Here is a 57,671-nt window from a genome sequence, read left to right as displayed (position 1 = left end):
TGAGACTGGCGATCTATCAGGATGGACAGAAGTAGGATCCGCATTTGATCATCCAGTATCCAATGCTACAAGCTTCTGGGGTGGTCCTTTTCAGCACCAAGGAACCTACCATGTTTGGGGATTTGCCGGGGCAGCCAATGATGCAAATGCTGATTTTCGCACGGGTGTAATGAAATCTACTGTATTCAAACTTGGCGGGAATGGAATGATTGATTTCCTTGCTGGCGGAGGTCAGGATATAAATAAGCTATATGTTGCCTTGGTTCGGGCTTCAGATGGAAAAGTGCTTTTTAAAGCAACTGGATCCAATACAGAAGCTTATCGAAGAGTCAGCTGGGATGCATCGGCATATATCGGAGAATCATTGTATATAAAAGTTGCAGACTATCATTCTGGCGGATTTGGGCATATCAATGTCGATGATTTTCACGTTTTTAATCAAGAGCCGGTGATGACTGGCGGCAGTCAAATAGCCAGCTGGTCATTGGATGAAGGTCGTGGAACCATGACAAAAGACAGCGTAACAGGAATGGCAGACCCTATTTCCTATGTGTTTACGAAAGCTTTATACAAGCCATCGACCGATCCTTTATGGAGAGATGGGATTCGTAACAAGGCGTTACTGTTCGATGGATATTCTACATCGATTACTAGGCCATCTAATCAAACTATTAAGCCAACAGATGCTCTCACAATTGAAGCATGGGTTGCTCCAAGATCTTACGAATGGGGCGATCTCGGCCAATTATCAGCGATCGTCAATCAACACAATAAAACGGCAAGCGAGGGTTATATCCTTGGCTTGGGACGGCACGGGAAATGGTCGTTTCAGGCAAGTATTAACGGTGAGTGGAAGGAAGTTTGGGCTGCCGAAAACAAGCCTCTTGAAAAAAATAAATGGTCGTATATTGTTGCCACCTTTGATAAGGTTGAACAAAAAATGAAGCTTTATTTAAATGGTGAATTGGTCGGGGAGACGGTCACACCAAAAGGGACCATAACACCATCTTCAAATGATTTATTAATCGGAAAACATAATAGCGCTGCTTTGGTTAATGGAGCTTTCACTGCCAATATGTTTAATGGAATGATTGACGAATTAAAAATGCATAACCTTTCGCTATCAGGGGAAAAAATTAAAGAAAATTATGATTCGTATTTAAGTAGTTTTGAGAATCATAAACTTCCAATACCTGATTTGGCACCAGATCGGAGCAGATATGATGGCGACCGGTACCGGCCGCAATATCATTTTATTGCACCGGAGCATTGGATGAACGAGCCTCATGCACCGTTCTACTATAATGGGAAATATCATCTATTCTATCAAAATAATCCCCAAGGCCCATATTGGCATCAAATTCATTGGGGGCATTCTGTAAGTGAGGATATGGTTCATTGGAAGGATGAACCGATAGCTCTTGCACCTGATGGGAACTCCATTGCGCCTGATGGTGTTTGGTCAGGCGGTTCAACTGTTGATGGTAACGGTAATCCGGTGTTATTTTTTACAGCCGGGGATGATAAAAAGGTTCCAAATCAAATGACGGGTCTTGCAACGAGTAAGGATCCCGGGGACCCGGATTTGAAAGAATGGTCCATGTACGAGAAACCAGTTACGGTTCAAGCGCCAAACCTCCCGGCAAAAGAAGGGGAGGTATGGTACGGGCAATTCCGTGATCCATATGTTTGGAAAGATGGAGATACATGGTACCAGCTTGTTGGTTCTGGTATTAAAGGAGTGGGGGGAACTGCACTTCTTTATACCTCTAAAAACCTGAAAGATTGGGAATACAAAAAGCCGCTGCTGGTTGGTAATTATAAGCAAAACCCGAAAACAGGCCAGGTTTGGGAGTTGCCAGTATTCCTGCCATTAGGGAAAGATGTAAATGGTATTGAGAAATATGTCTTCTTTATTAATCCTTGGTTTGATGGATATAGTCCGCACAATGTGAAATATGTATGGTATTGGATCGGAATATGGGATAAAGAAAAACTAGAGTTTGTTCCTGACAATACGGACCCAAAACAATTTGATTACGGGGAACACTTTACAGGACCGAGCGGGATGGTTGATGGAAAAGGACGTTCTATTCTCTTTAGTATTGCCCAGGACCGCCGGACGGAGCAGCAGCATTATGATGCTGGCTGGGCTCACAATGCAGGGCTGCCGCTTGAGCTTTCATTAAACTCAGAAGGCGGTTTGGGAATTAAACCAATTACTGAATTAAATTCCTTAAGGAAAAAGGAACTAGTTTCAATAAAGAATGAGAATACAGATAAAACCAATGAATTAGTAAAGAATGTTAAGGGTGATCAGTTGGAAATTCAACTTGAAATCAATCCAGCCTCTGCAAAACAAGTAGGTCTAAAAGCTAGAAAGTCAGCAAATGGCGAGGAAGAAACATTACTATTCTTTGATGTTGAAAAACAATCACTAAATATTGATCGAAACAAATCCAGTCTCGATCCGGATATCCAAAAAGGAATACAGGGCGGAGAGCTTAAGATTGGTAAAGAAAATCTCAAGCTTCATATTTATCTGGACCGGTCAATGATTGAGGCTTATGCAAATGGTGAAAAAAGCATCACATCACGTGTATATCCAACCCTTTCAGATGCACTGGGCCTTGAGTTATGGAGTAGTGGTGGAAAGGCGAAAGTGGTATCGATGAAGGTATGGGAAATGGGTTCAGCATACGGGGAAACGGTTCCTGCCTATTGGCCTGAATCGAATGGCGGCGGAGATCCAATTCCAGAAAGTACAGAATTGCCAAATCATGATTTCCAATCAGGTGATTTAACAGGATGGACTGTTGTAGAAGGGAAAGCTTTTAGTAATGAACACGTATCCAAGGCAAACGATTGGGGATGGGGCGGACCGTTTAACCAAGCCTCAGACCGAATCGACCCGGAACGATACCATCTATGGGGATTTAATGGCGAAAAAGGAGGAGATTCATTGACAGGAGTCTTAAAGTCTGAGGACTTTGAGTTGGGCGGAAACGGAAAAATCGATTTCTTAATTGGCGGAGGAGCTAATATCGATAGACTTTATCTAGCACTGGTACGGGCTTCAGACGGCAAAGAGTTAATGAAGGAAACAGGTGGTAACTGGGAAGCCTATCGAAGAGTTAACTGGGATGCTTCGGATTATATAGGAGAAGAGTTATACATCAAAGTTGTAGACTATGAAACGGGCGGCTGGGGACATATTAATATTGATGATGTAAATGTACCTGTGGCTATAAAAAGGTAAAATCTTACCTTGATAGATAGGATCAAATAACCTAGAATAATCATGTGAAATTCAATATTGCAGGATTGCGACTGGATAGCAGGCAAGACCTAAAATGAGTAAGGAGAGAATGTACCTTTGTGTACATATCCCTTATCATTTTAGGTCTTTTTTTATATTCTGTTAAGGTTAAAATCACTGTACTAGGTAAGGAGTTTTTAAGATGAATAAAAAGAGAATTATATGGATAGGGCTGTTTTTTTTGGTATTATGCCTCATTATCATCACAGGAGTTTTGATAGAAAAACAGGGGAAACCCAAGTCGGAAACAACCAATATCAATCAAAAGAAGGATCCGCCATTAGCCCTGGTGCTTAGCAACGATGCCCTTCATCAGTGGGGATTTGATGAAGGGGCTGGAAACGTCACTCGTGATCATGCTCAATCCTTGTCGTCTGTTATTCATTATGCATTAAAATCAGATCCGGAATGGAAAAACGGCATTAGTGGTAAAGCATTATTATTTGATGGATATTCCAATTTGCTGGACATTGCTTCGGAAAAGGTTCATAACCCAGCTGGATCTTTTTCGATTGAAGCATGGGTTGCCCCAAGAGCCTATGAATGGGGAGACAATGGACAGCCCTCTGTTATTATCAATCAACATGATAAAGGAAATAAACAAGGGTTTATGCTCGGAATGGGACGGCATGGTTATATCACGTTTCAGCTGGCCTTAAACGGTGAATGGCATGAAATTTGGTCGCCAGAAGGGAAAATTTTGCCAAAGGATCAATGGTCTTACGTCGTTGCACAATTTGATAAAGAAACAAATAAAATCTCACTCTATTTAAACGGAATACTCGTTCAAGAAAAAGCAGTGCCTCCTAATAGTGAGTTTACACCAGCAACTCATATACCGTTACTTGTTGGAAAACATAATCAGGCGGTCGCCGTGTCTGATGTGTTCCAGGTAAATATGTTTAATGGATTAATGGACAATGTTTCCCTATATAGTAAGGCGTTTAGTAATGAATATATTAAACATCACTATGAAGAAGCCATTAACAGCTGGAACAATAAACTGCCTATACCAGATACTTCATTTGACCGAACAGTTTATAAAGGAGACCGCTATCGCCCTAATTATCATTTTACTGCTCCGCAGCATTGGATGAATGAACCACATGCACCCATTTACTATAACGGAACATACCATTTATTTTATCAGTTTAATCCAGCTGGTCCTTTTTGGCATCAGATTCATTGGGGACATGCTACAAGTAAAGACATGATTCGTTGGGAAGATAGTCCTATTGCTTTAAGTCCAACAGAGGGAACTGCAGCAAGAGACGGCGTATGGTCCGGCAGTGCCACATATGATAAGAATGGAGTACCAGTATTATTTTACACAGCAGGACACGATGAAATGAAGCCGAATCAAATGACTGGTATGGCAAGAGCAGAAGATGCAAATGATGTCAACTTGAATCATTGGATTATGAAACCCAACCCTGTAACGATACAAGAGGAAAATATGGATACACCAAAAGGAAAGGTAATGTTTGGCCAATTTCGTGATCCATACGTATGGAAAGATGGAGACAAATGGTACCAGCTTGTTGGATCGGGTATAAAAGAGGCAGGTGGAACAGCTTTGCTTTATACTTCAGAAGACCTTGAACACTGGAAGTACGAAAAACCATTGATGATTGGTGATAAAGGGAAAAATCCACGCACAGGAGATGTATGGGAACTGCCATTTTTAGTTCCGATTAAAAACAAGGAGACTGGTGAACAAAAATATGTATTCATGATTAGTCCGTATTTTATGTCCCCTAGTCCAGATGCTTCGCGTTTTACATTTTACTGGATTGGGACCTGGGACCCAGAACGGTTGGAATTTATCCCTGACCACGAGGATCCAAAATCGTTTGATTATGGTGAACATTTTACAGGAGCACAAGGGTTTGTGGATGAAAAAGGGCGTACCATCGTAACTAGTATTTTACAAGACAGGCGTTCGGAAAGTGAAAAATATCAATCAGGATGGGCACATGGAGCCGGGCTGCCGCTCGAAATCTATTTAAATGATAAGCAAGATCTAGGAATCCGACCGATTGAAGAGGTGAAGTCACTTCGAAGAGAGGAACTGGCATCCTTTGAAAATGTTACAATGGATGAAGCAAATAAACAGCTTGGAAAAATCCAAAGCGATCAATTCGAAATCGAGTTGGAATTCGATGTTTCCAATACGAAAGCAGCTGGTTTAAAACTATTAAAAGACCCAAATGGCCAGGAAGAAACTACTATTTTTTATGATAATGAAAGAAAAACCATTCAGATTGATAGGCAGCGTTCAAGTAAAAATCATGATATTGAAAAGGGAATTCAAGGTGGGGCGCTAAACCTTGAAGACGATATCTTAAGTGTATGCCTATTTGTTGATAAATCGATTGTGGAAGCATACGTCAATAATGAAATAAGTATTTCGTCCCGTGTATTTCCAATAACGGATCAATCGAAAGGACTCGAAGTATTTGGAGTGGATGGAGAACCATTTATACGTTTGATGAGGGTATGGAGGATGGCTACAGCCATTGAAGGAGAGAAAGATTAGCCTTTCGGGTTTAACTCTATCTAATGAGTTTTGTATTGGTTATATGAAAATGTAACTAGTAAATCCTAATGGAATTAAGAGTCTATTATCCTATTGTAGGAAATTGTCGAACAGAATATAATGTTCCCTGTAAACAAAATTATGCGGGATTGTGACTGGTAAAGCAGGCAAGACCTAAAGTGTATGAAGGGCAAAGTGTACCTTTTTTGGTAGACATGTCCTTGTACATTTTAGGTCTTTTTTTGTTCTCATGAAGAGAATTTTCATTAGTTGGATTAGTCAGAAAATTCTTAACGGACACAATGTTCCCGCGAAAAATGGAGGATTTAGGGGAAATGGAAATGAAAACTCGTAACAAATCGAAATTGAAAAAGCTGATTTTGACAGCCGTTGTTGCTGCCAATTGCCTGTCCGTAACACCTGCATTTGCAGAGGAAATCAGTTCAGATTACACATCCATCTGGTCACGTCAGCAAGCAGAAAAAGTAATGCCTACTGACAAAACAACAGCACCGAAAATTGATCTTGATTTTGATCTTGTAGCACCTGATCAATGGGTATGGGATACATGGCCATTACAAAATAGAGATGGTTCAATGGCGATTGTCAATGGCTACCGAGTGGCTTTTGCATTGGTAGCACCGCGTTCTTTAGGATGGGGTGAGCGCCATACAGAAGCAAGAATTGGAATGTTCTACTCTAAAAACGGCAAAGATTGGACGTACGCAGGAATCCCTTATGACTATAATAAAGCCTTGGGGCATATGCAATGGGCCGGAACAGCAATGCTTGATGACAATGGAAAAGTTCATTTATTCTATACGGCAACCGGTGAAAAAACAAATTGGGATAACAATGGATGGGATAAAAGAGCCGTACAGCGGATTGCGAAAACAACCTTTGATATTCATACGGATAAAAACGGGGTTCATCTGACCAATGAAGGGAAACATCAAGTCATTCTTGAAGCAGATGGAAAATATTACGAGACACTTGCACAAGCGAATAGTCCGATCATTACGGCATTCCGTGATCCATTCTTCTTCCAGGATCCGAATACAGGCAAAGATTATATTATCTTCGAAGGACAAGCTGGAAGCGATAGAGACTTTATCAAACCGGAAAATATCGGTGATGAAGAATACCGCAAAACCCATTCCGTTCCTGCAGGAGCCGAATTGTATAACGGCAATATCGGGATCGCAGAAGTACTTGACAAAGACGTAACCAAATTAAAGCTTCTCCCGCCATTGCTTGAGTCGGTTGGAACCAATCACCAGATGGAACGTCCGCACATGGTCGTAAACGGAGATGATTATTATCTATTTACCATCAGCCATACCTTTACGTATGCTCCTGGCCTGACTGGTCCTGATGGTGTCTATGGATTTGTTGGTAAAGGACTGTTCGGCAGCCATAAACCAATGAATGAAAGTGGTCTTGTGATTGCGAATCCAAAGGAAAGCCCTTATCAAGCCTATTCTTGGATGGTTCTTCCAGACCAGCAGGTAATCAGCTTTATTAACGAGCCGAAAGATGAGAACGGCAATGTGAAATTTGGCGGTACATTCGCCCCAACTCTAAAAGTGAAGCTGAATGGCGAAACATCTGAAGTTGTAAAAGAAGGTAAAGCGGGCGAAATTAAACCATTTGGGGCAAATCGCTAATGATAGCTCGAAAAGGAGAGAGAAGGATGACCGTTATGAATAAGAAAGCAGTTTCTGCCATCGTCTTGGCGGCGAGTGTTATAGCCTCAACTTTTTCAGGGGTTTCTGTAAAAGCAGAAGACGTAGGGCAAACGACAAATTGGACACGGGAACAGGTCTCAAAAATTGAACTTAATCAAGATAATACCTTGCCTTATACGGATATAAGCAAGCTTAAGAAATTATCATCAGATTACCATATTTGGGACACATGGCCCCTGTTGGATCGTGATGGAAATATCGCTTCCGTAAAAGGCTGGAAAGTGATGTTTGCCTTATCTGCTCCAAATGATGTGCTGCCTGGAAAAGTACATGACATTGCAACAATCCGCTATTTTTACTCGAAAAATGGTAAGGATTGGACTCTTGGCGGGACACTTTTTCCAGAAGGAGCTTCATTAGGTTCCCGTGAATGGGCTGGATCTGCCATGGTCGATAATGGGAAAATTCATGCCTTCTATACTGCAACTGGCCATAGAGGGGAAGAGCGATTGACATTTGAGCAGCGTATTGCTGAGGCATCCGGTGATATTATTGCTGATAGTAATGGAGTCCATTTTGAAAATTGGGGCAAACACAAGATCATTTTAGAGCCGGACGGTAAATATTATCAGACGAAGGAACAAGCCCAGCAAGGCGAAGGCGGCGGCTACGCTTTCCGTGATCCGATGTGGTTTAAAGACCCAAAAACGGATAAGGAATATATTTTATTTGAAGGAAATTCAGGCGGTACTGTAGGGGAGCGCCCATTTAAACAAGAATATGCCGGAAGTTCCGAGTATACAAGCAATAACCCGGTACCTGCGGGTGCTGTTCATGCCAATGCGAACATTGGAATCGCAGAGGTAGTGGATGGTGATCCTTCCAATCTAAAAATGCTGCCTCCTCTTTTGGAAGCAAATTATGTCAACGAAGAATTGGAACGCCCGCATATTGTAGTAAAGGATAAAAAATATTATCTCTTTACTGACAGCCATATCAATAAATATGCTGAAGGGCTGCAAGGACCTGAAGGGATGTATGGATTTGTTTCCGACACCTTGATTGGTGGTTATCAGCCGCTGAATAAGAGTGGTTTGGTTTTAGCCAATCCTCCAGGAAACCCATACCAAGTGTATTCATGGCTTGTCCTTCCTAATTTGAATGTCGTCGGGTTTGCTCATTTTGGCGATTTAGGCAGCATGTCCATTGGGGATGTTGGAAACCAATCACCAGAATTCCAATTTAGCCATTTTGGAGGCACATTGGCGCCGACAATCCAGCTATCCATCAAAGGCGACACAACAAAAATAGCAAAAGAGTTATCACCTGGCTGGATAAAACAATAAGGAAATGATTTGACCGGTTCCCGCGCTCCAATCGCTCATTAAGAGACCGTATAAGCGCTTGTGGAACCGGTTCCTGTGATGTGGATTGGCCACTATGAATCCGTATAAGAGCCCATGGTACCGATTCCTGAGCTCTAATCGGCGCTTGAAATTTATGGTTAATCAACAAAGTTTTTAACAAAGCAAAAGTAAGAAGGCATTTGGGGGAACACTTTTCATGAAATGGAACAAAGTTAAAAAAAGCAAATCTATCATAGCAGCTATTATCGGACTTTTTATTATCTTCATACCCATTGTTGGTCCAACCGTTTCTGCCCAAGAAAATGCAGATACATTCAGCTGGACCAGAGAAAATGTTAGCAATCTAACAATCAATGATCAAAATACAGCCCCGACATTTAATAAAGATGAGCTTGTTAAACTTTCATCAGACTATTATATTTGGGATGCATGGCCATTGCAGGATTTGAACGGTCATCCCGCTGTAGTAAATGGTTTTAAAATTATTTTTGCCCTAGCGGTACAGAAGGATGTCCTTCCTGGAAAACGTCATGATCTAGCTCAAATTCAATATTTCTATTCAAAAGACGGAAAGAGCTGGGAGTCTGGCGGCCCCGTTTTTAAAGCAGGAGAAGCATTGGGGTCCAGACAATGGGCCGGCTGTTCCATTGTGAATAAGGATGGGAAATTGCAAATCTTTTACACAGCAACGGGACAAAAAAATGAAGCTCAAATAAGCTATGATCAGCGGCTGGCAACTGCAACGGCTGATGTTCGTACAACAAACACTAGTGTGACCTTTAAGAATTGGTCCAAACATGAAATAATTCTTGAGGCAGATGGTAAATACTATCAATCAAAGGAACAAATAGGGCAGGAAGAATCTTCTTATGCGTTCCGAGATCCGTATTTTTTCCAGGATCCAAAAACTGGGGAGCAATATCTGTTATTTGAAGCAAACACTGCAGGAAAGCTTGCAGACCGTCCATATAATAATAAATTTATTGGTTCGGAAGAATTCCGTCAGAACCATGTAACCCCTGAAAGTTCAAAAGCTTTTAATGGCAGCATTGGTATTGCCAAAGCAACCAATAAAGATTTATCCAAATTTGAATTGCTGCCGCCTCTATTAGAAGCAAATTATGTCAATGACGAACTGGAGCGGCCTAGTGTCATCGTAAAAGGAAACAGCTACTATCTTTTTGCAAAAACACACACGGAGAAATTCGCATCCGGTCTTGACGCACCGGAAGGATTATATGGATTTACTTCAGACTCTCTTTTTGGAGGCTATCAACCGTTAAATGATAGTGGGCTTGTCATTGCAAATCCAAGGGATAATCCGTATCAAGCGTATTCTTGGATGGTAATGCCAAATGGCACTGTCACAAGTTTTGTGAATTATGTTAATGTGGACGGTAAAGATATGGATGAGGTTGGCGAGCAATCACCAGAGTATCAAATGGTGCATTTCGGCGGAATGCTGGCACCGTCTTTAAAAATATCGATCACACGTGATGAAACCAAGGTTCTTCATGAAAAGCAGCAAGGGGTTTTTAAATAAGATACAGTTGTGGCGTTCAGTTTTCTGCTGAACGCCACTGTGCATTATGAAAACATTTGTCAGTATTTACCTGAAAGGCAATCTGCTGCATGATGTGAAACAGACTATTCATAAATACAAGGTGGAAGATGAACATTCAAGACCAACAGAAAGAAGCAAAAGATTTTGCGCAAGAATTATTACCGCTATTAGGCGGACGAGAAAATATTATTAATTTAACTCATTGCACGACTCGATTGCGTTTTGAACTTTTAGATGAGAGCAAGGTTAATAAAGTTGGAATCGATAAACTGAACGGTGTACATGGAACCTTTTCCCGAATGGGACTTTTCCAAATTATTTTAGGTCCCGGGATTGTCAATAAAGTATACAGGACCTTAATTGAAACAAAACTGACTCCTGTTAGCGGCATCTCTCCTGCAGAACCGCCAAAGGTGAGAATGAATCCTTTTATTGGATTTGCGAGGACCTTGTCCAATATTTTTGTTCCGATTATTCCAGCTATTGTTGCCAGTGGTTTACTAATGGGTCTGATCGGAATGATCAAGGTGTTTCAGTGGGCACTGCCTGAAAGCTCATTAATGCGAATGCTTGATATCTTTTCAAGTGCCGCCTTTATTATTTTGCCGATATTGATTGGTTTTAGTGCTGCCAAGGAATTTGGCGGCAATCCCATCCTGGGTGCAGTGATAGGCGGGATATTAACTCACCCTTCGCTATTAAATCCTGCCGAGCTTGGATATAAAGTACCGGAATATATCGAGGTTCTGGGAGTTGATATTCCTTTAATAGGGTATCAGGGAACAGTGATCCCAATCTTACTTTCTGTCTTTTTTATGAGTAAGCTCGAAGTGCGCCTGAGGAAAATAATACCGAGTTCATTGGATTTGTTCTTAATCCCATTTCTATTGATTATATCGGTTGGTTTTATCTCACTTTTAATTATTGGCCCGATCTCATTATTCATCGGTGACATGATGACCAATACGTTTGAGCTTATTTATAAATCTGGGGGAGTTATAGCCGGATTTTTATTTGGCGGCTTATATTCTCTCATTGTGGTAACGGGGCTGCATCATACTTTACATGCAGTTGAAATGGAATTGCTTGCAAATCCAAAGATAGGTGTTAACTTTTTGTTACCAATTTGGTCCATGGCCAACATGGCCCAAGGAGGAGCGGGGTTAGCCGTATTTTTTAAAACAAAGAATGAGAGACTGAAAAAAATTGCTATCCCTTCAGCTTTTTCAGCATTTTTAGGCATTATTGAGCCGGTTATGTTTGGGATGAATATCAGATTGTTCCGACCATTTATAGGTGCAGCCATAGGTGGTGCTTTTGGAGGGGCGTATGTGGTTCTTACTCATGTAGTAGCAAACTCTTATGGCTTAACAGGAATTCCCATGATCGCTATTGTAGCCCCAATAGGTATTTCGAATTTAATGCATTACCTTATTGGTCTTGGAATCTCTGTCGTAGCCGCGTTCATAGCCACTTTCATTCTGTGGGTGAAGGAAGAAACCGAGTAGTCTTGATTTTACAGCTAATGCAAGAGCAAAAGAGGGAAGGTGAAAGAAATGAGAATTAAAAAAATCCTAAATAATAGTGCGGTTGTAGTGAAAGACATCGACGGAGAAAAGATCGTGATGGGCGAAGGAATAGGATTCCAGAAACGAAAGAATGATCCTGTGAATCAAGCTAAAATTGATAAAGTGTTTGTTATGAGGGATGCAAATGAGCATAAAAAATTCGAAGAAATACTGCAATTATTGCCAGAAGAACATATACAACTAGCAGAAGAGATTATCTCTTATGCAGAAAGGGAATTAGGTGTTACGGTAAATGAGCATATCCATGTCGCTTTTTCGGATCACCTATCGTTTGCCATTGAGCGATTAACAAATGGCATTGCCATTAAAAATGCCCTGCTGGAGCAAATTAAAATTCTTTATGTAAAGGAATTTCAAATCGGACTTTGGGCAAAGGAGTTAATAAAAGAGAAACTCGGAGTAGAAATTCCTGAAGATGAAGTAGGCAATATTGCGATGCATATTCATACGGCCAGGATGAATAGAGGAGATATGCAGGAAACGATAGACATTACTACAACGATTCAGGAAATTACGAGAATCATTGAAGGTTGTTTAAATATCAATATTGTGGAAGATACGATGTCCTATGAACGATTAATTACCCATTTGCGCTTTTCGCTCAAAAGCCTATTAGCAAATGGGACGAACCATGACTATGATGAAAAAATGGCTTCGATGATCAAGGAAAATTTTAAAGTGACATATGCCTGCGCACAAGAGGTTGGCCAATTTTTGGAAGGGAAATACCGGATAAAATATCCTGATGCAGAGTTAATGTATATTTCCATGCATATTCAAAGATTCTATAATCGAGCAAATATCTAGACTGTTCAAAAGGAAAACGTTAGTTCTAGTATACTGAACGCCTGTACGCACCTGGAGCAACGCCATACTTCTTATGAAATACCCTGTGAAAATAAGGATAGCTGCCGAAGCCGCAGTCTTCGGCAATTTGTTCAAGTGTCATGGATGTGTATTTCATTCGCTCGACTGCAGCTGATAAACGGATTTCTAGGGCATATTCGATCATCGTTTTCCCGACACTACTTTTAAAAAGATGAACGGAACGTGAAACGCTAAGACCAGCATGGCGCGCCACGTCCTCCACTTTAAATGCTGTTAGGGCATGTTCTTCAATGTATCTCATCATCCGTGTGACGGTATACGGGTGATTGAAGGTATGAACCGTTTCGTTGACGCCCCGTTCCAGGTTTAAACAGAGTGCTCGCAGTAAATAGCCGGTGAGTTCTTCGTTTTGGCTCGAGGATGGCCGGCGTTTTTCGTTTATGATTTGACGCCATAAGGAGAGCAGTTTTTCATCAAGATCGATTCGGGAGACAGGCGGTTTGGCGGAACGGCTCCACCACTCGTCCACCCAAGCGCCTTCGCAGACTATGTGATAATCCCCGCTGTTTTGTCCCGCTTTAACCAGCAGTTCATAATGATCCCCTGGTTGAATGAGTAGAAGGTCTCCTTTCTCGAGTTCCATTTTCCTTCCCTTCACCACTACTTCACAGAAACCTTCTGTTTGCAGGCGAAAAAGATATGAAGGGTATCCGGATTTATGTTGGGCATGATATCCATTAGTGTGATAAGAATAGCCGCAAAAAAATATGTCCGTCATCATAAACTTCCTCTCCTAACAAAATAGCAAAATAGTAGATGTTGCAATTATATCATCTATGTTTATTTTCAGACATACAATATAAGATGTTATCAAATAAGCAATGTTATAGAAATGAGGGATAAGATGACCAAAATTCCAGTTGCTGTACAAATGTACACATTGCGGGAAGAAAGCGCCAAAGATTTTGCCGGTACATTAAAAAGAGTGGCAGAACTTGGCTTTGATGGTGTTGAATTTGCCGGATATGGCGGTTTAACGGCAAAAGAAGTAAAGGCGTTATTGGATGAGCTTGGCCTTCAAGCCGCAGGAAGTCATGTGCCGTTAGAAGAGTTGGAAAAGAATTTGCCTGGGGCTATCGAATATCAAAAAATATTGGGAAGCAAATATATTGTCTGCCCTTATTTAATGCCAGATAGACGAAGCGAAGAAGACTATAAAGCTCTTATCTCACAATTAAATCACGTCGGTGAAACATGCCGGAGTGAAGGTATTACCCTTTGTTATCACAACCACGATTTTGAACTAGAGCTTCTTTCAGATGGAAGAACCGCACTCCAAACTATTTTTGATGAGACACATCCAGAGAATGTACAAACAGAGCTAGACGTATATTGGCTGACAAAAGCAAGTCAAAAACCAATCGATTGGATAAATCGGTATCAATATCGAACACCGCTCATTCATTTAAAAGATATGACGACAGATAAGGAACAATTTTTTGCCGAGCTTGGTACAGGCGGTGTTGATTTGGAATCAATCCTAAATATTGGAGAAAAAGCCGGAGTTCAGTGGTGGGTGGTCGAACAGGATGTGAGCCGCCGTACTCCATTTGAAAGCATTGAAATCAGCATTAAGTACTTGAAATCCTTACAGAATCAGCTCTCGAATCGTTAATTTGTGCCAGTTCAATATTTTCCACCCTATCTGTCAATGTAAGCCGTTTCATAAATTCAATTAATCTCTAAAATTAATATTAAAGTAATCCATAAAAGGAGTAGTTGACATGTTGAAAGTAACTGTATGGAATGAAAACCGTCACGAACAAAAAAATCCGGTTGTTAGGGATATTTATCCAAACGGTATCCATGGTACAATCTCTGAATTTCTTCAGACCGAGGGGTTCGAAACAAAAACGGCTACTCTTGATGAGCCAGAGCATGGTTTAACGGATGACGTTCTTGCTAATACCGATGTATTAGTTTGGTGGGGGCATCTAGCCCATGATGAAGTTAAAGATGAAATCGTTCAAAAAGTCCAGCAGCGCATTCTTGATGGAATGGGATTAATCGTTCTTCACTCCGGCCATTTTTCAAAAATCTTTAAAACGTTAATGGGTACAAGCTGTGATCTAAAGTGGCGGGAAGCCGATGAAAAGGAACGTCTTTGGGTTGTGAGTCCAAGCCATCCAATTACAGAAGGTATCTCTGAATATATTGAATTAGAAAAAGAAGAAATGTATGGTGAGCATTTTGATATTCCACAGCCAGATGAACTTATCTTTACAAGCTGGTTTGAGGGCGGCGAAGTTTTCCGCAGCGGATGTACATACCTGCGCGGGAATGGAAAAGTATTTTACTTCAGACCAGGACATGAAACTTATCCTACCTATCATAATGAACAAATTCAGCGTGTTATTATCAATGCAGTGAAATGGGCACAGCCTGTCAAACGTGAACGTCCTGTATACGGGAATGCGAAACCGCTAGAAGAAATCAAAGGGGGACAAAAATAATGGAAAAGTTAAGAGTGGGAGTAATCGGTTGTGGCAGTATCGCTCAGCACCGTCATTTACCTGAATATAAAGCTAATTTAAATGTCGAGCTGGTCGCAGTTTGTGATAGTAATGAAGAGCGCGCGAAAGAGGTAGCAGAAAAATTCGGGGCAGAAGTATATACAAGCTTTGAAGAACTATTGAAAAATGCTGAAGTGGACGCAGTCAGCGTTTGTACTCCCAACTATCTTCACGCCCCCATTTCCATTGCTGCCTTAAATGCAGGTGTTCATGTTCTTTGTGAAAAACCAATGGCGACTTCAACAGAAGAAGCTGAGGCAATGATTGCAGCTGCGGAAGCTAGCGGCAAAAAGTTAATGATTGGACATAATCAGCGCTTTGTACCTTCTCACCAAAGAGCACGAAAGTTGATCGCAAGCGGGGAAATCGGCAAAATTTATAGTTTCCGTACTGCCTTTGGACACGGCGGACCAGAAGGCTGGAGCGTAGATGGAAAAGAAAGCTGGTTTTTCCAAAAAGATAAGGCCTTTGTCGGTGCAATGGGTGACTTGGGTGTCCATAAGACGGACTTACTACGCTATGTGTTAGGAGAAGAAATTGTAGAGGTCGGTTCCTTTGTGGAAACAAGTGCAAAGGATTTCGCTGATGTCGATGATAATGCCGTATGTGTATTAAAAACCGAGAGCGGTATCATCGGAACGCTTGCTGCAAGCTGGGCTTATGTAAGCAAAGAAGATAATTCTACGATTATATATGGTGAAAAAGCAATTCTTCGTTTGGAGGATGACCCAACCAATTCACTAGTCGTCCAATACGCGAACGGTGAAGTGGTCAATTATCAGCTTGGGAAAATTCAATCCAATGATGCGGGCGGACAACGAACTTCACATGTTATCGATCATTTTGTCGATGCTGTGCTGCAAAATCAGGAGCCGCCAGTTCCAGGTGAAGAAGGCATGAAATCATTAGAGGTTATTTTAGCGGCGCTTGAGTCGAATGAAACAAAACAAATTGTACGAGTGAGAGAACGATGAAAAAACTTCGTATCGGAATAATCGGGGTTGGCGGTATCGCACAGGGGCGCCATATCCCGGCCTTTCTTCAGCTCTCTGATATCTGTGAACTAGCTGCCCTGAGTGATGTTAATGTCGATCGAGCCCGTGAAACGGCTGAGAAATATAACATCCCTTATGTTTTCGAAAATTATCATGAGGTTTTTTCAGTGGTAGATGCTGTTTGTATTTGTACACCAAATAAATTCCATGCCGAGATTTCCATTGCCGCAATGGAGGCAGGGGTTCATGTTCTATGCGAGAAGCCGATGGCGCTTTCCGCAAAAGAATGTGAGGCTATGATTGTTGCTTCTCAAAAAGCTAATAAGGTCCTAGCCATTGCCTATCACTATCGCTTCATGAAGGAATCACAAGCAGCCCAAAAGGTAATGAGTGAAATAGGCACACCTTTAGTGGCAAGAGTCCAAGCATTAAGACGCCGTAAAGTACCAGGTTGGGGTGTTTTTACCAATAAAGATCTTCAAGGCGGAGGCAGCCTAATCGATTTTGGCTGTCATCTTCTTGATTTAGCGCTTTGGCTGATGGGAAATCCAAACCATATTGAGGTGTCAGGCACCACGTATAACCAGTTAAGCAAAATACCTAATCAAGTGAACCAATGGGGCGAATTTAATCATGAAACCTTTGAGGTTGATGATCATGTAACAGCCTATATGCGATTTGAAAATGGGGCCTCGATGCTGTTTGAAACATCCTGGTCGGCTAACATCAAAGATGACCAAGTACATGTCAGTATTTCAGGTGTGGACGGAGGTATAAGTGTCTTTCCTTTTGAACTTTATACAACCAAGAATGGAATGCTGTTAAACAGCGAGGCGGCCTGGCTTCCTGGAGAAGAGGATCCTGGACTTCCACAGGCGAGAAATTTTATTGAGGCATGCCTTGGCATAAATGAACTAGTGGTTAAACCAGAGGAAGCGCTACAGGTATCACAAATTATTGACCGAATTTATGAGAGTGAGGAGAATACATTATGAAACTAGGTGTTTTCACTGTATTATTTGCAGAAAAATCATTTGAAGAAATGCTAGATACTGTAAAAGAAGCAGGATTACATGCTGTTGAAATCGGAACCGGCTGCTATCCTGGAAATAGTCATTGTGATTTAGATGCGTTATTGGAAAGTGAAGAAATTCGCCAAGAGTATATTCAAAAAATCGAAGAACGCGGACTGACTATCAGCGCCTTCAGCTGCCATGGCAACCCGATTTCGCCGGAAAAGGAATTTGCTAAAACCTCGAACGAAACTTTATTAAAAACGATCAAACTTGCTTCACTTCTCGGAGTGCCGGTTGTTAACTGTTTTTCAGGAACAGCAGGGGATCATGAAGGAGCGAAATATCCTAACTGGCCCGTTACACCATGGCCAAATGAATATGGTGATGTGCTAAAGTGGCAGTGGGAAGAAAAATTGATTCCTTATTGGAAAGAAGTTGGCCAATTTGCCAAGGAGCATAATGTGAAGATCGGGCTCGAACTTCACGGCGGCTTTTTAGTCCACACACCCTATACACTTTTAAAACTGCGCGAAGAAACCTGTGATGCGATTGGAGCAAATTTAGACCCTAGCCATTTATGGTGGCAAGGCATTGACCCAGTAGCAGCGATTAAAATTTTAGCAAAAGAAAATGCCATTCATCATTTTCATGCGAAAGACACATTCATTGATCAGGAAAACGTGAATATGTTTGGATTAACGGATATGCAGCCTTACGGGGAGGTCCGTTCACGTGCTTGGACATTCCGTTCGGTGGGGTGTGGCCACAGTTTGAAAGAATGGTCTGATATGATGAGTGCCTTACGAACCTATGGCTATGATTATGTGGTCAGCATCGAACATGAGGATCCGATTATGTCAATTGATGAGGGATTCAAACGGGCGGTAACCAACTTGAAATCGGTCTTAATTGAGGAATCGGTCTCTCAAATGTGGTGGGTGTAGAATAAGACATACAAGAGATTTTAAGTGAAAAAAATGAAATAGGTCTAGAACAGAGGTGCAGCATGAACAAAAAATGGTGGAAAGAAAGTGTCGCTTATCAAGTTTATCCCCGCAGCTTCATGGATAGCAATGGGGATGGGATTGGTGATTTAAAAGGGGTGACAGCTAAACTAGATTACCTAAAAGAGCTAGGGATTGATGTGATTTGGCTATCACCGATGTATAAATCCCCCAATGACGACAATGGTTATGACATTTCCGATTACCAAGATATTATGGAAGAATTCGGAACGATGGCTGATTTTGATGAACTGCTTGATGGTGTTCATCAGCGTGGAATGAAATTAATCCTTGATTTAGTCATCAATCATACGAGCGACGAACACCCTTGGTTTATTGAATCTCGTTCTTCTAAAGACAACCCTAAACGTGATTGGTACATTTGGAGAGATGGCAAAGATGGAAAAGCACCGAACAATTGGGAGTCGATTTTCAGTGGGCCAGCTTGGAGATATGATAAAGAAACTGAACAGTATTTCATGCACATCTTCTCTGCACGCCAGCCCGATTTGAATTGGGAAAACCCTGAGGTTAGAAATGCTCTCGCGACAATGGTGAATTGGTGGCTAGAAAAAGGAATCGACGGTTTCCGAGTCGATGCCATTTCGCATATAAAAAAAGAACCAGGATTTCCTGATATGCCAAACCCAGATCAATTAAAGTGTGTCCCTTGCTTTCCCTATATGATGAATGTGGAGGGCATTGATGAGTTTCTCTCAGAATTCTCTCAAAGAACAATTAAAAACTATGACATTATGACTGTTGGAGAAGCGAATGGTGTCGGGCTAAATGAAGCTGATAAATGGGTGGGCGAAGAGAACGGCTATTTTAATATGATATTTCAATTTGAGTTTTTGGATCTTTGGGATAAAGATGCAGAAGGATCCATCGATGTCCGTAAGTTAAAAAAGGTGTTAACCAAATGGCAAACTGGTTTAGAAGGTAAGGGCTGGAATGCTCTATTTATCGAAAATCATGATCAGCCGCGGCGGGTATCTAGTTGGGGAAATGACCGGGAATATTGGAAAGAGAGTGCCAAAATGCTGGGCGCATTATATTTCCTAATGAAAGGTACGCCATTTATATACCAGGGCCAGGAAATCGGAATGACAAATGTCCAATTCCCTTCTATTGATGATTACAACGATGTTGGCATGATTAACTACTATCATATTGAAACAGCCAAAGGTCGTTCCCATCATGAAATTATGAAGGTCATTTGGGAAAAGGGACGGGATAATGCCCGGACACCGATGCAATGGGATTCATCTAATAAGGGAGGATTCACGACAGGTGATCAAACATGGCTTGCTGTAAATCCAAACTACAAAGAAATTAATGTGGAAGCACAAGGAAATGATCCTGACTCTATTTTATCTTTCTATAAAAAAATGATTCGCTTAAGAAAAGAGAATCCAGTATTTGTTTATGGTACTTATGATTTATTAGCAGCAAATCATCCGAAACTGTTTGTGTATACCCGCAGATTCGGGAAGAAAAAGGCGCTTGTTATTTCCAATCTAAGTGATAGATCCTCGAGGTTTCGGGTTCCGGGGAGTTTATCTTATACTGCTTCTGAATTGGTTCTTCATAATTATGAAGTGGAGGGTAATAAGTTACAAAAAAATTTCACACTAAAACCCTATGAAACAAGGGTTTATATGCTATTGTAATCATAAAGGGCAGCTTGCCCTTTTTTTTGCTTTTTTAGCTGATATTGGTGTTCACTATAAAAAATAATACAAAAGTTAATGAAAGACGATTCATCAGGGTGAATCGTCATTTTTATTGCCAATGACTATAAGGTCGTTTTCAATTGCCTAAACCTTTGATTGTTAAGTAAATAGTTTTTTGATATTTTAAAGATAATACTATTTTCTTTGTATTAACCTATGAAAAAAGGGAGAAATCAAAATGAGGACTCATAAAACAAACTATGTATATAAATGGATGTTCTTATTTAGTTTGATTGTCCTTACCGAGATAGTAGATTTGATAGTGACATTTCTTTTTCCATCCTTAAATCTACTTAAGTTTGTTCCTCTGTTTATACTCATAGGCATCCTGCCATTTATTATGATTACTCTTAAAGAAATGAGTCGGAAAGAAGAAGAACTTCGTCTAAATAAGCTAAAGTTAAAGAATATTTTTGATACGCTCGATATTGCGATTTGGTCCCATGATTTAAAGTCAGATTCACTATTAATTACACCAGGCATCGAAAAATTGTATGGCTATTCTTACATTGACTTTTATAAAGATCTAAATCTTTGGAAAAAAGTAATCTATCCAGATGATTTATCTATTTTAGATGGAAGAGCGCAAAAATTAGCTTTAGGAGAAACGGTCACCAGCGAATATCGGATCATTCGTCCTGATGGCGAAGTCCGTTGGATTCAGGACAGGGGATTTCCAACCCTTGATAGTAAAGGAAATTTTGTAGACTTCAATAGTGTTTTGTTTGATATTACTGATCGCAAAGAAAGCGAGGATCGCTATCGTAGTTTAGTAGAAATGTCACCAGATATTATTGCGGTTGTCAGCCGAGAAAAAATTGAATACATGAACGAGGCAGGCTGGAAACTAGTTGGAGCATCCAGCTCGGAAGAGGTTATTGGTGAATCGGCAGTGAAATTCGCCTCTTCAGACATTATTAACTTGATTAGAAAAACTTTTGAGCGCCCGAAACAAGGCAGGCAAAGATTTGAATTTCAGGTGAAGCGGCTCGATGGAGAGACCATTGATGTGGAGATGGCGGCCACTTCAATTATTTATGAAGGAAGATTTGCGGTCCAAGTTGTCGGCAGGGATATTACAGAACGGAAGAAAGCAGAAAAAACGATTCAATATATGGCCTTTTATGATTCGTTGACGGGCTTGCCCAACCGAAATCAGTTTAGAAACCATCTAAACGAAGTCTTAACTAAACAAATAGACAAGGTGCAGGCAGTTTTATTTTTAGATTTAGATCGTTTTAAGATCATAAATGATACCAAAGGTCATACTGTCGGTGATTTTATCCTTCAAAAGGTTGCCCATCGATTAGCTGCCACCGTTAAATCGGAAGGGATGGTCTCAAGGCAAGGCGGAGATGAGTTTATTATTTTACTAGAGGACACAGACAAAGGAAGGGTCACAGAGGTTGCCCAGCAAATCCTCTCTGAATTTTCCAAACCGCTAGAAGTGAATGATCAAGAGTTTTTTGTGACCCCTAGTATTGGAATTAGCCTCTACCCTGATGATGGAGCGGATGTGGAAACCTTAATAAAAAATGCAGACACCGCCATGTACCAAGCGAAAGAACGGGGGAAAAATAATTTCCAATTCTATTCTTCCAATTTGAATGGAATCTCCATTCGAAAAATGGAGTTGGAAAATGGCTTAAGAAAAGCACTGGAAAAGGATCAATTAATACTGCATTATCAACCGCAAGTCTCTTTGCAAACAGGGGAATTAGTTGGAATAGAAGCGTTAATTCGTTGGGAGCATCCGGAGCATGGTCACATCCCGCCTTCTGAATTTATTCCGCTAGCAGAGGAAACAGGGTTGATTGTCCTAATCGGAAAATGGGTTCTACGAGAAGCTTGCAGGCAGCGAAAAGAATGGGAACAGATGGGTTACCGGGATTTTCCTGTCGCTGTCAATGTCTCCGTACGTCAATTTGAGGATGCCCATCTGATTGACTATATCTCAACCTTATTGGATGATATCGGTCTAGAAGGCAATCATTTAGAGTTAGAAATTACCGAGAGTATCATGCAAAATCTAGAGAATTCAACGATTATTCTAAATAAATTAAAGAACATAGGTGTACTTCTCTCTATCGATGATTTCGGAACTGGTTATTCCTCATTAAGTTATTTAAAGCATCTTCCCATTGATAAAATCAAAATTGATAAATCATTTGTCGATGATATTATTTACCATTCGAAGCAAGGGATCATGGTAAAGACGATTATCGATATGGGGCTGAATTTAAACTTTGCTGTTATTGCGGAGGGAATTGAAACAAATGAGCAGCTTGATTTTTTAAAGGAAAATGAATGTAAAATTGGTCAGGGGTATTTATTTAGCAAACCAATACCGTCTGAGCAAATGAAGGAATATCTTTTATCTAGAAATGAAAAGAGTGGTGGTATCCCCAGTTGATGGGGGTACCACTTTTTTCATTAATTTCCCCATTTCATGGCTACTTTTAAGGTGCAGCAGTTGATTGGTTGTTGAGGGGTTGTTTGAGAGATGAGCTCAAAGTAGACTCCTGTAGGCGTAAATTTCGTGACCACAGGTACTTTTAATCCAATTGTCTTGATTAACTGATCGACATCGGCTTTTTTTCCTTGTTGAGCTGCACTCATCATTTGCCGAGCGAAGTCATGATCCCCTAGGCGATCTAATAATATTCTCCCTTGGTCCATCAAAAATCTAAATGTTTTTACGGATTCTTCAAATATCTTTACATCAACGGGGGGATAGCTCCTTGGATCCGGCTGAAAGACGGTTTGAGGTGGATAAGCAGGCAATGAAGGATAGATAGGATAGTGATATGGGTAGTAGTAATACATGGTTACTCTCCTTCCATAATTAAAACGCAAGCCAGAATAAGATATGATATTTTTTGGAGAAGGGTTCCTTTAAAAATCTAATCCAAAAAACGCATGGATTAGAAATCCATGCGCTTTTTGATCTTAATGAATATAAATATCCCCACTAGACACATCCAAGTCTATTTTGTACTTACCAGAGCCGTGGATCCCTTCGATGCTTTTTTTCTTGGTGTGTTTTGAAGTTAATGGAAGATCACATGTTATTTCCCCGCTGGATACATCTCCATCTAAGGTGAAATCAGCATTGTTAGGAAGATCTAGTCCTACGTCTCCAGAACTCACTTCTACATCAATCGAATCTGTCAGCTTATCTACCTGAAAATTTACTTCCCCAGAGGATACCTCTGCTTGAATAGGACCAGTATATTCTGTCACAACCAAGCTGCCAGAATTTACATCAAATGAACCTGTTTCTGTTTGTAATGAATGAATCTCAACATTCCCTGATGCTACGTTTTGTTTAAAATGGTTAACGATCATGTTTTTGAGGTTCATGTTGCCAGAACCAATATCAAGGTTTAATTCGTTTAGTTTAATAGGATTAGTCTTGGATTGCCCTGAAAAATTTACATTCCCCGACCCTAAATTGATGCGCATGTTACGGTGATAATCTTCCGGAATATAGATTTTCAGTTTTTTCTTTTCTGAGAATGGGGACCAGTCGAACCACCAAAACCCCTTACGTTTGACAGAAACCTCGATGGTATCTCCATGCTCCCTAACGTTTAACCTGTCTTTGCCGTTGTAAACGGCTTTAACATCTTTTCTATTTTCTGGAATTATCGTCGTACTTACACTAGAAATATCCACATCAATCACATCGATATCATTTGTCATCGTTGCTTGTGTACTGTGATTACTTGATTTACTAAACCAATCAAACGGTGAGGTCTGATTATAAATAATATATAATCCAGTAATGAGCAATAACAGAATGACGATTCTTTTCATTTTTTCCATCCCCTCTTCTTACATCTTCTAGTTAATAATAAGAAATCCTCCCACTTACCTCAATGAGCCAGAGATTTATTTATGTCTACGACTTGAGGCGTATTTGGATGGAGCTTTTTAGGGACAAAAAAGTGACCCAAACGCGAGTCACATTAATTGAAGTCTTTTGCCTTATTTAAAAAAATTAATTTCTTTTTTTGCTTTGATTTAGAAAGGAATTCCTCGAGTGCACCTGATCCAAATAAAACTCCAAATAGTATGAAGATAAACCCAATGATTTGCGATGCGGTAATACGTTCATCTAGAAAAACAACAGCACCGATAAGAGAGAAGAGGGGATTTAAGTTGATGAAAATAGCTGATTCTGCTACGCCTATTTTGCCAATTGCAGAATTGTAAATCATATGTCCTAAAGCTGTGGCAATAATTGCTGAAGCAAGGAAAATCATCCAAACACCAACAGAGCCATGAGCAATTCCCTTTAATCCACTGGGTTCTTTAAATAGACTAATAATAAATAAGATGATGGAACCAATGACTAGCATATAACCTGTCATCAGGCGCGGGTCCAACGTATCGGAGATTTTTTTTATCAAAATGAAACTAAATGCTTGCGCAAAAATGGCAAGGAAAACATATAAGTCACCTATAGAAATCGCGTTCACTCCGCCATTTCCGACGACAACAATAAAGGTAACCCCTGTTAAACCCATAATGATACCCAACAATCGAATTAAAGTTACCTTAGTCCCTATTAATATAAAGGCGACAATCGTCGTTAGTAATGGACCAAGTCCTAAAATAAGGCCGCCATTTGATGCAGAGGTTTTTAATAATCCAAGCGATAAAAAGAAGTGGTGACCAACAACATTAAATAAGCATGCGAAAAAAATATAGCGAAACTCATTTCTAGTTGGAAGCCTGACTTTCTTTAAAAAGCCAAGAATAATAAAAACACAGATGCCCGCTGTGAAAACCCTTAGGGCTGTAATCGTTATCGGCATAAAGTGTGTAACAACGATTTTCGTCGCAATGACATTTAGTCCCCAGGCCGCCATTACGAACACTAATAGCATGTAGATCTGATATTTATGAACTTTTGCCAACTACGTCACTTCTTTCTTAAAGGCTATTTTCGCATAGGTTGTTGTTTTTCGTATAAGCTCATCAACCCGTATAACTATATCTTCGTGGCATCTTTTCGTAAAAACACTTGCGAAAATTGCCTAGGAACTTAGTAAATGAACCTTATAAAGCTCCAAAAGCAATAAAGTTTACGAAAAGAGCCTTCACAAAAATAGAATGCAATTATTATACATCTTTAGTGAGCTTTTGACATGTATATTTTTCGTTTTTCGAAAGATTTTTAGATTGCTTGGATTCTAAGAAAAGAAATTGTGGTATTCTTAGCAATAGAGGTGGATGTCATGTCAGTAAAAAAAATAACGCCGATAGAGCTTCACGAAGGAGATCCTCTACATGCTGCAAAAGTTAAATAAACAACTTGAAAGAATCATGCCATTTATTACTCCGGTTAGTGTAGTGATTGGCGTCATGTTCAGTTTCCAGCTAAAGGACTTTTCTTATTTAGTCCCATGGATTTTTGCGTTTATGACCTTCGCAGGGAGTTTAAGTTCCAATTTTCATTCGTTAAAAGAGGTTATCGTTCATCCGTTACCCATTTTTATCGCGATGTTAATCCTCCATATTCTTATGCCCATCTGGGCTTGGAGTGTTGGTCATGTCGTTTTTTCTGGTGATATTTATACGATTACCGGACTTATTTTAGGAATGGTAATCCCAACAGGAGTCACAAGCTTCATGTGGGTAGCTATTTACAAAGGGAATATTCCGTTGGTCTTATCGATCATTTTAATAGATACCTTGCTCTCACCCATTATTGTTCCTTATTCTGTTTCGTTCTTTATGGGTGGAAAAATTGAAATGGACTTTATCAATATTATGAAGGGCCTAATGGAAATGGTCGTCATCCCTTCGCTGGTAGGTATGTATTTAAACCAAGTGACAAAAGGGAAAATTAAAGACCAATTAGGAACACGTCTTGCTCCTTTTTCAAAAATATGCCTGGGATTTGTGGTCATGCTTAATGGGGCAGTGGTCGCCCCATACTTAAAAAATATTAATCTTAAATTAGTCAGTATTACTTTGACCGTTTTTTTGATTGCAATGACTGGATACTTGTTTTCATTTTTAATTGGAAAACTTTTTAAAGGTGAACGTGACAATATCATCTCCCTGACTTTCACAGGTGGAATGAGAAATATCAGTGCGGGAGCGGTGATTGCTGTTTCCTACTTTCCAGCTGCGGTTGCTGTGCCAGTGGTTGTTGGCATGCTGTTTCAACAAATTCTTGCCTCGTTAAATGGGCTTTTTCTGAATAGATACTATAATAAACGAGTTGAAAAACAAGATTCTATCGCCTTATAAGGCAAGGCAAACACAAAAACATCCTCACGCCATAATTGGTGAGAGGATGTTTTTTTCTTACTCCAAATCTGCATCAAGTTCGATATGCTTAAATTGACTAACCTGGAATAACCCCTTATCTGTCAGCTTCAGTTCGGGTATGACTGGAAGTGCTAAAAAAGATAGGGTTAAAAACGGGTTAAAGTGATCATTTGCTCCTAATTTGTTAAGAGCCAGGTTGATCTCCTTTAGACTAGAATAAACCTCTTGATACGGTCGATCAGACATGATACCTGCAATGGACAGGTCCAATGAAGCAATGACTTCTCCATGGTTGACAACAACCAGACCACCCTGCATCTCTTTCATCGCTTTGGCTGCAGTTACCATATCATGCTCCGTCGTTCCAGCAATTATAAGATTATGAGAATCATGGGCGATAGTGGTTGCAATGGCCCCGGACTTCAACCCCAATCCTTTAACAATCCCTAAACCGATTTGATTTTTCAGGTGATGACGCTCAATGACGGCTAAGTTTAATTGGTCATTCTTAATAGAGGCCTGAAAGAGCCCGACATTATTCGTTTCAACCTTTTCAATACTATGACGGGTTACGAGACTATTGGGAATAATTTCAATAATATTTGCTTTGTTTGTTTTTAAAGGAATGTGAAAATGACTTTCTGTTAGTTCATGGAAACGAACCGAATTTCTTAATCGCTCTGTTTCAACGAAGGTTTGGTTGTTTAACTCCGTAGTAAGCTGCCCATTCTCGACAACAGCGATTCCATCTTTAAAAACGTTTGTAATATTTATTTTGTTCAGGTCATCAAACTGGAAGAAATCCGCTTTATATCCGGGGGCAATCGCTCCCTTACTTTTGAGCCCAAAGCATTCTGCCGCATTTATGGTGGCCATTTGAATGGCGGTAACGGAAGGGATACCTGAGGCGATGGCGAGTCTCACGTTGTGATCGATGCTGCCGTCATGAACAAGGTCATCTAAATGTTTATCATCGGTGACAAATAAACACCTTCTGGCATTGTGCTCATTGACGATTGAAATCAATTGTTGTAAGTCCTTTGCAACCGTCCCTTCGCGAATCATTAGGTACATCCCTCTACGGAGACGCTCCTTTGCTTCCATTGCTGTTGTGCTTTCATGATCGGTTCGGATGCCCGCTGCCATATAAACATTGATATCATTTGGTGATAAACCCGCAGCGTGGCCGTCAATTTTTTTGCCAGATTGTTTGGCTGTTAAGATTTTTTCAAGCATGTCATGTTCAGCTTGTAAGACTGCTGGAAAATTCATGACTTCAGCTAATCCTAACACACGCGGCTGTTGATAAAACGGTTTGAGATCTTCGGCAAGGAGAGTAGCACCGGAATTTTCAAACTCGGTTGCTGGAACACATGAAGGAAGCATAAAGAAAAAGTCGAACGGTAGATTTTCCGAGGAATCAAGCATGTATTGTATTCCATCCGTTCCTAAAACGTTGGCAATTTCATGAGGGTCGGCAATTACCGTGGTCACCCCGTGGGGAAGAAGAACCTTTGCAAATTCCTTTGGTGTGACCATCGAGGATTCAATGTGAACATGACCATCGATGAAAGCAGGAGAAATATATTGATCCTTCGCATCAATCATCTTTTTCCCTTCATATTCTCCAATACCTGCAATGTATCCATCAACAATCGCAATGTCCCCTTCAATAATTTCCCCAGTAAAGACATCAATAATTTTTCCATTTTTAATGACAGTATCCGCTGGCTCTCTTTTAGAGGCCACAGAGATTCTTTTCTTTAATTGATTTCCCTCCATCGGACAACATCCTCTTCTGTCAGATTAATATTCTACTTTATCCTTTGAATTATCCCATGTTCTAAAAGGTAAGTCTCCATCTGTCGGAAAGATCTTTTTCATTGGTATTTTTCGATATTCAACGGGAAGAGAAAGTTGATCATAAATAAATTGATCATCGAAGCCAATCTTCGCTGCATCTTTTTTGGTGCAGGCATAATAAACAGCCTTAGGACGAGCCCAGTAAATGGCACCGATACACATGGGACAAGGTTCACAGCTGGTATAGATTTCACAGTCGTTCAACTGAAAGTCATTTAAATTCCGGCAGGCATCTCGAATGGCTTGCACTTCTGCGTGTGCAGTTGGATCGTTTGTCCCTGTAACTTCATTTCGGCCAACACCTATGATCTTTCCATCCTTGACTACGACCGCTCCAAAGGGTCCCCCTTGTTTAGTCAAAACATTATTTAATGCTAGCTCAATGGCCTTTTCCATAAAGTGTGTATCTGACATACAGACCGCCCCATTCTATTTTTCAATTAGTCTATTGAAGCTGGATTTTTTCTGTGATTAATATCTGGCAGGATAGGAGTAAGCCTTGTGGGCCAGATATTGAAAACAGTGAATGAACTTAACATACATTATTCAACATGATGATCACAAATGCTCCATTATTGTAAGATTATCTGCCAGTATTTTTAGTTTATTGCTAATTTCCGTGCCTTCTGCTCCAATCAACTATCCGCATAATCACACCGCAAAATTTCTATGGAAGATTATATGACATTAGTGTAGATACTATTTCTCTATTTGGATATTATGGTGAAAAAAGATGACATGGAATTTGTAACCATGTTCGTCTATCTACATAAAACAACCCAGTTAGAAGAAAATTGAAAAAGAACATGGGTGTATTTTTGGAGGTCTATCAATATATATAGTGGTATAACTCGGAAGAATTGGGGGTCATAGATGGAAGGGATTCATGAGATCTTAAACGCCTTATACTCTAATTCGTACCAAAAAGGCGATGTCCTCGCTACCATTATTCAAGTAGAAGGCTCCGCTTATCGAAAAGAAGGTACGACCATGTTGTTTCGAAGTGATGGGACTCAGATTGGTATGTTAAGTGCCGGCTGTCTTGAAACAGACTTATCCTTTCGAGTTGAGGAAATCAGGAATGAAGGGACGGCTCAAACCGTTATTTATGATATGCGGGAGGAGGACGATTTATCGTGGGGACAAGGGGCAGGCTGTAACGGAGTCATCCACGTGCTCCTCGAACCTGTCGACGCCTTTCTACGTGACTACTTTAGTAAACTAAAGTGCCACTTGGACCATGGGAAACGAGTCACGATGATAAAAAGAATGACAAAGGAGCTTTCTGTTTCTGACTATTTATTCTTGTCTGATGATGACCATCATTTTGGAAAATGGCATGGAAGTGTTTCAAAGGAGATAAAAAGACTAGTAAACGATATTCATCAAACCTTTCCGAAAAGCGGGATCAAATATCTGGCGGAACTCTCATCTACTGTTTATGTTCATTCATTTAAACCGAAACCGCGATTAGTTGTCTTTGGTGCAGGAGCTGATGCAGTTCCTTTAGTAAAAACTGCCTCACTAGCAGGCTTTTCAGTGACTGTTTCAGATTGGCGCTCTACATTGTGTAATGACGTTCGCTTCCCAGAGGCTGAACAATTGTTGATTGGTTATCCTAATGAAACAATTCCATTGCTTCATTTGAACCGTTCTGATTCTGTCCTAATCCTTACACACCAATTTCAAAAGGATCAGGAGATATTGAAACGTTTAAAAGGGGTGGGCCTCAATTATTTAGGAGTTCTTGGTCCAAGAATAAGGACACAACGTCTCCTTGAAGGGGTGGATATCCCTCCGGAAATTAGCAGTCCAGCCGGTCTAGCGATTGGTGCTGAAGGCCCTGAAGAGATTGCTATCAGCATTATCGCTGAATTAATTCAACGACAGCGGAATAAAAGCGTACAAAAGGTGATTACATTTGAACGATAACGCAGGTGTTATCGCAGTCTATCTTGCGGCGGGCAGAAGCCTAAGGATGGGGATTATTAACAAGCTTGAACTCCCTTTGGGAGAGAAAACCATTGGTAATTCTGTCTTAGAAAAAGCAGTAAAGTCAGAATTGACGTATACCATTGTGGTGACAAGGGAGGCGGATCAGCTCAACTGGATTGATGGCTCGCTTTGGCAAACGCCGCTCCGGGGAAAGTGGAAGGCTGTGATATGCCAAGATGCAGATAACGGGCAGGCGCATTCCTTGCATAAGGGATTGAAGGCAGCGATGGAAAAGAAACCGAGAGGAATCATGGTCCTTCTTGCTGATCAACCCCTCCTGCCACTAAGTATAATCAATGATTTGATTGTTCGATACCTAAAGGAGATCGAACAAAATATCGATATCCCGTTTTTGGCGGCAAGTTTTCAGGGAATTCCAAGACCGCCGATTATTTTTTCACCAAAGGTGGTTCCGGATTTACTGAAACTGGAGGGGGACGAGGGTGCACGACAGCTTTTTAAAAAGGCATTATTAACGGGAAGACTAGTGGACTATGAAAACAGATGGGACTTTTTTGATGTGGATACGAAAGAAGATTATGAAGTTCTGAAAGGGCGTGGGCACGAGTGGTGAATAATCTGAGGAAGTCGACAAAAGTTTCACCTAACGTGTGGGTGCCTTCTACACCTCTGTCGCTGCATGGGATATGGCGGGATTATTCACGGTTCAACGGTCAGTTTCAAGTTTAAGAGAAAAAGAGGTTAAAAGGAATATGCGAATCTCCATAGAGGAAGTAAATCAAATGAACAAAGAAGAGTTTGTGAATTTACTAGGATGGATATTTGAGCACTCCCCATGGGTGGCATCAATTGCATGGGAGAGTCTGCCCTTTAAATCGCGTGAGGAACTCTTACAAACAATGGTGCTGGTTGTAAAAAATGCAGCAGAGGCTATGCAAGTGGCCCTGCTCCGTGCTCATCCGGATCTTGGGACTAGAATACAAATATCAGAGGTTTCACAAAAGGAGCAAGCGGGAGTGGGGCTTGATCGACTATCAAAGGAGGAACATAGGGAGTTTGTGGCACTTAATCAAAGGTATGTCGAACAATTTAGCTTTCCATTTATCATGGCAGTAAAGGGCCAAACCAAAGATACTATTCTTGCCGCGATGCAAGAACGATTGGGTAATACCTATGAACTAGAATTCCTAACAGCCTTAAACGAAGTCTATAAAATTGCCGGGTTCCGCTTAAATGATGTTATTCAATAAAGGGGATGATGGTATGGAAAGAACAATGCGTTATGGTAAAGCAGATGTTTGGGTTTATCGCACTTATGCAGCACCGCTTACAGGAGTCCGGCCGATTCCTGAATCAGCCTTTACTGGCCGCAGTAATATTCTTTTTGGGATGAATGTAAAGGTAGCAGTTGAAGGCGATGCCTTCTTATCGTCTTTTAAAGATGGAGATAATTCATTAGTTGTGGCAACCGATTCGATGAAAAATTTTATTCTAAAACATGCCGGCGATTATAAGGGTTCCACACAAGAAGGGTTCCTAGAATTTGTTGCCCGCCGTTTCCTTGAAACGTATCCACATATGAGTGCTGTCGATATTTCTAGCGAACAAATCCCATTCGACGAGCTTCCAGTCCCAACGAACAATCGATTTGAACCGAGTCCATTGGTGTTCCGCTATTCATTAAATGAACAATCCTTGGCTTCAGTTGAAGTGAAACGTTCCGGAGAAGAGATCGTCACAACCGATCATCTCAGCAGTTTGAAGGGGCTAAAGCTTCTTAAGGTCCGCGGAAGTTCCTTTTACGGCTTTGTACGGGATGAATATACGACACTGCCAGAATCCTATGACCGGCCGCTATTTATCTTTTTGAATATTGGGTGGCGTTATAACGATTTTGAGGCTGCAAAAGGAAGTACGTCTGATGGGTATGTCGCTGCAGAGCAAGTAAGGGATATTGCTTATACAGTTTTCCATGAAGAGAATTCTCCTTCCATACAAAATCTTATTTACCGCATTGGCCAGCGCATATTAGAGCGATTTCCACAGTTAGTGGAGGTTCGCTTTGAATCCAATAACCGGACCTGGGAAACCGTTTTAGACGAGATTCCTGCCTCGCAAGAAGGGAAAGTATTTACCGAACCACGCCCTCCATATGGGTTTCAATGTTTCTCAATGACCCGTGCCGATTTAGAAAATACAGGAGAACCACCGAAATGCAAGGAAAGTTAACTACTCATGTTCTTGATTTAAGTATTGGTAAACCAGCAAATGGAGTGTTAGTGGAATTATGGCAAGTAGATTCAGATAACCAGTTTCAATCTTTAATGACATGCCGAACAAATGAGGATGGGCGGGTGAGCCAGCCGCTCCTAGCTGCAGCATCCATGGAAATTGGAATCTATGAACTTCGTTTTTATGTGGGGGATTATTTCCGTAATCGCGGTACCTTGCTCGGAGATCCTTCATTCTTAGATTGTGTTCCTATTCGCTTTGGCATTTCTGAACCCGCATCCCACTATCATGTACCATTATTGATTTCACCTGGAGGTTACAGTACCTATCGGGGAAGTTAAGGAGGGACATAAAATGAAAGAATTTTGGGTGAAGAATGGGCTTGTTTTTACCAATGAAGGCTTTCGTGAGGTAAACATTCGAGGCCTTCCTTGCTAGCAGGCCCGTATATGGAGAAGAGAAAGCGGTCAGCTATGCTTTAGAGCTGGCAGTTAAATATGGAACGCTCTTCATTTTGTTCATATTAGCTCGGCGAAAGTAATCGAACTAATCGAGCAAGCCAAAAACGCCGGAATAGACGTCACCGTTGAAACCTGCCCGCATTATTTGATTTTTGATGAAGAAGATTTTCTTAAAAGTGGCGCCATCCTCAAGTGTGCACCGCCGCTAAGACCGCGCGAGGAATTCTCCCTGGCCTAGGGGCGGATCTGGTGTTGATCCGCTTAGATGAATCAACGGTTGTTGATAAACAGTCATTGGCTTTTCGAAATGCCTATTCCCCCTATGAAGGTAAGGAGTTTTTACTCAAGGTGAAGAAAACAATCTTACGAGGGAAGGTCATTTATGATGATCAATCCGGGATAAGCAAGGAGAAATTGGGTGTTTGCCTTTAGTAAAAAGGGGGAGTCTTAATGAATCAAGATAAGGAACGCTTGGTACAGTGGATTGAGGAGCACCAAGCGGAAATGATTGATTTTTTAAAAAAAATCGTGCAGGTTCCATCGGATAACCCTGCAGGTGACTGTTATCCGATTGCTGCCTTTTTACACCAATATCTTCAAGAACTTGGATTTGATGATGTCTCCTTATTAGAGGTGGATGAAGCGGAAGTGAAAGCCGCTGGAATGATTAGTTTGGCCAATGTCCTTAGCCGCACCGAGTTTGGCAATGGAGGAGGAACGAATATCGCCTTAAATGCACATGGTGATGTCGTGCCGCCAGGGCTAGGCTGGAGCGTCAATCCATATGGAGGCGAGATTGTTAACGGAAAGATGTATGGGCGTGGTGTGGCTGTTTCTAAATCGGACATTGCAGCTTATTCGTACGCCGTTTTAGCTTTGAAACAGGCCCAAATCAGTCAACAGTTGCAAGGGAAGGTCGACCTTGCCTTTACTTTTGATGAAGAGACAGGGGGAGAATTAGGACCGAAAAGGCTGCTTGATCAAGGGGCACTCACGCCCAACCAAGCGATTGCCGCAGGATTTACTTATTCAGCCGTAAATGCCCATAATGGCTGTCTCCATTTCGAAGTCAAAACAACCGGGAAGTCTGCCCATGCTGCCCTTCCCCATACAGGAATCGATGCGCTCGAAGCAACGACAAAGATTTTAAATGTTTTGTATGAATACCGACAGACTCTCGCAGCAAAAAAATCGGCTGTGCCTGGTATTGATCACCCAACCTTGGTTGTCGGGCTCATATCGGGAGGAATTAACACAAACGTTGTCCCGGATGAATGTGTGATCAGGGTTGACCGGAGATTGATTCCAGGTGAAGACGGGGCACAAGCAGAAGCGGAATTTAGAAGTATTGTGGAGGATGCGGTAAGGACGATCGAAGGAATAAAAATAGAAATTCGAAAAATTCTTCATGCCGAAAGTTTCGGACCTGTTCCAGAAGATTCACCATTAATTTCGACTCTGTCTTCAAATTGGCAGGCAATTATGAAGGGGAAGGGCGAATTAGCAATTAAGGGAGTACCAATCTATGCAGATGCCCGTCATTTTTATGAAAAAGGAATCCCCACGATCATGTTTGGAGTTGGACCCAAATTGCTTGAAGAAGCCAATGGGCACCGGGCGGATGAACATATTCGAATCGATGATTTAGTTGACGCCACAAAGATTATTGCCTGTACACTTTATGATTTATTAGGGGGAGGTAAGGGATGAAATTAACCCAGCGGGAGCAGGAGAAATTAATGATTGTTGTTGCAGCAGACCTGGCCAGGCGCCGCAAAAATCGCGGCTTAAAATTAAACTATCCAGAGGCGATTGCGCTCATTACGTACGAAATTATCGAGGGGGCCAGAGATGGAAAATCGGTCGCTGAACTGATGAGTGAAGGGACCCAAATATTATCAAGCGAAGATGTGATGGAAGGGATCCCGGAGATGATTCACGATATCCAAGTAGAGGCAACCTTTCCAGATGGAACCAAGCTTGTCACTGTACATGAACCGATTCGCTAGATTAGAGAGTTTGTAGTAGTCAATCGGGGTCATTGACGACCGAAAGCAGAGAGAAGAAGCAGAAAGGGTAGTCAATCGGGGTCATTGACGACCGAAAGCAGAGAGAAAAAGCAGAAAGGGTAGTCAATCGGGGTTATTGACGACCGAAAGCAGAGAGAAAAAGCAGAAAGGGTAGTCAATCGGGGTTATTGACGACCGAAAGCAGAGAGAAGAAGCAGAAAGGGTAGTCAATCGGGGTTATTGACGACCGAATGCAGAGAGAAAAAGCAAAGGCGGTAGCCAATAGAAATACAAAGGCGGGTGAAGTGAATGATACCAGGAGAATACCGATTAAGACAAGAGCCAATCATCTGTAATCAGGGAAGGACAGCTTCTAAGGTCATGGTGCTCAATCAAGGCGATCGGCCAATTCAAATCGGGTCCCATTTTCATTTTTTCGAAGTAAATGGTGCATTAAAATTTGAACGTGACCAAGCGTTCGGCAAGCATCTAAATATTCCGGCAGGCACTGCTGTCCGGTTTGAACCAGGCGATGCGAAAGAAATTGAACTCATTCCCTTTGCCGGTCAGCGTGAAGTCTATGGGTTAAATAATAAAACGGATGGCCGATTGGACCAAGGAAAGGAGAACCTGTTATGAGTTTTCGAATGTCAAGAAAGCAATATGCAGACATGTTTGGTCCTACAACAGGTGATGCCATCCGGCTTGCGGATACCGATTTATTTATCGAAATAGAAAAGGACTTCACCGTTTATGGGGATGAAGTGAAATTTGGCGGAGGAAAGGTAATCCGTGACGGGATGGGGCAGCATCCGCTAGCTACACGAGCACAAGGGGCACTCGATGCGGTCATAACCAATGCTATTATTTTGGATTATAGCGGGATTTATAAGGCAGATATTGGCATTCGTGATGGCCGAATTGCTGGGATTGGAAAAAGTGGAAATCCACTCTTAATGGAAGGTGTTGACATGACCATTGGGGCTTCAACCGAAGTCATTGCCGGAGAAGGCATGATTGTAACGGCTGGCGGCATCGATGCCCATATCCATTTCATCAGTCCTCAGCAAATCGAAACAGCTCTTTCATCGGGGATTACAACGATGATCGGTGGCGGTACGGGTCCGGCGACTGGAACAAATGCGACAACTTGTACGCCAGGTGAATGGAATATTCATCGTATGTTAGAGGCAGCTGAAGAATTTCCGATGAATCTTGGATTCTTAGGAAAGGGAAACTCATCCGCTGAAGAACCGTTAATTGAACAAATCAATGCCGGTGTGATCGGACTTAAACTGCATGAAGACTGGGGGACGACGGCCTCAGCTATCGATCACTGCCTCAAGGTCGCAGATAAGTATGATATCCAAGTTGCCATTCACACAGATACCTTAAATGAAGGCGGGTTTGTCGAGGATACGCTGGCAGCGATTAATGGCCGGGTGATCCATACCTACCATACCGAGGGGGCCGGGGGCGGACATGCACCCGATATCATTAAGGTCGCAAGCTTCCCGTATATCCTGCCGTCATCCACTAATCCCACTCGTCCTTATACCAAAAATACCTTAGAAGAGCACTTAGATATGCTGATGGTCTGTCATCACTTAGATCCTAATGTACCTGAGGACATTGCCTTTGCAGATTCACGGATTCGAAAAGAGACAATTGCAGCGGAAGATATTCTCCACGATTTGGGTGTATTCAGCATGATTAGTTCCGATTCGCAGGCGATGGGACGAGTGGGCGAAGTGATTACGCGTACCTGGCAAACGGCAGATAAAATGCGCAAGCAACGCGGCAAACTGCCTGAAGATAAGGGAGTGGGAGATAACTTTCGGGCGAAGCGATATATTGCCAAATATACAATTAATCCAGCGATCACGCACGGAATTGCAGAGGAAGTTGGTTCGGTGGAAGCCGGGAAATTGGCTGACCTTGTCATTTGGGATCCAGCATTTTTTGGTGTTAAACCAGAGATCGTCATCAAGGGTGGAATGATTGCCCACAGTTTAATGGGAGACCCGAATGCGTCCATTCCTACTCCGCAGCCTGTTCTATACCGTCCTATGTTTGCAGCTTACGGAAAAGTTAAGTACACCACATCGGTTACGTTCATGTCTAAAGCAGCGATCGAACTCGGTGTGCCCGAAAAGCTGGGTCTAAAAAAACAAATCAGACCAGTACAGGGAATTCGCCAACTTTCAAAACAAGATATGAAACTAAATGCTGCGATGCCAATCATTGAAGTTGATCCACAAACCTATGAAGTCATTGTGGATGGTGAGCATGTGACCTGTGAACCGGTGGAGATATTGCCGATGGCACAGCGCTATTTTTTATTTTAGGAGTGAGATTATGATTATTGAAGAAATCATTGGGAATGTGGAAGAAATCTCTACAACTGGGCGGCATGTTGAAAGAGTCTATTTAGCGAGTGATGACTTAGTGAAGCGAATTCAGCGGGTCACAACGGACCATGGGAAAGAGGTTGGAATCCGCTTAAAGGAACCCAAAGATTTAATCGATGGCGATATATTACACATGGATGACCGAAATATGATTGTCATCAGTGTTACAAGTGACGACTTGCTGGTAATTCAACCAACAAGCTTAAAGCAAATGGGGGAAATTGCTCATCAGTTAGGGAACCGCCACCTGCCTGCTCAATTTGAAGGGGAGGTTATGCTCGTTCAATATGATTATCTTGTTCGGGAACTACTGGACCAACTTGCTGTTCCCTACACAAGAGAAGAGAGAAAGGTGAAAAAAGCCTTCCGCCATATCGGACATTCGCATGGATAATCAACTCTTGGCGTTACTGCAACTCGGTGATTCGAATTTTCCTTCAGGAGCTTTTTCCCATTCTTTTGGGTTGGAAACTTACATTCAAGAAGAATCGGTCTATGATAAGGAAACTTTTTTTGAATGGATTCGCCTTTACTTAGAAAAACAAATGGCCGCTACCGATGGACTTGCCTGCCGCTTAACCTTTGAAGCTTTACTCAAAAATGAAATCGATGAGATATGGGTGCTCGATCAAAAACTGTTCGTGCAAAATCTCCCCAAGGAAGCACGGGAGGCAAACCGGAGGATTGGGGAGAGAATGATTCGAATGGGGATCGATTTATATTCAATCCCGTTATTAGAAACATACCTTAAAAAAATACGTATGAAGGAAGTGTATGGTCATCCTGGAGTGGCTTTTGCGATGATTTGCCAGTACTTAGGAATCGAGAAAAGTCAGGGGATATTGACTTTCCTTTATTCCAGTATGATGACCCTTATTCAGAATGGTGTCCGCGGGATCCCGCTTGGCCAGACAGCAGGTCAACGTATTCTCTTAGAATTACAGCCTTATCTGCTGAAAACAACGGAGGACATTGAGGGCATGGATGCTGACGATTTTGGAGCAGTTGCTCCTGGTATTGAAATGGCCCAAATGCGCCATGAACGACTACATACCCGATTGTTTATGTCTTAAAAAAACCATGAAAGAAGGGGATACGATGGAACCAATACGAATCGGAGTAGGCGGACCAGTTGGTGCGGGAAAGACGTTGCTTGTCGAGCGCCTAACGAGACATCTCCATAAAGAATATAAAATGGCTGTAGTAACCAATGACATCTACACAAAAGAGGATGCCCAGTTTTTAATAAAAAACAGTATGCTCCCTGAGGATCGAATTATAGGTGTGGAAACCGGTGGATGCCCGCATACGGCGATTCGGGAAGACGCTTCGATGAATTTTGCTGCCATTGATGAATTAAAAGAGAAGCATCCGGATTTAGCAATAATTTTTGTCGAAAGCGGCGGTGATAACCTAGCTGCTACCTTTAGTCCGGAACTAGTTGACTTTTCCATTTATATTATCGATGTAGCCCAAGGTGAAAAAATTCCCCGTAAAGGCGGCCAAGGGATGATTAAATCTGATCTGTTTATCATTAACAAGATTGATTTAGCCCCATATGTTGGCGCAAGCTTAGAAGTCATGGAGGCCGATACACAGGCGGCGAGAGGCAAGAAGCCCTATATTTTTACAAACTTAAAAGAGGATGTCGGTATAAACGAAGTGATTGATTGGCTCAAGTCTAATGCATTATTGGTAGGATTAGGCTAGGTGGAACCGCGGACTGGATACTTGCGGCTTACAGGTTCGAGGAAAGGGAAGAAAACCATTTTGAAAGAATCCTATTCAGAGGGGGCTTTAAAAATTACTAGACCTGTTTACCTGACAGGAGGCGGCGAAGCCTATTTTTATGTGATGAATCCGGGTGGAGGATACGTGGAAGGTGATTCCTATCAAACTTTTATCCGCCTGGAAGAGGGGGCTGAGATGGTTGTTACGACTCAATCGTCTACTAAAATATATAAGACCCGTATCTGTCCAGCCATTCAAGAAATGGAAATGCATTTGGAAAGCGGAAGTGTTTTAGAATATCTACCCGACCCAGTTATTGCTTACCAGCATGCGTGTTTTAAACAACGAACGGTCATTCGAATGGCACAAAACTCTTCCCTTATTTGCTGGGATATTTTTACCCCTGGCTGGGCGCCTGATGGGACACTTTTTCAATATGACTTACTTCAGGCCAAAATGGAAATTTATATGGAAGACAGACTTATTTTATTCGATCACGTGAAACTTCAACCTGACAACGATCTTAAGGGGATTGGCATGATGGAAGGTTTTTCGCATTATGGGACGATGCTTGTTATTGACCAGCGAATCACTCCTGTTTTGTTGGAGGATCTGCAAGATATTTTTGAAACTTTGCTAGAGGTTAGAATTGGAATTTCAATGCTAGCCGTTTCGGGTTTTGCGCTTAGGGTATTGGCAAATACTACACAAGACATTGAAAAAGTCTTAGATAGCTGTCATGAAATCATCAGGAGCAAAGTGTTGGAAAAAGAACCTGTTCATCTAAGAAAATATTAAACTGTCTCTGTAATTGGCACCACCAATTTTTTTCTTTTCCGAAAATAACTATGATTAGGATTTTCATTGCAGTATCAGCGGAGGCAAGCTAAATTGTTAAGTATAACTAAGTAATATTTTTGTTGGGCTAGGTATTTATTAACCTAGCTCATTTTGTTGTGTTAAAATTTTTAATAAAAAGAAGGGAGACTACGCTGCATGAATATCATTGACTTACATTGTGACGCCCTCATGAAACTTCAAGAAGCTCAAGGTAAACTACGGTTTGCAGATGCTCAGGAATTACAAACCAATAAAACGCGATTACAGCAAGGCCAAATCAAAGTACAGTGCTTTGCTATATTTATTGAACCTGAAATAAAGGGAGATCAGAAATTTCAAGTGGTCCTCGAGCAAATCGATTATTTTTACAAGGAAGTGCTCGGGAAGAATCCGGACATGGTCCATATCAAAGCATGGTCGGATTTTGATCGCTTAAAAATTGGTCAAATTGGTGCTATGCTAACACTTGAAGGCGTGGATGCGATTGGCAACGATTTAGCGAAGCTCCATATTCTTTACCAGCTTGGAGTCCGTTCTGTTGGTTTGACTTGGAACCAGGCAAATCTCGCTGCAGATGGTGCCGGTGAACCGCGCGGTGCGGGGCTGACGCTGTTTGGAAAAGAGATTGTCGAGTTTAATAACGAGCATCAAATCCTGACTGATGTTTCTCATTTGAGCGACCAGGGGATTTGGGAGGTCATTGAATTAGCCAAATATCCGATTGCCAGTCACTCGAATGCACGAGCACTTTGCAACCATTTGCGTAATTTAACAGATGAGCAGGCCCAGGCGATGTTTGCGAAAGGCGGCTTGATTCATGTCGTGTATCATCCACCTTTTGTTAAAGAATCAGGTGAAGCGACGATATCAGACCTTGTGAAACATATTGATCACTTTTGCTCATTGGGCGGCGTCAAACAAATTGGGTTCGGCTCGGATTTGGATGGGATTACAACTTTTATCACTAATTTGGAAGACGCCTCGAAAAGCCAAAATCTTATTAATGAGCTATTGAAATATTACCCTGAAGAGGTTGTCCGCGGATTTGCTTATCAAAACTTTCTTGACCATCGGCCAGGGATTTTCCGATGAAGGTGAGAGAAAAGGGAATCATCATTGGCAGCCTCCCAACTGGGAGGAAAAATTGTCTTACCGATGTTGCAGATGTGATGGTGGGGCATGTAACACTCGACTACCCGCTTAACGAGTCCGGTAATGAGTATGCCTGCACAGGTGTAACGGCAATCCTGCCTCATAAGGGCAATTTGTTTAAAGAAAAAGTAACTGCGGCAAGTTATGTTATTAATGGCTTTGGAAAAACGACAGGTCTTGTACAAGTAAATGAACTAGGTATGATTGAATCGCCCATCATGCTAACGAATACCTTCGCGGTCCCAGCTGTCACACAAGGAGTGCTGGAATACATGCTAGGAGAAAATCAAGAAATTGGCGAAACAACAGGGACGATTAACATTGTCGTTGGGGAATGTAATGATAGCTATTTGAATTCAATCCGTTTATTTCCAGTTAAACCAGAACATGCGATTGAGGCAATCAAGAATGCATCAGACAATCAGGCAGTGGAAGGGGCGGTTGGGGCAGGTAAAGGCATGGTTTGCTTTGGCTATAAAGGCGGGATTGGTACATCCTCCCGTATCGTTGAAGAGTATACAGTCGGCTGTCTTGTTCTCAGTAATTTTGGCAAAAAGGAAGAATTGCAAAGGTTCCGTTATCCAGAAGGTGAAGGTTTGTCTGAGACAGCGGACGGCTCAATCATCATGGTTTTAGCAACCGATGCCCCCTTAAGCGACCGGCAATTACAACGCTTGGCGAAAAGATGCGGCATTGGTCTTGGTCGAACTGGAAGTCATTTTAGTCATGGCAGTGGTGATATTGTTATTGCTTTTTCCACGGCACACAAAATTACTCACTTTTCGGATGAGAAGATCGAAGTCCGAAGCCAACTGCGCGAGGATCATCCGATTATGAATCAGCTTTTTACGGCAGCAGCTGAAGCAGTTGAGGAGGCCATCCTTAATTCATTATCACAAGCGGACACAACAAAGGGAAGAGCAAGCCGTGTTGTCCAGCAAATCAATTTCTTAAAAGAGGAGTAACCGTATTGTACATAACAATTAAAGAAACAGCAGAGTATCTATCAGTTCCAGAGGCAACCGTCAAAAGCCTCATCCAACAAAAGAAAATTCGCGCCCTATTTGATGGGGAAGAATACCTAATCTACAAAGATCAATTCAACACCCATCTAAAACAAATGGAAAAATACAAACAACTAATCGAAGAAATCCTAAACGAACCCATCCCAGAAAGCATCGACGTCAAGGACGAAGACTAACTCAGTGTTGCTAGGTCTATTGATGCCATTTTGGTGATTTTATTGGTGCTTTTTTGGTGCTTTTTTTGGTGCCTGACACCATTCGTGGACAAATCTACGGGTTTGTCCATACGGGGTGGACAGCGGGGTGATTATGGTGCCTGACATCAATTGGAGGTGAAGTATGTCTAATATTTTTTTGAAAAGGGTCTATGAGCCTTATGAGGAAGTAGATGGATGTAGAATTTTAGTTGACCGCCTGTGGCCGAGGGGAATTTCGAAGGATGCGGCGAAGCTTTCGTATTGGTTTAAAGATCTAGCTCCGAGCAGCGAACTCCGGAAGTGGTTTTGTCATAAGCCTGAGCTATTTGCAGAATTTCGTATCAGATACCTTGAGGAGCTTCGCACAGATGACCAGAAGCGGGAATATATCCAGCAAATCTATGAAATGGCAGCTCAAGGCCCAGTGACGATCCTATACGGAGCAAAGGACCCGGTCCATAATCATGCTCAGGTATTAATGGAGAAATTGGAAGATTAGTTGGTGTGGATCGATATCGATGAAATAGAGAATATCGGAGACGTATGATGCCCGTGAAGGGTAAAAAAAAGATCCAACGGTAATCATAGGAAGCGTATGATGCCCGTGAAGGCAAAAAAATCAATTCAACGGTAACCATTGGTCGTACCCTTCATCCATAAAATTAAGCAAAACGGGCTTTGGTCCATTTCAATCCCTGCGGAAATGCCCCATCACTTCCATTGTTTGCATGATATTCACAAACGCTTTCTGGTCCACCTTTCTAATGGTATGTTTTGTTTCATTTAATTCGAATTTGGTGATTACTGTTGTTAAAACCTTTTTGGGCTTATGGGTGTATGCTCCTTCTGCATCTGTTACCGTGACCCCGCGGGCATGCAAGTGAATGAGTGCATCCGTAAGCTCTTCATATTTATCCGTCACAATCGTTAGGGTTAATTTATTCTGAGTTGTATAAACCATATCCACTGCACGGCCCGCAACATAAATGGCGATAATCGTATAAAGGGTAATACCCCATCCAAAAATCAGTCCGGAAATCCCCACTACCAAGAGGTTCATACAAATATTTAAAAAGCCAACCTGCAAATTCCGTTTTTTAGCAAGAGTGAGACTAACAATATCCGTTCCTCCAGTAGAACCCCCAATTCGAATGATAAATCCAACCGCAATTCCATAAAGAGCGCCACCAATGATTGACGAAAGAAGAATATCATTACTAATAGGACGAATCGGAATAAACCTCATACTGAAAGATAAAACAAAAACAGCATAACCTGTCAGTAAAATAAATTTTTTTCCTAAATATTTTAGTCCTAATAAAAATAAGGGAATATTGATAAGCAAAATAATCCACCCAGTATTGATATGTAAAAAATGGTGGATAAAAAAGGCGATGCCTGTTACACCACCCGAGGTCAGTTGATGGGGAATAAGAAAGGTGTTAAAGGAAAACCCGAATAACATCGAACACAGTCCAATGACAACCATTTGAAAAATGACTCGTACCAACTCGACCACCTCTATTTTTTTGTGGTGCAGGATTGGTGTTATTTTGTCCTAACGGTAAATAGTTTATTTTCAAAAATAAAAAACGCCATCAACGAAGGCGTTTTAAAGTCTCACAATTAAATAACGTAAAGGAATACAGTTAAAAAATGTGCTAGACTTCCCAGCATAATGAAAATATGAAAAATTTCATGGAAGCCCATGTATTTTGACTGTAAGAACTTAGGTTTTGCCCCGTAGATCACCCCGCCAATTGTATAAAAAATTCCCCCAAGGATTAGCAGAAATAAACCAGTCGGATCTAAGCTGCCAGTAAGCGGTGAGAAAACAAACACAATCATCCAGCCCATCGCTAAATACAAGGCAGTTGAAATCCAGCGCGGGCAATTAAACCAAACCATTTTAAAAACAACGCCACTAATCGAAATCCCCGAAATAATTGAAAATAGAACCGCACCTATTTTTCCGTTTAAACTGATAAAGCAAAAAGGAGTATATGTCCCGGAAATTAGAATGAAAATCATCGAATGATCAAGCCGCCGTAAAAAGGCAATTACCTTATCGCGAGCAATTACCATGTGATAGGTTGCAGATGCCGAGTACAGCAAAATCATACTAACCCCGAAAATAATTACTGCAGTTATAGCTGTCGGTGAATTTGTTGTCGCAGCCGCTTTGATTACCATTGCAAGGAGCCCGACAAAGGATAAAACAGCTCCCGCTAAATGAGTCAGTCCATTGATAGGTTCTCGAATGTAATTATTCATTTAAAATGCCTCCTAGTACCATATGTAGTTTTTATAACTACTTATAATGATACTAATATTCCAACATCTAGTCAATCGATATATTTTTAGGTATAATAAAACAATAAACAATGAACGGGGTTAAATGGATGGAACATATCAATCAAGTTATTGAACAACTCAACTTAGAAGCGAGTTTAACGTTAGAGGAAATACCACAAATTGATTTATATATGGACCAGGTGATTCAATTATTTGAAAATAAATTCACAGAATCAAAACGGAATGAAGATGACAAGGTCCTCACCAAAACAATGATCAATAACTATGCGAAAGGAAAACTCATTTTTCCAATCCAAAATAAAAAATATTCAAAAGAGCATCTTATCTTGATGAGCTTGATCTACCAACTAAAAGGGGCACTTTCCATCAATGATATTAAGGCAACTCTTACTGGGATGAATCAAAAAATTATCAAAGAGGAGATTGACCTCGATTCCTTTTATACCAGTTATCTGAATTTAACTCGTCAAAATGTTGAAGACTTTAAAGTAGACCTTGAGGATAGTGTAAAGGATGTAAACGAAGAAATTACCGGGGATAAAAAAGGGGATTCCCCCTATCTTAAGCAGGTGTTGATGATTTCTTCACTAGTGCATATGAGTAATTTATATCGGAGAGTAGCCGAGAAATTGGTCGATGAAATAACTGTCGAAAAAGAAGAAAAGCGTCACAAATAGTTGTGGACGCTTTTTTCCTCTTCAATGGAAATATCGTGGATACCTGAGCCGACCTCGATCCCTTTAGGCGCAGAATTTTCACTCTTCACATTATAAATTTGAATAGAATCCGCCCGATTTTCACCTCCAAATATTTTAATGTCACTCCCAGCTTTTTTAAAATTTCTAAACGAAATATGTTTTAAAATAACATTTCTGGCCCGATACTGAACGGCAATTACCGGTTGGCCTTTGTAATCATAATTAGGTTCACCAATCAAAGTAAAATGGTTAATTACAACATTTTTATAAGCAGAAATTACCATTCCGCGCGGTGTAGAACCCTTATATAACTCTGTATAAATCGGAGCAATCGATAGTAGATTCGTCGCCATAATATTGTAGGCAGTTTTTGATTCAGCCTCCGTCCTTTTGTGATGGCCTATATGTCTGAAATTAAATGATCGGTTATCGTTGAGAGAAATATGCCCAATTATTTGTACATTTGCTGCGGCTGAAGAATTTTCATGTGCTTTTATTTCCACCCCGCCAAAGCATCGGGCTGAAGAATTATTGAAAAGCACCACATTTCGCGAACCATCATCAACCTCAATCCCGTTCGAATTAGAAAAACCCATCTTATGGGCCCGGCCACTTGGGTCACACATATGGCAATGAGAGATGAAGATATAATCACTGTGATGGGTGGTGATGCCGTCATCGCCAAAACCATAACCTGTCAAGTTATCAAGCCAAACATACTTGCTGCCCCCGCGCGCCCGAAAGCTGTCGCCGGCATAATTATACAAAGTTGATGAGATATCAAAGCAATGTAGTCCAGGGTTCATTGCTTCCACATCTTTAACCCAGCCAAATGTTACATTGGCATAGGTTAAACAGCTTGAGTAATTTCCCCATGTACTTGTTTTAGCAACATCGCAAAGCCTCTCGATATTCCAGTCTAAACTTAGGGCGCCAACGTAAAGGTGATGGTTTCCTTTCCAATGATTCGCGTTGGTAATGAGCCGGGTTCCTTTCTTAGCTGACTCATGAAGTTTAATGGTCGTCACACCTTTTCCAGCCCCAACAAGCATCGTCCAGGAGGGCAATAGGATTCCCTTTGTAATAAATACTCCGGCAGGTACAACTACTTTTACATTCCCGTTGCCAATCGCTTTTTTAAATGCAGTGGTGTTATCCGTCTTTCCATCCCCGATTGCCCCAAAATCGGCAACATTGACCTCGTTCATCACATTCTTATGTAAATTAATGTATTCTTCATCCAACATGCCCTTCCAATCTGGAATCACCTTTCCATCTGAATCTACCTTAATCATTACTGGATTGTCAGAATTGGCAGTCGTCGATAAAAGGCGAAAAAAAGCTGATGCTATCTGTTGAGAAAAAGATTTAGATGGGTGTGGACCAGATGTAGGACTACTAAGAGGAACTTCTTTCCCTTGACATTGTTTAAATAATTGTTCGGTTTCTATCTGAACGTTTGTGATGTCTAATTTCTGATCAGTTAATTGTGTAAGCAATATACCATTCTTTCTTGGGTCATGGTTCTTCTCTAAATAAAGCAATCATTTTTCACTCCAAAAATCATTCTATTTTAAAGTATTATGACATTTTTCAGCGATAAATAATATTTGTCATTTAAAAATGTTAATAGATAATGTGGTCGCAAGGCTTAAAAAGGATTGGAAAGGCGATGTGGTTGCTTTTGACAAAGGAGAGGCTCAACATTATCAAATTAGCTGACACCTTATCGGATGGGATCATTAAACAGTTCCCACAAAAGTTTAAGTAAAAGAGGGACTTAGCTTGTGGACAGTGTTTCTTTAGTCTACAAGCTTTTTTATGCCCAAAAAAATGAAAAGGGCGATGGAGAAGAGACTTACGAAAAGAATACGTGATTCATTCACTTGACCATATAAAACCATGCATTTCCTTCCAATGGTTCCATTTGATTGCCTCCAATTCAGGTGAATTATACCATGAGGAGATATTTATAGTTTTTATCAGTGAAGGAATACTTTGAAGCTTTTATGACACTTTCCTAGGTAAGGATAATTTTTAAAAATAGAAAAATACTAACAAATGTTCGGAGGTGGAAGTAGTGGAACAAAAAGATTATGAAAAAATTTATCAAGAATACAAGCAGCAAAGTCAACAGCAAGCCCAAATGGAAGCAGGGAACAGCAACCCTGATGGCAAAGAGGAATTTGTATCGGTAAGAAAAAACGATGATGGAGATATTATCGCTTTTAAAACCAGCACTGGTCGTGAGTTGGATTATATCACGGCATTAAATGAAGCAAAATCTGGAATGATCGCTCATATCGATGTCTTCCACAAATATGGGCGAGACATTATCCGCAGTGAACCAGACGGTATCAAAGAAAATAATCTTGATCAATTGCCTGAGTTTTAATGAAAAAACTAAGTGGAACATAAAGGAGTATTTCCATGCATTGGTATGAAAAGTTGAATCAGTATTTTCCAGTGGAAGAAATGAAATCAAAGGCTCACATGGAAACCTTACTGAAAGAACGTTCAAACATTTATCATAAAGATGAGGGACCAAATCATGTTTTGATGTATGCCGAATTAGACAATTTTGTGTTTATTGATTATCTATTTGTTTCAAAAAATGCCCGTGGCGAGGGACTTGGCCATAAACTTTTGGAAAAATTAAAACGAAAAGGAAAGCCCATTATCCTTGAAGTAGAACCAGTCAATTATGAAGATAGCGATTCCGAAAAACGGCTTCATTTTTATAAACGTGAAAAATTTGAGCACGCCGTTTCTATCGGTTATGAGAGAAAATCATTGGCGACAAATGAGGTTAATCGGATGGAAATCCTCTACTGGGCCCCTAATGAAGAATCAGAAGAAATGATTTTTGAAGCCATGAGGAAAACATATGATATGATTCACACCTATAAAGATCATCATTTTTATGGTGAATCATACGAGCCCGTTGAAGAGGTCTTGACCTTTAACGGAGAATCTGAGAATAGAAATATTTTGAACGAGCTGTGAAAGCAGAAAAAATGAGCCTGGGTTTCCAAGCTCATTTTTTTGTTATTTACGCGATAAGAAAGTATAAGTTTTTGAACTTAGATAACTGTCTAGCTCCAGCGCCCTAGCGGCTAGTGTCCTTCGCTCTCCGCCCTACGATAAGTCAACATCGAATCGCCTTCGGCTCTTCGTGTTTCCTTTATCTCGGTTGGAGCGCTCCAGGCCATACGCCGCTGAACAGGGCGCTTGCGCTTTTCTAATGCGCAAGTTCATATTGCTCAATTTTATTTTCGTACGTTAAGGTAACACCAATCTCATCCCAGCCATTCAGCAGCATGACTTTAGGGTAAGGAGCAATTTCGAAAGCAACCTTGAATCCCTCATTATCATAGACCACTTGATTTTCAAGGTCGACTGTTAATTGATATTCTTCGGATTCTGCTTTTCTAATAATGGACTGAACTTGTTCATTACTAGCCTGTATCGGGAGAATCCCATTTTTTACACAATTGTTTTTAAAAATGTCGGCAAAACTTGGGGCAATGACAATTTTAAAGCCGAAATCTTGAACTGCCCACGGCGCATGCTCACGAGAAGATCCGCAACCAAAGTTTTCACCAGCAACCAAGATAGATGCGCCTTTATATTTTGGATCATTTAAAGAAAAATCAGGACGAAGATTTCCTTCATCATCGAAACGCCAATGATAAAAAAGGAATTGTCCGAAACCACTACGTTCAATCCGCTTTAAAAACTGTTTTGGGATAATTTGGTCCGTATCAATGTTCGACCTATTTAATGGATAAACAAGGCCTTGATGAATCTTTAATGGTTCCATATGCTATCTAACCTCCTGTGCTGCAGAGAATTGGCGGACATCAACGAAGTGGCCTGCAACAGCGGCAGCAGCTGCCATTTCAGGGCTGACAAGATGGGTTCTGGCTCCGTTCCCTTGGCGGCCTTCAAAATTTCGGTTAGAAGTTGAGGCACAGCGTTCCCCAGGTGGAACAATGTCATCGTTCATCGCCAGGCACATACTGCAGCCGGCTTCGCGCCATTCAAAACCTGCTTCTGTAAAGACCTTATCAAGGCCTTCTTTTTCGGCTGCAAGTTTGACACTAAATGAACCTGGAACCACAATAGCGGTAACTGAAGGGCTAACCTTTTTGCCCCGGATAATCTCAGCCGCACTTCGTAAATCGCTTATGCGCGAATTTGTGCAAGAACCGATGAAAACATGGTCAATTTTCACATTTGAGATCGGCTGACCTGCTTCAAGGCCCATGTATTCAAGCGCACGCCCGATCTCGTCCTTCTCACTAGGTTTCTCCGTTTCGTCTGGATTTGGAACATTAGCCGTAATTGGAATACACATACCTGGATTTGTTCCCCAGGTTACTTGTGGTTCAACTTCCGCTGCTTCAATCTTAACGACCCGGTCGTATGCTGCCCCTTCATCTGAAGCAAGAGCTTTCCACTCTGCAACCGCTTGTTCAAACGCTTCTCCTTGAGGTACATGACGTCTTCCTCGTAAATATTCAAAAGTTGTTTCATCAGGTGTGATCAGTCCTGCTCTAGCACCTGCTTCAATTGACATGTTACAAACTGTCATCCGCTCTTCCATGGAGAGTGAACGGATGGCTTCACCTGTGTACTCCATTACATAACCTGTTCCAAATTGGACACCGAATTTACCGATGATGGCAAGGATTAAGTCTTTCGCTGTAACGCCAGTACCGAGTTTCCCGTTGACCTTAACATTTAACGTTTTAGGCGGTGCCTGCCAAAGTGTTTGGGTTGCAAGAACATGCTCGACCTCGCTCGTACCAATCCCAAAAGCAAGTGCACCAAATGCTCCGTGTGTAGAGGTATGACTATCGCCGCAAACAATGGTTTTACCAGGCTGTGTAAGACCAAGTTCAGGTCCGATTACATGGACGATCCCATTATCTGGGTGGTGAATATCAGCAAGTGGAATCCCGAATTCCTGACAATTTTGTTGTAAGGTATCAATTTGATTTTTCGAAACAGGGTCATTGATTACCAAACGTTGTCGGGTTGGAACATTATGATCCATCGTCGCAAAGGTAAGGTCTGGGCGGCGTACTTTACGCTCATTCATTCGTAAGCCCTCAAAAGCCTGAGGAGAGGTTACTTCGTGAACGAGGTGTAAATCAATATATAATAAATCTGGTTTTCCCTCTTCTTGATGTACAACATGCTTTTCCCAAATCTTTTGAATAATATTTTTTGGTGTATGCATAGCGTCCTTCCTCACGTTAATGAATTTAAATTTTTTTTTTTAGAACCTTGGATAAATTTAGGGGTAAACCGCTGAACAAGACGGTTTACCCACCGAATTTATTAAAAATAACAGCTGGCGATGCATTTCGAAGCATTTTGCGATTTGATATAATCCGCAATCCTTTTTGTCATTTCAGCAGTTCCAACAAGACGACCATCTAGAACTTGAAGATCGCCTGTGTGGAAGCCGGCATCTAAAACCGCTTGGACAGCATCCTCAATCACTTTTGCCTCGTCATTTAATTGGAAAGAGTACCTAAGCATAAGTGCAGCAGATAAAATCATCGCTACAGGATTGGCTACACCTTTGCCAGCAATGTCTGGGGCAGAGCCGTGAACCGGTTCATAAAGGCCCACTCCATTTTCATTTAAGCTAGCTGAAGGGAGCATACCAAGTGATCCGGTAATAACGGAGGCTTCATCGCTTAAGATGTCTCCGAATAGATTCTCGGTAACGATTACGTCAAAATGGCTAGGGTTTGTGATTAATTTCATAGCGGCAGCATCAACTAATACATGTTCCACAGCTACATCTGGATACTGAGCTTTTTTCTCTTCGACAATTTCACGCCATAGTTTACTAGATTCAAGCACATTTGCTTTATCAACCGAAGTCAGCTGACCACGCCGCTGCTGTGCGGCTTGAAAGCCCTTATCGACAATTCTTTCAATTTCTTGACGGGAATACACTAGTGTGTCTACAACGGAGTTTCCATTATCACGACGTTCACTTGGTGTTCCGAAGTAAAGGCCGCCCGTTAATTCACGTACGATAAGGAGGTCGCTTCCAGAGACTACTTCTTCCTTTAAAGGTGAGGCATGAAGAAGGTTTTTAAATCCTTTAATTGGCCTTAAGTTTGCATATAAATCAAGTGCTTTACGGATTCCTAGCAAGCCTCGTTCAGGACGTAAATGGGAGGGATTGTTATCCCATTTTGGTCCTCCAACCGCGCCAAGCAATACCGCATCGGCCTGTTTGCAAGCAGCAACGGTTGAGTCTGGAAGGGGAGTGCCGTATAGGTCTATGGCTGCTCCTCCGATTTCATGGGTTTCAAAGCTAAAAGTATGATTGTATTCTTCAGCAATAGCATTTAACACGTCTTTTGCTGAATTAATAACTTCCTTGCCAATGCCATCACCGGGAAGTAAGACAATACGTTTTTTCATTAGAAGCAACCTCCTCATTTTTGTTTGGTTTTTATATTTTGGCAGTTTCTTTTACAACTGCTTTTTGGTTAAAAAATACACGATTAACAGCGTTCAAGAATGATTTTGCTGAAGCCTCTAGTACATCTTGTGCTGAACCGCGGCCGGTTACAGTGGTACCATTTACCGTCATTTTGACATGGACCTCAGCAAGTGCATCTCGTCCTTGGCCAATCGAACTTAATCTAAAATCAGTAAGATGGATCTCTTCTTTAATCAAACTTTCTAAAGTGTTCATTAAAGCTTCTACACTACCAGAACCTGTACGGGCTGTTTCCACTCGAATACCTTCAGGAGTGGTTAAAGCCACAGTAGCTGTCGGCAAGTTTGCTGAGCCGTAATGGACTTGGAAGGCAACAAGTTCATATTTTTTGATATCAACAGCTGTTGTTTGAATATCGGTTAGAATCGCAAAAAGATCTTCGTCCGTTACTTCTTTCTTACGATCGGTTAATAGTTTAAAAGAAGTAAAGGCTTCAATGAGTTTCTCATCCGAAAGTTCAAAGCCCATTTGCTCAATTTTATCTTTGAAGGCATGGCGGCCGGAATGTTTGCCGAGCACTAAATCATTGGATTTGACTCCGACTAGTTCAGGCGTAATAATCTCATAGGTTAACGTATTTTTTAAGACGCCGTCCTGATGGATTCCTGATTCGTGGGCGAAAGCATTTTTTCCAACCACGGCTTTATTAGGAGGAACCATCATCCCCGTAAAGCGGCTGACAAGATCACTCGTGCGTTTAATTTCTTTTAAGACTAGATTGGAAGTATAAGGATACTTATCTTTACGGATGTTTAAGGCCACGGCAATTTCTTCCAAAGAAGCATTACCAGCACGTTCCCCAATTCCGTTGATCGTACCTTCGACTTGAGTAACTCCGTTTTCGATGGCAGCTAGCGAATTCGCAACCGCCATTCCCAAATCATCATGACAATGGCATGATAATGCCGCCTTATGAATATTAGGAACGTTTTCTCGAATGTAGCGGAACATGCGTCCATATTCTTCAGGTGTGGTATAACCGACTGTATCAGGAAGATTAATGACGGTTGCACCAGCATCGATGACCTTCGTAATAATTTGGACAAGGAAATCAAGATCCGAGCGGGACGCATCTTCAGCCGACCACTCGATGTGCGGGAAGTTCCGTTTAGCATAAGAAACCATGTCTACAGCAATTTGGGTGACTTCCTCAGGTGTTTTTATCAGTTTATATTGCATATGGATAGGGGAGGTGGCAAGGAACACATGTAACCTTGGTTCTGCTGCATCTTTTAACGCATCCCACGCAATGTCAATGTCCGATTTCGTCGCTCTTGCCAGGCCAGTAACTGAAACATTTTTAATATTCCGGGCGATTGCTCTTACTGCTTCAAAATCGCCTTGGGAGGAAGCCGGAAAGCCGGCCTCCATAATGTCAACACCAAACCGTTCAAGTTGTCTTGCGATTTCCAATTTCTCAAGCTGGTTTAAATTCACACCAGGGGACTGTTCGCCATCGCGTAATGTCGTATCAAAGATGTTAACGTGAACCATTTACCGCCACTTCCTTCTTTGCTGTTACTGGCTTTTTAATAAATGGCATTAATGCACGAAGCTCGCGGCCAACTTGTTCAATTTGGTGATTGTTTTCAGCACGATTAATCGCATTGAATTGTGGGCGGTTTGCTTGGTTTTCAAGGATCCAGCCTTTAGCAAACACACCAGTTTGAATATCTGTTAATACATCCTTCATCCGTGCTTTTGTATCTGCATTTACGACACGTGGTCCAGACACGAAATCTCCCCATTGTGCAGTATCGGAAATTGAATAGCGCATATTTTCAAAGCCACCTTCATATAAAAGGTCTACGATTAATTTCAATTCATGTAAACACTCAAAGTAGGCAACTTCAGGCTGATAACCTGCTTCAACAAGAGTTTCAAATCCAGCTTTGATAAGGGCAGTAGTTCCGCCGCAAAGAACAGCTTGCTCTCCGAAAAGATCTGTTTCTGTTTCTTCTTGGAAGGTAGTTTCTAAAACACCTGCACGGGCTGAGCCAATACCTTTTGCATAGGCAAGGGCAAGATCACGTGCTTGACCAGTGTAGTCTTGATAAACTGCGTAAAGTGCTGGGACACCAGCGCCTTCAGTGTAAGTACGACGTACTAAATGACCTGGGCCTTTTGGTGCTACTAAAAATACGTCTACATCTGCAGGAGGAACGATTTGGCTAAAGTGAACATTGAAACCATGTGCAAAAACAAGGGCATTACCTGCTTCAAGGTTTGGTTCGATGCTTTCTTTGTAAACCTTTGGCTGCATTTCATCAGGAAGAAGAACCATAATAACGTCAGCTGCTGCAGCTGCCTCTGCAACTGAAGTAACTTCAACGCCATCTTCAACTGCTTTATCCCACGATTTTCCGCCTCTTAATCCAACTACTACATCAAAACCGCTCTCTTTTAAATTAAGTGCATGGGCATGACCTTGAGAACCATAGCCAATTACTGCGATTTTCTTTCCTTGTAAAACCTCTTCTTGAATATCTCCGTTATAAAGTACTTTTGCCATTATCGATCATCCTTTCAAGGTAAGTTATTATTTTAATAGGGTGTAATGATTTAGTTCGTTTACTTGCGGTTGATGCCCGCGTAATAGGGCTGTCAATCCTGTTCTGGCAATCTCTTTAATTCCATATGGGCGAAGTAATTCTAGTAATGCATCGATTTTTTCAGGTTTGCCGGTGATTTGAACGGCTAAACTATCTTTACTTACATCAATTACGATGGCACGAAATGGGTCAATGATTCCGTTAATCTCACTGCGGAGCTGGCTGCTTGAGGCTACTTTAATCAAGGCCAATTCGCGAACAACAATTGCTTTATCCGTAATATCAGAAACTTTTAAAACATCAATCTGTTTATTAAGCTGCTTTGTCACTTGTTCGAGACGCTGCTCATCTTCGATTTCAACAACGAGGGTCATTTTTGAAACACCTTCCGTTTCTGTTGGCCCAACGGAAATACTTTCAATATTGAATTGACGCCTTTGCAGAAGTCCGGTGACACGGTTGAGAACACCGCTTCGATCCTGAACTGTTGCTGTTATGATTCGCTTCATGGTTTCACCCCTATCATTTCATGGATTCCTTTGCCAGGGGCAATCATCGGAAATACTTTTTCCTGTTGAAGAACACGGCAATCAACAAGAACTGGACCATTATGGGCGAATACTTCAGGAAGAACAGTGATGAGTTCCTCTTGATTGTTAACCCGATAACCCTTAATTGAATAGCTGTCGGCAAGTTTGACAAAATCAGGCTGTGTATGAAGTATCGATTCTGAAATACGGTTTCCGTGTAAAAGTTCCTGCCATTGGCGAACCATTCCAAGTGCGCCATTGTTGACAATAATAATTTTTACGGGAAGGTTTCGTTCATAAATAATCGATAATTCCTGAAGTGTCATTTGGAAGCCGCCATCCCCGACAATCGCAACGACTGTACTATCCGGCTCGGCAATTTGTGCACCAATCGCGGCAGGGAAGCCAAAGCCCATTGTTCCCAGTCCACCTGAAGTAATCCAGCGGTGTGGGGTTTTAAAGGTGTAATATTGGGCTGCCCACATTTGGTGCTGGCCGACATCAGTTGCGACGATAGCCTCACCATTCGTTACTTTGTGGACTGCTTCGATAACCCATTGCGGGCACATTCCGTTTGGATCATGTTTATACCAAAGCGGATACTCCTGTTTGTTTTGATTCAGTTTTTCCAGCCATTCAGCCGTTTTAGGTGACTCGAACTCCTTATCAAGCAGCTCGCTGAGTGCCTCTTTTGTATCAGAAACAATAGGAATAAGTGTTGGAACATTTTTACCAATTTCGGCCGGGTCGATGTCAATATGGGCAACTTTCGCAAATGGGGCGAAGTGTTTAAGATTTCCTGTTAGTCTATCATCGAATCGGGCTCCAAAGTTGATAAGCAGATCACATTCGTAAACGGCCGTGTTCGCTGCATATGTTCCGTGCATTCCACCCATTCCCAGCGAGAGTGGGTTATCTGCAGGAAAGGTACCAAGTCCAAGTAAAGTGGTGACCACTGGGATTTGGTGCTTTTCCGCAAAAGCAGTTAAGTCGGCTGATGCTCTTCCGTGAAGAACACCGGCGCCTGAAAGGATTACAGGCTTAATTGCCCTTGAAATGGAATCGGCAAGCTTTTTAATCTGCAATGGATTTGGCTTTGTTGTTGGCTGGTATCCAGGTAAATTAATGCTCGCTTCTTCGGGATCTTCAGTCAAAAATCCAGCAGAAATATCTTTAGGGACATCCACTAATACTGGCCCTGGTCGACCAGTAGAAGCAATATGAAAAGCTTCCTTGACGATGCGTGGTAAGTCTTCAATTGATTGTACCTGGTAGTTATGTTTCGTAATCGGCGTGGTAATTGCCATAACATCTGCTTCTTGGAATGCGTCTGTTCCGATGACACTTCGTGCAACCTGTCCTGTGAATATAACAAGTGGCAGGGAATCCATCATTGCATCAGTTATTCCAGTAACCAGATTGGTTGCTCCTGGTCCTGAAGTTGCAATAACAACTCCAGGTTTACCGGTAACTCGGGCATACCCTTCAGCTGCATGGATCATTCCTTGTTCATGTCGGAAGAGAATATGCTCGATAGTTCCCTGGGCGCGGTAAATGGCATCATAGATTGGAAGGACGGCACCTCCGGGATATCCAAACAGAGTTTCCACACCTTCTTTTTTCAGTAAGTCGATGAGAAGGTCTGCACCGGTTCTCGGTTCTGTAGTTGTTTGGACCTCAAGCTTTTTTGCTTCTACTTTCACGTTGTAATCCCTCCTTACGGATGATTGAATTTTTTAAAAATTTGTTTCAAGTCTCGATATTGAAAAATTGCTGGTTGCAGAAAATTCACTGCTAATGCTTAAACATAGTAAAAAAGGCCCTATTCTCCCGGAATAGACTGCAGTCAATAAGATCAAAAGCAGAATAATCGGGGAGAAAAGGCCTTTCATTTTCTCGGTACCACCCGTTTTTACAGTATCCTTACGAATACTGCCTTATGAAGCGACATCAAAAAATATAGATACGCTTCTTTTGATAACAGGTGTTCAAAGATATGGACACCCGATTAAGCCTACTTAATTAATGATCGTTCGGCTTAACACTCAGGGATGATGTCAGAATAAGTTGTATTACTGGGCTTCCAGCAACCCCAGCTCTCTGAAAATACGAATTCTTATTCCTTTATTCCCGTCATCGATTTATGGATATTTTTTTGTCAAATGATCCCCATTTAACGCTTTAGCACCTTAACTTCCTAAGAGAAGGGGAGGGGTACTACTTATTCCCATTGGTAAGAATATTTTAGAATTTCATGATCCCGCCTGTGTTGGCAGATGTTACGAGTTTTGCATATTTTGCAAGATAACCAGTTTTGATTTTAGGCTCTGGTTTCACCCATGCCTTCCGTCGTTCGGCTAAAACTTCATCATCAACAAGAAGGTCAATGGTGCGTGCTTCTAGGTCGATTAAGATTTTGTCACCATTTTCAACAAGGGCAATTGGTCCGCCTTCTGCTGCTTCTGGTGAGATATGACCAATGGAAATTCCACGGCTGGCACCCGAGAAGCGTCCATCTGTAATTAGGGCAACTTCTTTACCTAATCCACGACCCATAATTGCGGAAGTAGGTGCAAGCATTTCAGGCATTCCTGGTCCGCCTTTTGGACCTTCATAGCGGATAACAACCACATGTCCCGCTTGAACAGTACCAT

General features: G+C 41.4%; 53 protein-coding genes (2 of these 53 cut by a window edge). 36 read left to right on the top strand and 17 right to left on the bottom strand.

Features of this window, described 5'->3' with window-relative positions:
* From ACJ004_RS08570 to ACJ004_RS08540, 7 genes are all read left to right on the top strand, one after another.
* Positions 1 to 3,259: the 3' portion of a GH32 C-terminal domain-containing protein gene (locus tag ACJ004_RS08570; protein WP_410892492.1), read on the top strand. The gene continues 1,646 nt to the left of window position 1, outside the view; 3,259 of the gene's 4,905 nt are visible here — the last part of the coding sequence; the start codon falls outside the window, past its left edge; it ends in the stop codon at positions 3,257 to 3,259.
* A 202-nt stretch (positions 3,260 to 3,461) separates the two neighbouring features.
* Entirely contained in the window at positions 3,462 to 5,858 is a 2,397-nt protein-coding gene (locus tag ACJ004_RS08565; RefSeq protein WP_410892491.1) for a glycoside hydrolase family 32 protein, read from the top strand.
* A gap of 341 nt (positions 5,859 to 6,199) precedes the next feature.
* Entirely contained in the window at positions 6,200 to 7,525 is a 1,326-nt protein-coding gene (locus tag ACJ004_RS08560) for a glycoside hydrolase family 68 protein (RefSeq protein WP_410892490.1), read from the top strand.
* A gap of 35 nt (positions 7,526 to 7,560) precedes the next feature.
* Positions 7,561 to 8,892: a glycoside hydrolase family 68 protein gene (locus ACJ004_RS08555; protein WP_410892489.1), complete on the top strand. Its 1,332-nt coding sequence runs from the start codon at positions 7,561 to 7,563 to the stop codon at positions 8,890 to 8,892.
* Between the two features lie 217 nt (positions 8,893 to 9,109).
* Complete coding sequence (locus ACJ004_RS08550) at positions 9,110 to 10,456, top strand: glycoside hydrolase family 68 protein (RefSeq protein ID WP_410892488.1); 1,347 nt, start codon at positions 9,110 to 9,112, stop codon at positions 10,454 to 10,456.
* Positions 10,457 to 10,584: 128 nt separating this feature from the next.
* The gene (locus ACJ004_RS08545; RefSeq protein WP_410892487.1) at positions 10,585 to 11,985 is read left to right on the top strand and encodes a sucrose-specific PTS transporter subunit IIBC; all 1,401 of its coding nucleotides are present in this window, start codon (positions 10,585 to 10,587) and stop codon (positions 11,983 to 11,985) included.
* 48 nt (positions 11,986 to 12,033) lie between these two features.
* Positions 12,034 to 12,873, top strand: coding sequence for a PRD domain-containing protein (locus tag ACJ004_RS08540; RefSeq protein WP_410892486.1), 840 nt, complete (start codon positions 12,034 to 12,036; stop codon positions 12,871 to 12,873).
* Positions 12,874 to 12,898: 25 nt separating this feature from the next.
* Here ACJ004_RS08540 and ACJ004_RS08535 read toward each other — a convergent pair whose 3' ends face one another.
* Positions 12,899 to 13,675 carry a helix-turn-helix domain-containing protein gene (locus ACJ004_RS08535; protein ID WP_410892485.1) on the bottom strand — a complete coding sequence of 259 codons (777 nt, stop codon included), beginning with the start codon at positions 13,673 to 13,675 and terminating at the stop codon, positions 12,899 to 12,901.
* A gap of 123 nt (positions 13,676 to 13,798) precedes the next feature.
* Between ACJ004_RS08535 and ACJ004_RS08530 the strand changes: the two genes are divergently transcribed.
* The 7 genes from ACJ004_RS08530 (at position 13,799) to ACJ004_RS08500 (ending at position 22,631) form a co-directional block, all read left to right on the top strand.
* Positions 13,799 to 14,569 carry a sugar phosphate isomerase/epimerase family protein gene (locus tag ACJ004_RS08530; RefSeq protein WP_410892484.1) on the top strand — a complete coding sequence of 257 codons (771 nt, stop codon included), beginning with the start codon at positions 13,799 to 13,801 and terminating at the stop codon, positions 14,567 to 14,569.
* Positions 14,570 to 14,678: 109 nt separating this feature from the next.
* On the top strand, positions 14,679 to 15,407 hold the full coding sequence (locus tag ACJ004_RS08525; RefSeq protein ID WP_410892483.1) for a ThuA domain-containing protein: 729 nt from the start codon (positions 14,679 to 14,681) through the stop codon (positions 15,405 to 15,407).
* A complete protein-coding gene (locus tag ACJ004_RS08520) occupies positions 15,407 to 16,441 on the top strand; it encodes a Gfo/Idh/MocA family protein (RefSeq protein ID WP_410892482.1) in 1,035 nt (344 codons plus the stop codon). Before ACJ004_RS08525 ends, ACJ004_RS08520 begins: the two co-directional genes overlap by 1 nt.
* The gene (locus tag ACJ004_RS08515) at positions 16,438 to 17,457 is read left to right on the top strand and encodes a Gfo/Idh/MocA family protein (RefSeq protein ID WP_410892481.1); all 1,020 of its coding nucleotides are present in this window, start codon (positions 16,438 to 16,440) and stop codon (positions 17,455 to 17,457) included. Before ACJ004_RS08520 ends, ACJ004_RS08515 begins: the two co-directional genes overlap by 4 nt.
* Entirely contained in the window at positions 17,454 to 18,422 is a 969-nt protein-coding gene (locus ACJ004_RS08510) for a sugar phosphate isomerase/epimerase family protein (protein ID WP_410892480.1), read from the top strand. The genes ACJ004_RS08515 and ACJ004_RS08510 overlap by 4 nt, the downstream gene beginning before the upstream one ends.
* Positions 18,423 to 18,484: 62 nt before the next feature.
* A complete protein-coding gene (locus ACJ004_RS08505) occupies positions 18,485 to 20,155 on the top strand; it encodes a glycoside hydrolase family 13 protein (RefSeq protein ID WP_410892479.1) in 1,671 nt (556 codons plus the stop codon).
* 241 nt (positions 20,156 to 20,396) lie between these two features.
* On the top strand, positions 20,397 to 22,631 hold the full coding sequence (locus tag ACJ004_RS08500) for a sensor domain-containing protein (protein WP_410892478.1): 2,235 nt from the start codon (positions 20,397 to 20,399) through the stop codon (positions 22,629 to 22,631).
* Between the two features lie 20 nt (positions 22,632 to 22,651).
* Here the strand turns inward: ACJ004_RS08500 and ACJ004_RS08495 are convergent, their stop codons facing one another.
* The 3 genes from ACJ004_RS08495 to ACJ004_RS08485 all read right to left on the bottom strand — a co-directional run bounded on the left by ACJ004_RS08495 (position 22,652) and on the right by ACJ004_RS08485 (position 25,113).
* Positions 22,652 to 23,044: a YuzC family spore coat inner layer protein gene (locus tag ACJ004_RS08495; RefSeq protein WP_410892477.1), complete on the bottom strand. Its 393-nt coding sequence runs from the start codon at positions 23,042 to 23,044 to the stop codon at positions 22,652 to 22,654.
* Positions 23,045 to 23,167: 123 nt separating this feature from the next.
* Complete coding sequence (gene liaG / locus ACJ004_RS08490) at positions 23,168 to 24,037, bottom strand: LiaG family protein (RefSeq protein WP_410892476.1); 870 nt, start codon at positions 24,035 to 24,037, stop codon at positions 23,168 to 23,170.
* A gap of 152 nt (positions 24,038 to 24,189) precedes the next feature.
* Positions 24,190 to 25,113 carry a DMT family transporter gene (locus ACJ004_RS08485; protein ID WP_410892651.1) on the bottom strand — a complete coding sequence of 308 codons (924 nt, stop codon included), beginning with the start codon at positions 25,111 to 25,113 and terminating at the stop codon, positions 24,190 to 24,192.
* Between the two features lie 403 nt (positions 25,114 to 25,516).
* On the opposite strand from ACJ004_RS08485, the gene ACJ004_RS08480 reads away from it, so the two are divergent.
* A complete protein-coding gene (locus ACJ004_RS08480) occupies positions 25,517 to 26,485 on the top strand; it encodes a bile acid:sodium symporter family protein (protein ID WP_410892475.1) in 969 nt (322 codons plus the stop codon).
* 57 nt (positions 26,486 to 26,542) lie between these two features.
* On the opposite strand, the gene ade is transcribed toward ACJ004_RS08480, so the two are convergent.
* Positions 26,543 to 28,288 (bottom strand): adenine deaminase, encoded by a 1,746-nt coding sequence (ade, locus tag ACJ004_RS08475; protein WP_410892474.1) that lies wholly within the window; start codon positions 28,286 to 28,288, stop codon positions 26,543 to 26,545.
* A gap of 24 nt (positions 28,289 to 28,312) precedes the next feature.
* The gene (locus tag ACJ004_RS08470; RefSeq protein WP_410892473.1) at positions 28,313 to 28,783 is read right to left on the bottom strand and encodes a nucleoside deaminase; all 471 of its coding nucleotides are present in this window, start codon (positions 28,781 to 28,783) and stop codon (positions 28,313 to 28,315) included.
* A gap of 459 nt (positions 28,784 to 29,242) precedes the next feature.
* Here ACJ004_RS08470 and ACJ004_RS08465 point away from each other — a divergent pair, with 459 nt between their 5' ends.
* The 18 genes from ACJ004_RS08465 to ACJ004_RS08380 all read left to right on the top strand — a co-directional run bounded on the left by ACJ004_RS08465 (position 29,243) and on the right by ACJ004_RS08380 (position 42,882).
* Positions 29,243 to 30,301, top strand: coding sequence for an XdhC family protein (locus ACJ004_RS08465; protein WP_410892472.1), 1,059 nt, complete (start codon positions 29,243 to 29,245; stop codon positions 30,299 to 30,301).
* Positions 30,291 to 30,938 (top strand): NTP transferase domain-containing protein, encoded by a 648-nt coding sequence (locus ACJ004_RS08460; RefSeq protein WP_410892471.1) that lies wholly within the window; start codon positions 30,291 to 30,293, stop codon positions 30,936 to 30,938. Before ACJ004_RS08465 ends, ACJ004_RS08460 begins: the two co-directional genes overlap by 11 nt.
* Positions 30,939 to 30,975: 37 nt before the next feature.
* Entirely contained in the window at positions 30,976 to 31,575 is a 600-nt protein-coding gene (uraD, locus tag ACJ004_RS08455; protein WP_410892470.1) for a 2-oxo-4-hydroxy-4-carboxy-5-ureidoimidazoline decarboxylase, read from the top strand.
* Positions 31,576 to 31,588: 13 nt separating this feature from the next.
* Entirely contained in the window at positions 31,589 to 32,554 is a 966-nt protein-coding gene (gene pucL / locus ACJ004_RS08450) for a factor-independent urate hydroxylase (protein WP_410892469.1), read from the top strand.
* Positions 32,539 to 32,898 carry a hydroxyisourate hydrolase gene (gene uraH, locus ACJ004_RS08445; RefSeq protein ID WP_410892468.1) on the top strand — a complete coding sequence of 120 codons (360 nt, stop codon included), beginning with the start codon at positions 32,539 to 32,541 and terminating at the stop codon, positions 32,896 to 32,898. The genes pucL and uraH overlap by 16 nt, the downstream gene beginning before the upstream one ends.
* Before the next feature lie 369 nt (positions 32,899 to 33,267).
* On the top strand, positions 33,268 to 33,450 hold the full coding sequence (locus ACJ004_RS08440; RefSeq protein ID WP_410892467.1) for a hypothetical protein: 183 nt from the start codon (positions 33,268 to 33,270) through the stop codon (positions 33,448 to 33,450).
* A gap of 18 nt (positions 33,451 to 33,468) precedes the next feature.
* The gene (locus ACJ004_RS08435; RefSeq protein WP_410892466.1) at positions 33,469 to 34,728 is read left to right on the top strand and encodes an ArgE/DapE family deacylase; all 1,260 of its coding nucleotides are present in this window, start codon (positions 33,469 to 33,471) and stop codon (positions 34,726 to 34,728) included.
* A complete protein-coding gene (locus ACJ004_RS08430) occupies positions 34,725 to 35,027 on the top strand; it encodes an urease subunit gamma (protein WP_410892465.1) in 303 nt (100 codons plus the stop codon). The genes ACJ004_RS08435 and ACJ004_RS08430 overlap by 4 nt, the downstream gene beginning before the upstream one ends.
* Positions 35,028 to 35,336: 309 nt before the next feature.
* Positions 35,337 to 35,666, top strand: coding sequence for an urease subunit beta (locus ACJ004_RS08425; protein ID WP_410892464.1), 330 nt, complete (start codon positions 35,337 to 35,339; stop codon positions 35,664 to 35,666).
* Complete coding sequence (gene ureC / locus ACJ004_RS08420; protein ID WP_410892463.1) at positions 35,663 to 37,375, top strand: urease subunit alpha; 1,713 nt, start codon at positions 35,663 to 35,665, stop codon at positions 37,373 to 37,375. The genes ACJ004_RS08425 and ureC overlap by 4 nt, the downstream gene beginning before the upstream one ends.
* Before the next feature lie 10 nt (positions 37,376 to 37,385).
* On the top strand, positions 37,386 to 37,832 hold the full coding sequence (gene ureE / locus ACJ004_RS08415; RefSeq protein ID WP_410892462.1) for an urease accessory protein UreE: 447 nt from the start codon (positions 37,386 to 37,388) through the stop codon (positions 37,830 to 37,832).
* A complete protein-coding gene (locus ACJ004_RS08410; protein ID WP_410892461.1) occupies positions 37,825 to 38,511 on the top strand; it encodes an urease accessory protein UreF in 687 nt (228 codons plus the stop codon). The genes ureE and ACJ004_RS08410 overlap by 8 nt, the downstream gene beginning before the upstream one ends.
* 25 nt (positions 38,512 to 38,536) lie before the next feature.
* The gene (gene ureG / locus ACJ004_RS08405) at positions 38,537 to 39,148 is read left to right on the top strand and encodes an urease accessory protein UreG (RefSeq protein WP_410892460.1); all 612 of its coding nucleotides are present in this window, start codon (positions 38,537 to 38,539) and stop codon (positions 39,146 to 39,148) included.
* Entirely contained in the window at positions 39,149 to 39,967 is an 819-nt protein-coding gene (locus ACJ004_RS08400) for an urease accessory protein UreD (RefSeq protein WP_410892459.1), read from the top strand.
* A gap of 198 nt (positions 39,968 to 40,165) precedes the next feature.
* Positions 40,166 to 41,101: a dipeptidase gene (locus ACJ004_RS08395; protein WP_410892458.1), complete on the top strand. Its 936-nt coding sequence runs from the start codon at positions 40,166 to 40,168 to the stop codon at positions 41,099 to 41,101.
* Positions 41,098 to 42,126 (top strand): DmpA family aminopeptidase, encoded by a 1,029-nt coding sequence (locus tag ACJ004_RS08390; RefSeq protein WP_410892457.1) that lies wholly within the window; start codon positions 41,098 to 41,100, stop codon positions 42,124 to 42,126. The genes ACJ004_RS08395 and ACJ004_RS08390 overlap by 4 nt, the downstream gene beginning before the upstream one ends.
* 5 nt (positions 42,127 to 42,131) lie before the next feature.
* Positions 42,132 to 42,362, top strand: a complete 231-nt coding sequence (locus ACJ004_RS08385) for an excisionase family DNA-binding protein (RefSeq protein ID WP_410892456.1) — start codon at positions 42,132 to 42,134, stop codon at positions 42,360 to 42,362.
* Between the two features lie 163 nt (positions 42,363 to 42,525).
* Positions 42,526 to 42,882, top strand: a complete 357-nt coding sequence (locus tag ACJ004_RS08380) for a DUF488 domain-containing protein (RefSeq protein WP_410892455.1) — start codon at positions 42,526 to 42,528, stop codon at positions 42,880 to 42,882.
* Between the two features lie 189 nt (positions 42,883 to 43,071).
* On the opposite strand, the gene ACJ004_RS08375 is transcribed toward ACJ004_RS08380, so the two are convergent.
* Together ACJ004_RS08375 and trhA are read right to left on the bottom strand one after the other, a co-directional pair.
* Positions 43,072 to 43,893, bottom strand: a complete 822-nt coding sequence (locus ACJ004_RS08375) for a YitT family protein (protein ID WP_410892454.1) — start codon at positions 43,891 to 43,893, stop codon at positions 43,072 to 43,074.
* 116 nt (positions 43,894 to 44,009) lie between these two features.
* Complete coding sequence (gene trhA / locus ACJ004_RS08370; protein WP_410892453.1) at positions 44,010 to 44,657, bottom strand: PAQR family membrane homeostasis protein TrhA; 648 nt, start codon at positions 44,655 to 44,657, stop codon at positions 44,010 to 44,012.
* A 128-nt stretch (positions 44,658 to 44,785) separates the two neighbouring features.
* Here trhA and ACJ004_RS08365 point away from each other — a divergent pair, with 128 nt between their 5' ends.
* Positions 44,786 to 45,376 carry a DUF1836 domain-containing protein gene (locus tag ACJ004_RS08365; protein WP_410892452.1) on the top strand — a complete coding sequence of 197 codons (591 nt, stop codon included), beginning with the start codon at positions 44,786 to 44,788 and terminating at the stop codon, positions 45,374 to 45,376.
* Here ACJ004_RS08365 and ACJ004_RS08360 read toward each other — a convergent pair.
* Positions 45,367 to 46,941 (bottom strand): glycosyl hydrolase family 28-related protein, encoded by a 1,575-nt coding sequence (locus ACJ004_RS08360; RefSeq protein ID WP_410892451.1) that lies wholly within the window; start codon positions 46,939 to 46,941, stop codon positions 45,367 to 45,369. The genes ACJ004_RS08365 and ACJ004_RS08360 overlap by 10 nt on opposite strands.
* A gap of 536 nt (positions 46,942 to 47,477) precedes the next feature.
* Between ACJ004_RS08360 and ACJ004_RS08355 the strand changes: the two genes are divergently transcribed.
* The gene (locus tag ACJ004_RS08355; RefSeq protein ID WP_410892450.1) at positions 47,478 to 47,792 is read left to right on the top strand and encodes a DUF3892 domain-containing protein; all 315 of its coding nucleotides are present in this window, start codon (positions 47,478 to 47,480) and stop codon (positions 47,790 to 47,792) included.
* 35 nt (positions 47,793 to 47,827) lie between these two features.
* Positions 47,828 to 48,403 (top strand): GNAT family N-acetyltransferase, encoded by a 576-nt coding sequence (locus ACJ004_RS08350; RefSeq protein WP_410892449.1) that lies wholly within the window; start codon positions 47,828 to 47,830, stop codon positions 48,401 to 48,403.
* A gap of 235 nt (positions 48,404 to 48,638) precedes the next feature.
* On the opposite strand, the gene leuD is transcribed toward ACJ004_RS08350, so the two are convergent.
* The 8 genes from leuD to ilvD form a co-directional block, all read right to left on the bottom strand.
* Entirely contained in the window at positions 48,639 to 49,220 is a 582-nt protein-coding gene (leuD, locus tag ACJ004_RS08345) for a 3-isopropylmalate dehydratase small subunit (protein WP_410892448.1), read from the bottom strand.
* Positions 49,221 to 49,223: 3 nt separating this feature from the next.
* Positions 49,224 to 50,645, bottom strand: coding sequence for a 3-isopropylmalate dehydratase large subunit (gene leuC / locus ACJ004_RS08340; RefSeq protein ID WP_410892447.1), 1,422 nt, complete (start codon positions 50,643 to 50,645; stop codon positions 49,224 to 49,226).
* 101 nt (positions 50,646 to 50,746) lie between these two features.
* Positions 50,747 to 51,853 (bottom strand): 3-isopropylmalate dehydrogenase, encoded by a 1,107-nt coding sequence (leuB, locus tag ACJ004_RS08335; protein ID WP_410892446.1) that lies wholly within the window; start codon positions 51,851 to 51,853, stop codon positions 50,747 to 50,749.
* Positions 51,854 to 51,884: 31 nt separating this feature from the next.
* Positions 51,885 to 53,429 (bottom strand): 2-isopropylmalate synthase, encoded by a 1,545-nt coding sequence (locus tag ACJ004_RS08330; RefSeq protein WP_410892445.1) that lies wholly within the window; start codon positions 53,427 to 53,429, stop codon positions 51,885 to 51,887.
* Positions 53,416 to 54,447 (bottom strand): ketol-acid reductoisomerase, encoded by a 1,032-nt coding sequence (gene ilvC / locus ACJ004_RS08325; RefSeq protein WP_410892444.1) that lies wholly within the window; start codon positions 54,445 to 54,447, stop codon positions 53,416 to 53,418. Before ilvC ends, ACJ004_RS08330 begins: the two co-directional genes overlap by 14 nt.
* A 27-nt stretch (positions 54,448 to 54,474) precedes the next feature.
* Positions 54,475 to 54,996: an acetolactate synthase small subunit gene (gene ilvN / locus ACJ004_RS08320; protein ID WP_410892443.1), complete on the bottom strand. Its 522-nt coding sequence runs from the start codon at positions 54,994 to 54,996 to the stop codon at positions 54,475 to 54,477.
* Positions 54,993 to 56,720 (bottom strand): biosynthetic-type acetolactate synthase large subunit, encoded by a 1,728-nt coding sequence (ilvB, locus tag ACJ004_RS08315; protein WP_410892442.1) that lies wholly within the window; start codon positions 56,718 to 56,720, stop codon positions 54,993 to 54,995. Before ilvB ends, ilvN begins: the two co-directional genes overlap by 4 nt.
* A gap of 541 nt (positions 56,721 to 57,261) precedes the next feature.
* Positions 57,262 to 57,671: the 3' end of a dihydroxy-acid dehydratase gene (gene ilvD, locus ACJ004_RS08310; RefSeq protein ID WP_410892441.1), read on the bottom strand. It continues 1,261 nt past the right edge of the window; only the last 410 of its 1,671 coding nucleotides appear in the window; the start codon falls outside the window, past its right edge; it ends in the stop codon at positions 57,262 to 57,264.

The organism is Neobacillus sp. 204 (assembly GCF_046562815.1).
In the GTDB taxonomy this organism is placed as follows: Bacteria; Bacillota; Bacilli; order Bacillales; family Cytobacillaceae; genus Neobacillus.
Note: the sequence above shows the minus strand (reverse complement) of the source record. Positions and strands in the feature narration are given on the sequence as shown.

Coding starts and splice junctions, on each gene's coding strand:
- ACJ004_RS08565 (WP_410892491.1), top strand. CDS start 3,462: ATGAATAAAAAGAGAATTATATGGATAGGGCTGTTTTTTTTGGTATTA.
- ACJ004_RS08560 (WP_410892490.1), top strand. CDS start 6,200: ATGAAAACTCGTAACAAATCGAAATTGAAAAAGCTGATTTTGACAGCC.
- ACJ004_RS08555 (WP_410892489.1), top strand. CDS start 7,561: ATGAATAAGAAAGCAGTTTCTGCCATCGTCTTGGCGGCGAGTGTTATA.
- ACJ004_RS08550 (WP_410892488.1), top strand. CDS start 9,110: ATGAAATGGAACAAAGTTAAAAAAAGCAAATCTATCATAGCAGCTATT.
- ACJ004_RS08545 (WP_410892487.1), top strand. CDS start 10,585: ATGAACATTCAAGACCAACAGAAAGAAGCAAAAGATTTTGCGCAAGAA.
- ACJ004_RS08540 (WP_410892486.1), top strand. CDS start 12,034: ATGAGAATTAAAAAAATCCTAAATAATAGTGCGGTTGTAGTGAAAGAC.
- ACJ004_RS08535 (WP_410892485.1), bottom strand. CDS start 13,675: ATGATGACGGACATATTTTTTTGCGGCTATTCTTATCACACTAATGGA.
- ACJ004_RS08530 (WP_410892484.1), top strand. CDS start 13,799: ATGACCAAAATTCCAGTTGCTGTACAAATGTACACATTGCGGGAAGAA.
- ACJ004_RS08525 (WP_410892483.1), top strand. CDS start 14,679: ATGTTGAAAGTAACTGTATGGAATGAAAACCGTCACGAACAAAAAAAT.
- ACJ004_RS08520 (WP_410892482.1), top strand. CDS start 15,407: ATGGAAAAGTTAAGAGTGGGAGTAATCGGTTGTGGCAGTATCGCTCAG.
- ACJ004_RS08515 (WP_410892481.1), top strand. CDS start 16,438: ATGAAAAAACTTCGTATCGGAATAATCGGGGTTGGCGGTATCGCACAG.
- ACJ004_RS08510 (WP_410892480.1), top strand. CDS start 17,454: ATGAAACTAGGTGTTTTCACTGTATTATTTGCAGAAAAATCATTTGAA.
- ACJ004_RS08505 (WP_410892479.1), top strand. CDS start 18,485: ATGAACAAAAAATGGTGGAAAGAAAGTGTCGCTTATCAAGTTTATCCC.
- ACJ004_RS08500 (WP_410892478.1), top strand. CDS start 20,397: ATGAGGACTCATAAAACAAACTATGTATATAAATGGATGTTCTTATTT.
- ACJ004_RS08495 (WP_410892477.1), bottom strand. CDS start 23,044: ATGTATTACTACTACCCATATCACTATCCTATCTATCCTTCATTGCCT.
- liaG (WP_410892476.1), bottom strand. CDS start 24,037: ATGAAAAGAATCGTCATTCTGTTATTGCTCATTACTGGATTATATATT.
- ACJ004_RS08485 (WP_410892651.1), bottom strand. CDS start 25,113: ATGCTATTAGTGTTCGTAATGGCGGCCTGGGGACTAAATGTCATTGCG.
- ACJ004_RS08480 (WP_410892475.1), top strand. CDS start 25,517: ATGCTGCAAAAGTTAAATAAACAACTTGAAAGAATCATGCCATTTATT.
- ade (WP_410892474.1), bottom strand. CDS start 28,288: ATGGAGGGAAATCAATTAAAGAAAAGAATCTCTGTGGCCTCTAAAAGA.
- ACJ004_RS08470 (WP_410892473.1), bottom strand. CDS start 28,783: ATGTCAGATACACACTTTATGGAAAAGGCCATTGAGCTAGCATTAAAT.
- ACJ004_RS08465 (WP_410892472.1), top strand. CDS start 29,243: ATGGAAGGGATTCATGAGATCTTAAACGCCTTATACTCTAATTCGTAC.
- pucL (WP_410892469.1), top strand. CDS start 31,589: ATGGAAAGAACAATGCGTTATGGTAAAGCAGATGTTTGGGTTTATCGC.
- uraH (WP_410892468.1), top strand. CDS start 32,539: ATGCAAGGAAAGTTAACTACTCATGTTCTTGATTTAAGTATTGGTAAA.
- ACJ004_RS08435 (WP_410892466.1), top strand. CDS start 33,469: ATGAATCAAGATAAGGAACGCTTGGTACAGTGGATTGAGGAGCACCAA.
- ACJ004_RS08430 (WP_410892465.1), top strand. CDS start 34,725: ATGAAATTAACCCAGCGGGAGCAGGAGAAATTAATGATTGTTGTTGCA.
- ACJ004_RS08425 (WP_410892464.1), top strand. CDS start 35,337: ATGATACCAGGAGAATACCGATTAAGACAAGAGCCAATCATCTGTAAT.
- ureC (WP_410892463.1), top strand. CDS start 35,663: ATGAGTTTTCGAATGTCAAGAAAGCAATATGCAGACATGTTTGGTCCT.
- ureE (WP_410892462.1), top strand. CDS start 37,386: ATGATTATTGAAGAAATCATTGGGAATGTGGAAGAAATCTCTACAACT.
- ACJ004_RS08410 (WP_410892461.1), top strand. CDS start 37,825: ATGGATAATCAACTCTTGGCGTTACTGCAACTCGGTGATTCGAATTTT.
- ureG (WP_410892460.1), top strand. CDS start 38,537: ATGGAACCAATACGAATCGGAGTAGGCGGACCAGTTGGTGCGGGAAAG.
- ACJ004_RS08395 (WP_410892458.1), top strand. CDS start 40,166: ATGAATATCATTGACTTACATTGTGACGCCCTCATGAAACTTCAAGAA.
- ACJ004_RS08390 (WP_410892457.1), top strand. CDS start 41,098: ATGAAGGTGAGAGAAAAGGGAATCATCATTGGCAGCCTCCCAACTGGG.
- ACJ004_RS08380 (WP_410892455.1), top strand. CDS start 42,526: ATGTCTAATATTTTTTTGAAAAGGGTCTATGAGCCTTATGAGGAAGTA.
- trhA (WP_410892453.1), bottom strand. CDS start 44,657: ATGAATAATTACATTCGAGAACCTATCAATGGACTGACTCATTTAGCG.
- ACJ004_RS08365 (WP_410892452.1), top strand. CDS start 44,786: ATGGAACATATCAATCAAGTTATTGAACAACTCAACTTAGAAGCGAGT.
- ACJ004_RS08350 (WP_410892449.1), top strand. CDS start 47,828: ATGCATTGGTATGAAAAGTTGAATCAGTATTTTCCAGTGGAAGAAATG.
- leuD (WP_410892448.1), bottom strand. CDS start 49,220: ATGGAACCATTAAAGATTCATCAAGGCCTTGTTTATCCATTAAATAGG.
- leuC (WP_410892447.1), bottom strand. CDS start 50,645: ATGCATACACCAAAAAATATTATTCAAAAGATTTGGGAAAAGCATGTT.
- leuB (WP_410892446.1), bottom strand. CDS start 51,853: ATGAAAAAACGTATTGTCTTACTTCCCGGTGATGGCATTGGCAAGGAA.
- ACJ004_RS08330 (WP_410892445.1), bottom strand. CDS start 53,429: ATGGTTCACGTTAACATCTTTGATACGACATTACGCGATGGCGAACAG.
- ilvC (WP_410892444.1), bottom strand. CDS start 54,447: ATGGCAAAAGTACTTTATAACGGAGATATTCAAGAAGAGGTTTTACAA.
- ilvN (WP_410892443.1), bottom strand. CDS start 54,996: ATGAAGCGAATCATAACAGCAACAGTTCAGGATCGAAGCGGTGTTCTC.